At 72.9% G+C, this 57,671-nt stretch carries 42 protein-coding genes (1 of these 42 running past the window's edge); 15 read left to right on the top strand and 27 right to left on the bottom strand.

Annotation, left to right across the window (positions count from 1 at the left end; translation table 11 throughout):
• Both AB0K02_RS19630 and AB0K02_RS19625 read left to right on the top strand, forming a co-directional pair.
• A protein-coding gene (locus tag AB0K02_RS19630) for a peptidoglycan recognition family protein (protein ID WP_365993800.1) crosses the window boundary here: on the top strand, window positions 1–1,757 show its 3' portion. The gene continues 154 nt to the left of window position 1, outside the view; only the last 1,757 of its 1,911 coding nucleotides appear in the window; its start codon lies beyond the left edge, outside the window; the stop codon is at window positions 1,755–1,757.
• Between the two features lie 175 nt (window positions 1,758–1,932).
• Complete coding sequence (locus AB0K02_RS19625; RefSeq protein ID WP_365993712.1) at window positions 1,933–4,131, top strand: germacradienol/geosmin synthase; 2,199 nt, start codon at window positions 1,933–1,935, stop codon at window positions 4,129–4,131.
• A gap of 72 nt (window positions 4,132–4,203) precedes the next feature.
• Here the strand turns inward: AB0K02_RS19625 and AB0K02_RS19620 are convergent, their stop codons facing one another.
• Window positions 4,204–4,704: a hypothetical protein gene (locus tag AB0K02_RS19620; protein WP_177147993.1), complete on the bottom strand. Its 501-nt coding sequence runs from the start codon at window positions 4,702–4,704 to the stop codon at window positions 4,204–4,206.
• 232 nt (window positions 4,705–4,936) lie between these two features.
• Between AB0K02_RS19620 and AB0K02_RS19615 the strand changes: the two genes are divergently transcribed.
• Window positions 4,937–5,290: a hypothetical protein gene (locus AB0K02_RS19615; protein WP_365993711.1), complete on the top strand. Its 354-nt coding sequence runs from the start codon at window positions 4,937–4,939 to the stop codon at window positions 5,288–5,290.
• A gap of 224 nt (window positions 5,291–5,514) precedes the next feature.
• On the opposite strand, the gene AB0K02_RS19610 is transcribed toward AB0K02_RS19615, so the two are convergent.
• The 6 genes from AB0K02_RS19610 to AB0K02_RS19585 all read right to left on the bottom strand — a co-directional run bounded on the left by AB0K02_RS19610 (window position 5,515) and on the right by AB0K02_RS19585 (window position 10,819).
• Complete coding sequence (locus tag AB0K02_RS19610; protein ID WP_365993710.1) at window positions 5,515–6,156, bottom strand: CGNR zinc finger domain-containing protein; 642 nt, start codon at window positions 6,154–6,156, stop codon at window positions 5,515–5,517.
• A 49-nt stretch (window positions 6,157–6,205) separates the two neighbouring features.
• A complete protein-coding gene (locus AB0K02_RS19605) occupies window positions 6,206–6,454 on the bottom strand; it encodes a DUF397 domain-containing protein (RefSeq protein WP_365993709.1) in 249 nt (82 codons plus the stop codon).
• Window positions 6,455–6,542: 88 nt separating this feature from the next.
• Window positions 6,543–7,709 (bottom strand): thiolase domain-containing protein, encoded by a 1,167-nt coding sequence (locus tag AB0K02_RS19600; RefSeq protein WP_365993708.1) that lies wholly within the window; start codon window positions 7,707–7,709, stop codon window positions 6,543–6,545.
• A 1-nt stretch (window position 7,710) separates the two neighbouring features.
• Complete coding sequence (locus AB0K02_RS19595) at window positions 7,711–8,766, bottom strand: thiolase domain-containing protein (RefSeq protein WP_365993707.1); 1,056 nt, start codon at window positions 8,764–8,766, stop codon at window positions 7,711–7,713.
• A complete protein-coding gene (locus AB0K02_RS19590; RefSeq protein ID WP_365993706.1) occupies window positions 8,763–9,728 on the bottom strand; it encodes an OB-fold domain-containing protein in 966 nt (321 codons plus the stop codon). Before AB0K02_RS19590 ends, AB0K02_RS19595 begins: the two co-directional genes overlap by 4 nt.
• 281 nt (window positions 9,729–10,009) lie before the next feature.
• On the bottom strand, window positions 10,010–10,819 hold the full coding sequence (locus tag AB0K02_RS19585; RefSeq protein ID WP_365993705.1) for a crotonase/enoyl-CoA hydratase family protein: 810 nt from the start codon (window positions 10,817–10,819) through the stop codon (window positions 10,010–10,012).
• Window positions 10,820–10,984: 165 nt separating this feature from the next.
• Between AB0K02_RS19585 and AB0K02_RS19580 the strand changes: the two genes are divergently transcribed.
• Entirely contained in the window at window positions 10,985–12,646 is a 1,662-nt protein-coding gene (locus AB0K02_RS19580; protein ID WP_365993704.1) for an acyl-CoA synthetase, read from the top strand.
• Between the two features lie 93 nt (window positions 12,647–12,739).
• Here the strand turns inward: AB0K02_RS19580 and AB0K02_RS19575 are convergent, their stop codons facing one another.
• Window positions 12,740–13,273, bottom strand: coding sequence for a VOC family protein (locus tag AB0K02_RS19575; RefSeq protein WP_365993703.1), 534 nt, complete (start codon window positions 13,271–13,273; stop codon window positions 12,740–12,742).
• A 173-nt stretch (window positions 13,274–13,446) separates the two neighbouring features.
• The gene (locus AB0K02_RS19570) at window positions 13,447–14,967 is read right to left on the bottom strand and encodes an alpha/beta hydrolase (RefSeq protein WP_365993702.1); all 1,521 of its coding nucleotides are present in this window, start codon (window positions 14,965–14,967) and stop codon (window positions 13,447–13,449) included.
• A gap of 188 nt (window positions 14,968–15,155) precedes the next feature.
• Between AB0K02_RS19570 and paaK the strand changes: the two genes are divergently transcribed.
• Window positions 15,156–16,451, top strand: a complete 1,296-nt coding sequence (paaK, locus tag AB0K02_RS19565) for a phenylacetate--CoA ligase PaaK (RefSeq protein WP_365993701.1) — start codon at window positions 15,156–15,158, stop codon at window positions 16,449–16,451.
• A gap of 48 nt (window positions 16,452–16,499) precedes the next feature.
• Here paaK and AB0K02_RS19560 read toward each other — a convergent pair whose 3' ends face one another.
• The 4 genes from AB0K02_RS19560 to AB0K02_RS19545 form a co-directional block, all read right to left on the bottom strand.
• Entirely contained in the window at window positions 16,500–17,828 is a 1,329-nt protein-coding gene (locus AB0K02_RS19560) for an LCP family protein (RefSeq protein ID WP_365993700.1), read from the bottom strand.
• 172 nt (window positions 17,829–18,000) lie between these two features.
• Window positions 18,001–19,515: an acyl-CoA synthetase gene (locus AB0K02_RS19555; RefSeq protein ID WP_365993699.1), complete on the bottom strand. Its 1,515-nt coding sequence runs from the start codon at window positions 19,513–19,515 to the stop codon at window positions 18,001–18,003.
• Window positions 19,516–19,827: 312 nt separating this feature from the next.
• Complete coding sequence (locus AB0K02_RS19550; RefSeq protein ID WP_365993698.1) at window positions 19,828–21,432, bottom strand: acyl-CoA synthetase; 1,605 nt, start codon at window positions 21,430–21,432, stop codon at window positions 19,828–19,830.
• On the bottom strand, window positions 21,429–22,538 hold the full coding sequence (locus AB0K02_RS19545) for a nitronate monooxygenase (protein ID WP_365993697.1): 1,110 nt from the start codon (window positions 22,536–22,538) through the stop codon (window positions 21,429–21,431). The genes AB0K02_RS19550 and AB0K02_RS19545 overlap by 4 nt, the downstream gene beginning before the upstream one ends.
• Window positions 22,539–22,687: 149 nt before the next feature.
• On the opposite strand from AB0K02_RS19545, the gene AB0K02_RS19540 reads away from it, so the two are divergent.
• Window positions 22,688–24,508, top strand: a complete 1,821-nt coding sequence (locus AB0K02_RS19540; protein ID WP_365993696.1) for a serine hydrolase — start codon at window positions 22,688–22,690, stop codon at window positions 24,506–24,508.
• Between the two features lie 233 nt (window positions 24,509–24,741).
• Here the strand turns inward: AB0K02_RS19540 and AB0K02_RS19535 are convergent, their stop codons facing one another.
• The 3 genes from AB0K02_RS19535 to AB0K02_RS19525 all read right to left on the bottom strand — a co-directional run bounded on the left by AB0K02_RS19535 (window position 24,742) and on the right by AB0K02_RS19525 (window position 29,672).
• Window positions 24,742–26,274, bottom strand: a complete 1,533-nt coding sequence (locus AB0K02_RS19535; protein ID WP_365993695.1) for an NAD(P)/FAD-dependent oxidoreductase — start codon at window positions 26,272–26,274, stop codon at window positions 24,742–24,744.
• Window positions 26,275–26,346: 72 nt separating this feature from the next.
• Window positions 26,347–28,611, bottom strand: a complete 2,265-nt coding sequence (locus tag AB0K02_RS19530) for a tetratricopeptide repeat protein (protein WP_365993694.1) — start codon at window positions 28,609–28,611, stop codon at window positions 26,347–26,349.
• Window positions 28,612–28,745: 134 nt separating this feature from the next.
• A complete protein-coding gene (locus AB0K02_RS19525) occupies window positions 28,746–29,672 on the bottom strand; it encodes a LysR family transcriptional regulator (protein ID WP_365993693.1) in 927 nt (308 codons plus the stop codon).
• Window positions 29,673–29,792: 120 nt separating this feature from the next.
• Between AB0K02_RS19525 and AB0K02_RS19520 the strand changes: the two genes are divergently transcribed.
• Complete coding sequence (locus AB0K02_RS19520; protein ID WP_365993692.1) at window positions 29,793–31,019, top strand: cysteine desulfurase-like protein; 1,227 nt, start codon at window positions 29,793–29,795, stop codon at window positions 31,017–31,019.
• Window positions 31,020–31,092: 73 nt separating this feature from the next.
• On the opposite strand, the gene AB0K02_RS19515 is transcribed toward AB0K02_RS19520, so the two are convergent.
• Entirely contained in the window at window positions 31,093–32,271 is a 1,179-nt protein-coding gene (locus AB0K02_RS19515) for an acyl-CoA dehydrogenase family protein (RefSeq protein WP_365993691.1), read from the bottom strand.
• Between the two features lie 222 nt (window positions 32,272–32,493).
• Between AB0K02_RS19515 and AB0K02_RS19510 the strand changes: the two genes are divergently transcribed.
• Window positions 32,494–33,543: an enoyl-CoA hydratase/isomerase family protein gene (locus tag AB0K02_RS19510; RefSeq protein WP_365993690.1), complete on the top strand. Its 1,050-nt coding sequence runs from the start codon at window positions 32,494–32,496 to the stop codon at window positions 33,541–33,543.
• 571 nt (window positions 33,544–34,114) lie between these two features.
• On the opposite strand, the gene AB0K02_RS19505 is transcribed toward AB0K02_RS19510, so the two are convergent.
• From AB0K02_RS19505 to AB0K02_RS19480, 6 genes are all read right to left on the bottom strand, one after another.
• On the bottom strand, window positions 34,115–37,579 hold the full coding sequence (locus AB0K02_RS19505; RefSeq protein ID WP_365993689.1) for a phosphodiester glycosidase family protein: 3,465 nt from the start codon (window positions 37,577–37,579) through the stop codon (window positions 34,115–34,117).
• Window positions 37,580–38,089: 510 nt separating this feature from the next.
• Complete coding sequence (locus tag AB0K02_RS19500) at window positions 38,090–38,692, bottom strand: LAETG motif-containing sortase-dependent surface protein (RefSeq protein ID WP_365993799.1); 603 nt, start codon at window positions 38,690–38,692, stop codon at window positions 38,090–38,092.
• A 124-nt stretch (window positions 38,693–38,816) separates the two neighbouring features.
• Window positions 38,817–39,311 (bottom strand): DUF6328 family protein, encoded by a 495-nt coding sequence (locus AB0K02_RS19495; RefSeq protein ID WP_365993688.1) that lies wholly within the window; start codon window positions 39,309–39,311, stop codon window positions 38,817–38,819.
• Between the two features lie 88 nt (window positions 39,312–39,399).
• Entirely contained in the window at window positions 39,400–40,305 is a 906-nt protein-coding gene (gene ligD, locus AB0K02_RS19490) for a non-homologous end-joining DNA ligase (protein ID WP_365993687.1), read from the bottom strand.
• The gene (locus tag AB0K02_RS19485) at window positions 40,302–42,161 is read right to left on the bottom strand and encodes a transketolase (RefSeq protein ID WP_365993686.1); all 1,860 of its coding nucleotides are present in this window, start codon (window positions 42,159–42,161) and stop codon (window positions 40,302–40,304) included. The genes ligD and AB0K02_RS19485 overlap by 4 nt, the downstream gene beginning before the upstream one ends.
• Window positions 42,162–42,287: 126 nt before the next feature.
• Window positions 42,288–42,515, bottom strand: coding sequence for a DUF6458 family protein (locus AB0K02_RS19480; protein WP_365993685.1), 228 nt, complete (start codon window positions 42,513–42,515; stop codon window positions 42,288–42,290).
• A 210-nt stretch (window positions 42,516–42,725) separates the two neighbouring features.
• Here AB0K02_RS19480 and AB0K02_RS19475 point away from each other — a divergent pair, with 210 nt between their 5' ends.
• From AB0K02_RS19475 to AB0K02_RS19460, 4 genes are all read left to right on the top strand, one after another.
• Window positions 42,726–44,609 (top strand): methylmalonyl-CoA mutase family protein, encoded by a 1,884-nt coding sequence (locus tag AB0K02_RS19475; protein WP_365993684.1) that lies wholly within the window; start codon window positions 42,726–42,728, stop codon window positions 44,607–44,609.
• A complete protein-coding gene (gene scpA, locus AB0K02_RS19470) occupies window positions 44,609–46,813 on the top strand; it encodes a methylmalonyl-CoA mutase (RefSeq protein ID WP_365993683.1) in 2,205 nt (734 codons plus the stop codon). Before AB0K02_RS19475 ends, scpA begins: the two co-directional genes overlap by 1 nt.
• 4 nt (window positions 46,814–46,817) lie before the next feature.
• A complete protein-coding gene (gene meaB / locus AB0K02_RS19465; RefSeq protein WP_365993682.1) occupies window positions 46,818–47,807 on the top strand; it encodes a methylmalonyl Co-A mutase-associated GTPase MeaB in 990 nt (329 codons plus the stop codon).
• 195 nt (window positions 47,808–48,002) lie between these two features.
• On the top strand, window positions 48,003–48,560 hold the full coding sequence (locus AB0K02_RS19460) for a type 1 glutamine amidotransferase domain-containing protein (protein ID WP_365993681.1): 558 nt from the start codon (window positions 48,003–48,005) through the stop codon (window positions 48,558–48,560).
• A gap of 82 nt (window positions 48,561–48,642) precedes the next feature.
• Here AB0K02_RS19460 and AB0K02_RS19455 read toward each other — a convergent pair whose 3' ends face one another.
• Entirely contained in the window at window positions 48,643–48,885 is a 243-nt protein-coding gene (locus AB0K02_RS19455) for a DUF6158 family protein (protein WP_365993680.1), read from the bottom strand.
• A gap of 266 nt (window positions 48,886–49,151) precedes the next feature.
• On the opposite strand from AB0K02_RS19455, the gene AB0K02_RS19450 reads away from it, so the two are divergent.
• On the top strand, window positions 49,152–49,856 hold the full coding sequence (locus tag AB0K02_RS19450; protein WP_365993679.1) for an endonuclease: 705 nt from the start codon (window positions 49,152–49,154) through the stop codon (window positions 49,854–49,856).
• A gap of 140 nt (window positions 49,857–49,996) precedes the next feature.
• Here AB0K02_RS19450 and AB0K02_RS19445 read toward each other — a convergent pair whose 3' ends face one another.
• Window positions 49,997–50,320 (bottom strand): plasmid stabilization protein, encoded by a 324-nt coding sequence (locus tag AB0K02_RS19445; RefSeq protein WP_365993678.1) that lies wholly within the window; start codon window positions 50,318–50,320, stop codon window positions 49,997–49,999.
• Window positions 50,321–50,610: 290 nt separating this feature from the next.
• Between AB0K02_RS19445 and AB0K02_RS19440 the strand changes: the two genes are divergently transcribed.
• Window positions 50,611–52,890 carry a SpoIIE family protein phosphatase gene (locus AB0K02_RS19440; protein ID WP_365993677.1) on the top strand — a complete coding sequence of 760 codons (2,280 nt, stop codon included), beginning with the start codon at window positions 50,611–50,613 and terminating at the stop codon, window positions 52,888–52,890.
• 187 nt (window positions 52,891–53,077) lie between these two features.
• Here AB0K02_RS19440 and AB0K02_RS19435 read toward each other — a convergent pair whose 3' ends face one another.
• Both AB0K02_RS19435 and AB0K02_RS19430 read right to left on the bottom strand, forming a co-directional pair.
• The gene (locus AB0K02_RS19435) at window positions 53,078–56,020 is read right to left on the bottom strand and encodes a HAMP domain-containing protein (protein WP_365993676.1); all 2,943 of its coding nucleotides are present in this window, start codon (window positions 56,018–56,020) and stop codon (window positions 53,078–53,080) included.
• A 166-nt stretch (window positions 56,021–56,186) separates the two neighbouring features.
• Window positions 56,187–56,612 (bottom strand): ATP-binding protein, encoded by a 426-nt coding sequence (locus AB0K02_RS19430; RefSeq protein ID WP_365993675.1) that lies wholly within the window; start codon window positions 56,610–56,612, stop codon window positions 56,187–56,189.
• A gap of 129 nt (window positions 56,613–56,741) precedes the next feature.
• Between AB0K02_RS19430 and AB0K02_RS19425 the strand changes: the two genes are divergently transcribed.
• Window positions 56,742–57,614, top strand: a complete 873-nt coding sequence (locus AB0K02_RS19425; protein ID WP_365993674.1) for an RNA polymerase sigma factor SigF — start codon at window positions 56,742–56,744, stop codon at window positions 57,612–57,614.
• Window positions 57,615–57,671: the final 57 nt, after the last annotated feature.

Raw genomic sequence — 57,671 nt, 5'->3', positions numbered from 1 at the left:
TGCAGTCGCGCTGGGACGCGCACGGTGGGGCCGCCAGCGTCACCGGGGGCTACGGCCCCATGCACCTGACCGACGCGCGGACCGCGCTGGCCGAGGCGCCGCACCATTCGCACGGCGCGGAGGACGCGCGGGGTGACGAGGCGCGTCCGGTGCGCGCGGGGGACGACGCGGCGCTGCCGGAGACGGCCTCGCTGCCGACGCGGCTGCGCACGCTGGAGCGGGCGGCGCAGGTGTCGGGCATCGACCCCTCAGAGCTGCGCGACAACCCGGCGGCGAACGTGCGCGGCGGGGCCGCGCTGCTCGCCGACGCGCAGAAGTCGCTGGGCCGGCCGGCGAGCGACGATCCGGCGCAGTGGTACGGCGCGGTGGCACGGTTCTCGGGTGCGGACGACGTGGCGACGGCGACGACGTACGCCGACGACGTGTTCGACGTGATCCGCACGGGCCAGGCGCGCACGACGGACAGCGGCCAGCACATGGTTCTCGCGGCCGACCCCGATGTGGCGCCGGACCGTGCGCAGGTGGCGGCCCTGGGTCTGCGCACCGCCGACGCGGCCCGGACGGAGTGCCCGCCCTCGGTGGCCTGCGAATGGATCCCGGCGCCCTACGAGGAGTTCGGCCAGGGCGACTACGGCAACCACGACAAGGCGGATCGGCCGGCGTCGCAGTCGGTGGAGTACATCGTCATCCACGACACCGAGGCGACGTGGGACACCACCCTGCGCCTCGTGCAGAACCCGCAGTACGTGTCGTGGCAGTACTCGCTGCGCTCCTCGGACGGGCACATCGCCCAGCACGTGCCGCTCAAGGACGTGGCCTGGCATGCCGGGAACTGGTTCGTGAACGCCAAGTCGGTGGGCCTGGAGCACGAGGGGTTCCTGGTGTCCCCCGATGCCTGGTACACGGAGGCGATGTACCGCACCTCGGCGCGGCTGGTGCGCTACCTCGCCCACCGGTTCGACGTCCCGCTGGACCGTCAGCACATCCTGGGCCACGACAACGTGCCGGGGACGACCGCGGCCACGATCAGGGGAATGCACACCGACCCCGGGCCGTACTGGGACTGGGCGCACTACTTCACGCTGCTGGGCCGGCCGTTCACGCCCGAGGCCGCCCCGGACAGCCGCGTGGTCACCATCCGGCCCGACTACGACGCCAACCGGCCGCTCTACACGGGCTGCACGAAGGCGGGAGAGGCGTGCACGCCGCACGGTTCGGGTGCGGTCCGGCTGCACACCGCGCCGAGCGAGAGCGCACCGCTGGTCAAGGACATCGGGCTGCGGCCGGGCGGTCAGGACTCGACGACCGGGGTGAACGACACGGGGGCGCGGGCCTCGACCGGGCAGCAGTACGCGGTGGCGGGCCGCGAGGGCGACTGGACGGCGATCTGGTACCTGGGCCAGAAGGCGTGGTTCCACAATCCGCGGACGGAGCCGACGGCGGTGCCCGCCCGGGCCCGGGTGCTGACACCGAGGGACGGGCTCGCCGAGGTCCCGGTGTACGGGCGGGCGTACCCGGAGGCGTCGGCCTATCCGGCGGGGGTGCCGGTGCAGTCGGTCTCGCCGCTGCCGTACAGGCTGCGGGCGGGCCAGGAGTACGTGGTCGGTGACCTGCTGCCGGGCGAGTACCTGTACGCGACGACGTTCGACACGGCCGGACACCGGGTGGTGCGCGGCCAGGAGATGTACTACGAGGTCCAGTTCGGGCACCGGGTGGCGTTCGTGAAGGCCTCCGACGTGGAGGTGAGGGACCGGTAGCACCGGGCGGCGAACTGCGGGGTGTCACCGGTCACGGGGGGTCGGCGACACCCCGCTCCCCTTTTGAGGGCTTGTACGACTAATCGTCCGGTTGCGTGCGCCCGTCGGGTGACGGGTAGGGCTGGGCCGATCACGCCGGTCCGCGTCCCTGCTCACCGAAAGGCCCCCGAGTCCTATGGCACAGCCCTTCGAACTGCCGGATTTCTACGTGCCGCATCCGGCACGGCTCAACCCGCACGTGGAGGAGGCACGGCAGCACACGACCCGGTGGGCACGGCACATGGGGATGCTGGAGGGGTCCGGCATCTGGCAGGAGAGCGACCTCGCGGCCCACGACTACGCGCTGCTGTGCGCCTGCACGCATCCGGACTGCGGCGCGGATGTGCTGAGTCTGGTCACGGACTGGTACGTGTGGGTCTTCTTCTTCGACGACCACTTCCTGGAGGTCTTCAAGCGCACCCGGGACAGGGCGGGCGGCAAGGCGTACCTCGACCGGCTGCCGGCGTTCATGCCGATGGACCCCTCCCGTGGGACGCCCGAGCCGACGAACCCGGTCGAGGCGGGCCTCGCCGATCTGTGGGCGCGCACCGTACCCGCCATGTCCCCCGCTTGGCGCGCCCGTTTCGCACGCGCCACCGAGAGCCTGCTCAACGAGTCGATGTGGGAGCTCTCCAACATCGACGAGGGCCGGATCGCGAACCCCCTCGAGTACATCGAGATGCGCCGCAAGGTCGGCGGCGCCCCCTGGTCGGCCGGACTCGTGGAGTACGCGGCCGGCGCCGAGGTCCCCGAGTCCGTCGCGCACTCGCGCCCGCTGCGGGTCCTGCGCGACACGTTCTCGGACGCGGTGCACCTGCGCAACGACCTGTTCTCGTACCAGCGCGAGGTGGAGGAGGAGGGCGAGAACAGCAACGGGGTGCTGGTCCTGGAGACCTTCCTCGGCTGCACGACACAGGAGGCGGCGGATGCGGTCAACGACCTGCTGACCTCCCGTGTCCAGCAGTTCGAGAACACCGCGCTCACCGAGGTGCCCGCCCTGTGCGCGGAGAAGGGGCTGAGCCCGGCGCAGTGCGCGGCGATCGCCGCCTACACCAAGGGGCTCCAGGACTGGCAGTCCGGCGGCCACGAGTGGCACATGCGCTCCAGCCGCTACATGAACCAGGGCGTGGACACCGGGCCGGGGCCGCTCGACGGGGGGCTCGGCCTGTCGGCACTCGACATCAGGACGCTGTTCGGCCGCCCCGCGAGGGCCCGGCTGCGCACGCTCACGCACCGTCCCGAACGAGTGGGACCGTCGTGGCTGCCGGAGTTCGACCTGCCGTTCCCGCTGACGCTCAGCCCTCATCTGGACGACGCGCGCGCCAGGTCGCTGGCCTGGGCAGGGCGCATGGGGCTGCTGAACGACATCTGGGACGAGGCGAAGCTCGCCGGTTTCGACTTCGCGCTGTGCTCGGCCGGCCTCGACCCGGACGCCACTGCGGAGGAGCTGGAGCTCAGTGCCGAATGGCTGACGTGGGGGACGTACGGCGACGACTACTATCCGCTGGTCCACGGCAGGGCGCGTGACCTCGTGGGGGCGAGGCTGTCGAACGAGCGGCTGAAGGCGTGCATGCCGGTCGACGAGCCGGAGGCGGGTGCCGCCCTCGCGGTCGCCCCGATGGAGCGCGGCCTCGCCGACCTGTGGGCCCGCACGGCGGGGCCGATGTCGCCCGGCGCCCGGCTGTCCCTGCGCAGGGCGGTCGACGTCATGCTGGACAGCTGGCTGTGGGAGCTGCACAACCAGGCGCAGCACCGTGTGCCCGACCCGGTCGACTACATGGAGATGCGCCGCCTGACGTTCGGCTCGGACCTGACCATGAGCCTGGCCAGGCTGCGCCACGAGGGCGAGCTCCCGCCGGAGATCTGCGCGAGCGGTCCGCTGCGCGGTCTGGAGAACTCCGCGGCGGACTACGCCTGTCTGCTCAACGACCTGTTCTCGTACCAGAAGGAGATCGAGTACGAGGGCGAGGTCCACAACGCCGTCCTGGTCGTGAGGAAGTTCTTCGACTGCGACTACCCGACGGCCGCCGCGATGACGGACGAGCTGATGCGCTCGCGGCTGCGGCAGTTCCTGTACGTCAAGGAGCACGAACTGCCGCTTCTGTGCGAGGACTTCGGGCTGAGCGAGGAGGCGAGGGCGGCGTTGGCAGCCTACGTGCGCGAGCTGGAGGACTGGCTCGCCGGCATCCTCAACTGGCACTGCAATGTGCGGCGTTACCGCGAGGAGGATCTGCGCGTGGGCGCGGCGGCGTGGCGGCTGGGCACACCCACCGGGCTCGGTACGTCGGCCTTCCGGCTGGGGCTGCCCGCGCAGCGCGCGGAGGTACGCGTGTAGCCGCGGGCCGTCACCGCGGAGGACGGAACTTCCCGGGGGCGCGCCGCCCCGGGAAGTCCGGTGGAAAGTGTGTCAGCCCTGCTGGAAGAGCTCCGCGGGGAGCGGCTTGAGCAGCGCGTACAGATCGTCGGTGATCGGGCGGTCCCAGCTGGCGATCGTGACGAGCACGTTGTCGCTGCGGTCGAACTGCACGCAGGAGATGCGGCTTTCGGAGAGCTTGACGCGCCGGACGATCAGGAGGTTGTCGCCCTGCATCACGGGCGTGTCCTCGACGTCGACGACCTCGACGGGCTCGTCGTTCTCCAGGGCGATGAGCAGTTGGGCGACCTCGAAGGGGATCTCGCCCTCCTCGACCTCGCGGGCGGGCGATCCCTCGGGGAGATTGCCGATGATCATCGCGGGTCCGCGGCCGCCGAAGAGGTCGTAGCGCAGGAAGACACCCTGGCAGCTGCCGTCGGGGGCGGGCAGCAGACCGGCGCCGAGATTGCCGGGCCAGTCGCCCGGGTCCATGGCCAGGACATCGAAGTCCGGACCCGCGGGTGTGGCGGCGCTGCGGCGGCGGAGAAACGACATAACCGCCATGGTACGTGTCCGCGAGGGGTCGGCCGAGTCGGGGCGGGGGCCCTGTCACGCGTGGTCGGGGGGACGCATTCGCTTGAGCGGGGGACGCGTGCCGCCGCGGGCGCTCCTCCGCCCGCGGCGGCCTTGAACGCGTACGGCCTCGGGCCCGTATCCCTGGGCGCACCGTTGTCCGTGACCGGCACAGCGCCGACGAGGATCCGTACCGACAGTGAGGGATCAGCCCATGAACGACCGCATCAGTCCCGACCTGCAAGCACTCCCCGACGGTGAGGCGGAGCTCCGTCTCGTGGTCCGGCTGGCATGGGAGGACGTGGCGGCGCTCGGTCAGGAGGCGGGCAGGCTCGCCGCCCGGATGCAGCGGCCGGTGAGCCTGGACGAGGCCGCGGGGCAGCGGCTGCGCACCCGGTCCGCGGTGCACGCCAAGCCCGCCCCCGATCCCGCCCCGTCCCTGCCGCCGGTGGCGTCGTCCGTCTCGTCGCTGGGGGCCCGCACGCCGGGTGAGCACGCCCGCCAGGCCATCGAGAAGATCAACGGCACCGCGGGCCCGGCCCGTGACGCGACCCAGACGTCCGCGTGACGCGGGTGCCCGGGAGCCCGGGGTCGGGGCTTCGGGGCTTCGGGGCTTCGGGCGTCGCCCATCACGTCGAGGGCGGGGACCGGCGGCGGCTCGCCCGACTGCGGAGCGGCATCTGCGCGGCGCGGCGCCCGGTCCTCGTCCTGGGGCCGTCCGGCGCATGCGCCGACGCGGCCCGGCCTCGGGCATCGCACGGTCCGGGGGGGCGGGCGCTCCGGGCCGGGCGGTCAGGCTGTGGGCGTCCGGTGGCGTTCGTGGTGGCGGGCGACGCGCGCCCGGTTGCCGCACGAGGGTTTGCACCACTCCTGGCGCGGGTGCTCCTTGAGGAAGTACCGCACGCAGCGCGGCGCGTGGCAGGCTCGCAGCCGCTCGCGGTCGGGGCTCGCGAGGAAGGCGATCGCGGCGCGGGCGAGGGCGGCGGTCAGCGCCTCGCGCGCCGGAACCGTCCCGGCCGCCCGCGACACGACGACGGGCGCGCCGTGGTCCGCCCACTCGAGCCGCGGCACGACGGGCACGGTCGCCGCGGCACCGTTGAGCCGAGCCAGGGCCTCGCCTTCGGGGAGCAGCCGCCGCGTGTCGGCGGGACTCGGCGGTCCCGGCCGCACGGCCCGGGCGAACAGCGACCGGACGGCGGTCCGCAGATCGCGTACGGCGGTCAGGCTCGCCTCGTCGGCGACGAAGGCCGCCGCATGGAACGGCTCCGGGACCGCTGTCCCGGCCGCCCTCGCGCCGTCGAGCTCCTCGGCGTGCCGGCGGACCCACTCGGTCAGCCCCGCCGTCTCCGCCAGATCGTCGGCCACGCCCCCGCGTCCGTCGTGGCGGATCGTGAGGACGAGGTCGAGTACGAGCGGGTGAGCGTGCGCGGCCATGGGGACCACCGTAACCCCGCTGCCGGACGGCACACGCCGCCCGGACGGCTCAGGTCAGATCGAACTCGCCGTCGCGCGCGTTCAGCACGAAGGCGCGCCATTCGGCGGGGGTGAAGATCAGTGACGGGCTCCCGGGCCGTCCGCTGTTGCGCATCGCGATGAAGCCCTCGACGAAGGCGATCTGGACGTCGCCCACTCCCTGGCTGCCCGACTGCCAGTCGGCGCCGCTGAGATCGAGCTCCGGCTTCTCCCAGCCCGGAAACGTCTGCGTGGTAGTGGTGATGGTGCTCTCGGCCACGTCCCTGCTCCTCCCGCATCGGCTCCGGGCCAGACTAGCGACGGCACCCGGTCGCGGACAGAGCGCGGGGCACGCGTGGCGCGCCGCGTCAGCCGTCGGGCGGTTCCGCTCCCACGAGCCACATGGAGAAGAACTGCGACCCGCCGCCGTAGGCGTGACCCAGCGCCTTGCGGGCGCCGTCGACCTGGTGCTCGCCCGCCTGGCCGCGCACCTGGAGCGCCGCCTCGGCGAAGCGGATCATGCCGGAGGCGCCGATAGGATTGGTGGACAGCACTCCGCCCGACGGGTTCACCGGCAGATCGCCGTCGAGCTCGGTCGCACCGCACTCCGTGAGCTTCCAGCCCTCGCCCTCGTCGGCGAAGCCGAGGTTCTCCAGCCACATCGGCTCGTACCAGGAGAAGGGGACGTACATCTCGACCGCGTCGATCTCGCGGCGCGGGTCGGTGATGCCCGCCTGCCGGTAGACGTCGGCGGCACAGTCCTTGCCGGCCCGGGGGGAGACGAAGTCCTTGCCCGCGAACATCGTCGGCTCACTGCGCATGGCGCCACCGTGCATCCAGGCGGGCGGCGCGGGGGAACGGGCCGCGCCCGCGCGGTCGGTCAGGACCATGGCGCAGGCCCCGTCGGAGGAGGGGCAGGTCTCGGAGTAGCGCACCGGGTCCCAGAGCATGGGCGACGCCTGGACCTTCTCCAAGGTGATGCCGTGTTCGTGCAGATGGGCGTACGGGTTCTTCAGCGCGTTGCGGCGGTCCTTGTAGGCGACGAGCGAGCCGATGGCCGCCGGTGCGCCGGTGCGCCGCATGTAGGCGCGTACGTGCGGGGCGAAGAAGCCGCCCGCCCCGGCGAGGAGGGGCTGCTGGAAGGGGACGGGGAGCGAGAGGCCCCACATGGCGTTCGACTCGGACTGCTTCTCGAAGGCGACCGTGAGGACCGTGCCGTGGACACGGGCGGCGACCAGGCCTGCGGCGACGAGCGCTGTGGATCCGCCGACCGATCCGGCGGTGTGGACGCGGAGCAGGGGTTTGCCGACGGCGCCGAGGGCGTCGGCGAGGTACAGCTCGGGCATCATCACGCCCTCGAAGAAGTCCGGGGCCTTGCCGATCACGACGGCGTCGACGCCGGCCCAGGTCAGCTGGGCGTCGTCGAGGGCGCGCACGGCGGCTTCGCGGACGAGTCCGGCGATGGACACGTCACGGCGGGCGGCGACGTGCTTGGTCTGGCCGATGCCGACGACGGCCACGGGCTCATGGGGCATGTCAGCTCTCTCCTTCGAGGACGGCGACCAGGTTCTGCTGCAGGCACGGGCCGGACGTCGCGTGGGCGAGGGCCCGGTCCGACGCGCCGCGGTGGATGCGGGCGGCGGCCTCACCGAGCCTGATCAGGCCCGCGGCCATCACGGGATTGGCGGCGAGCGCTCCGCCGGACGGGTTGACCCTCACGCTGTCGTCGAGGTCGAGACTTCGCCGCAGGACGATCTCCTGCGAACTGAACGGGGCGTGCAGTTCGGCGGTGTCGACGGGCCGCTCGAACGCGCCCGCGTGCCGGGCGGCCAGGCGCGTGGAGGGCGAGTCGGTGAGGTCGCGCACTCCGAGCGCGTGGGCCTCGACGCGGTGGTCGATGCCGCGTATCCACGCGGGCCGGGGGCACAGCCGGCGGGCCGTGTCGCCGGCGGCGAGGATCACCGCGGCCGCGCCGTCGCCGACCGGCGGGCAGTCGGCGGCCCTGAGCGGCCGCACGAGGTGCCCGCCGGGGGGAACGTCGCCCTTGAGCTGAGCGTGAGGGTTGGCGGCCGCGTCGGCACGGCTGCGGCTCGCGACCGCGGCGAAGGCGGACTCGTCGGCCATGCCGGCGTCGATGACCGCCTGTGCCTGGAGCGCGGCGAGCGCGACGGAGTCGGGCCACAGCGGGGCGAGGTAGTACGGGTCGAGCTGACGGCTCAGCACCGCGCGTACGTCACCGGCAGAGGACTTGCCGTACGCGTAGACCAGCGCGGTGTCGGCCTCGCCGGTCAGGAGCTTGACCCACGCCTCGTACAGCGCCCAGGCGCCGTCGGTCTCGACGTGCGACTCGCTGATCGGCGGCCAGGCGCCGACTCCGTCGAGAGCCATCGTGAAGGAGAAGGCGCGTCCGGCGAGGTAGTCGCTGGAACCGGAGCAGGTGAAGCCGATGTCGCCCGTCGTCAGGCCCGTTCGGGTGAGGACGTCATGGAGGACCGGCATCAGCATCTCGACCTCGGAGACGTCGTCCGTGCGGCGCCGGTGGTCGGTCTGCGCGAAGGCGACGATGGCCACGTCCCTGGCGTACCGCGTCACAGCAGCTCCTTGTACGTGTCGTAGTCGGCGTCGGGTTCGCCGGCCGGCCGGTAGTGATCGGGGTGCCGCGCGCCGTCCCGCCACACCGGTTCGACGCGCAGGCCCATGCGCACCTGGTCGTACGGGATGCCTCCGATGCGCCCGTGCAGCGCCAGGTCGGCGCCGTCGAGGGCGATGTGCGCGTAGACGTAGGGCACGTCGATGTCGAGGTTCGCCGTGTGCGTGGCCTTGATGTTGACGACGCAGAAGGTGGTCACTGTGCCGCGGGGCCCGACCTCGACCTGTTCGGAGGTCGCCACGGCGCAGGTCGGGCAGGCGCCGCGGGGCGGGACGTACACCTTGCGGCAGCGCGGACAGCGTTCGCCGACGATCCTGCGCTCGGCGAGCGCGGTGAGGTGGGCGCTCTGCGCGCGGCCCGGCGCGTAGGTGTAGTCGAGCCGGGCGGGCGCGACGATGCCGGTGACGGGGTCGGGGAAGACGCCGCTGTGCGGGCGGGCGGCCGCGGGGGTGTGCGGCCCCCCGGCGTGCGGCTCGAAGCAGGCGATGTCCGTGATGGCGCCGGTGCGCTGCGCGGCCCAGCGGATGCGCACCCGCATGCCGGTGCGTACGGCGTCGGGGCCGGGGGCGTCGAGGGCGTGCAGCAGGGCGGTGTCGGCGCCGTCGAGGCGGACGAGCACCCAGGCGAAGGGGGTGGCGAGGGGCTGACCGCGTCGGGGGTCCGGGTTCCAGGCCCAGGTCGTGACGGTGCCGGTGGCTCCGACCTCGACCAGGTCGCGCAGTTCGTCGGCGGTGACGGGGTCGTACTCGACGGGCGGGACGAGGACCGTGCCGTCGCCGGTGCGCACGCCGAGGACGGTCGTCTCGCGCAGGCCGGTGAGGAAGGCGCTCTGGACGGGGCCGAGGGAGCGGGTGAAGGGGAACTCGACGACGAGGGGCGCGGTGAGTGCGGGGGTGGCGGTCATGGGGGCTCCTTGTGCCGGGGGGTGGGCGAGCGGGTGCCGCTGCGCGGGCCTTGCCCCCTCCCCGCCCCTTCCCGGAACCGGGGCAAGCCCCGGACCCCGTACCGCGCTTCGCGCGGTGTCCTCCATCTCCCCCTGCGGCCTGGCGGCCGTGTGGCGAAGCCAGGGGGAGTGACCCCCGGACGGGCTGATGTCGCGCAGCGAAATCCAGCCCCGCCGGCGTATGAGGCGCGGGGGTCCGGGGGCGGAGCCCCGGTTACGGGAAAGGGCGGGGTGGGGAAACGTCACGCCCGGCGGTACACCGGCGCGCGCTTCTCGGCGAAGGCCCGCGCGCCCTCCTTCGCGTCGGCCGTCTCGAAGACAGGCCGGCCTCTCTTGAGTTCGGCGGCCAGGCCCTCCGCCTCGGTCATGTGGGCGCTCTCGTAGACGGACGCCTTGACGGCCTCCACGGCGAGCGGGCCGCAGGCGTTGATCTGTTCGGCGATGGCGAGCGCGGTCTCCAGTGCGGTGCCGTCCGGTACGACCCGGCCGACGAGTCCGATCCGCAGGGCCTCGTCCGCGCTGTAGGGGCGGCCGGTGAGCAGCATCTCCAGGGCGTGCGTGTGCGGGATCTGGCGCGGCAGCCGTACCGTCGAGCCCCCGATCGGGAACAGTCCGCGACGGACCTCGAAGAGCCCGAAGGTCGCCCCTTCGCCCGCGACGCGCACGTCGGTGCCCTGAAGGATCTCCGTGCCGCCGGCCACGCAGTGGCCCTCCACGGCGGCGATCACCGGCTTGCGGGGGCGGTGGTGGCGGAGCATCGCCTTCCAGTGCAGATCGGGATCGGCCTTCATCCGGTCCCGGTACCGCTCCCCCTCCATCCCCTGTCCGGCCAGCGCCTTGAGGTCCATACCGGCGCAGAAGCTGCCGCCCGCGCCGGTGAGGACGACGGAGCGCACGGTGTCGTCCTCGTCCGCCCGCAGCCAGCCGTCGTACAGGCCGACGAGCATCGCCGTCGACAGGGCGTTCCTCGCCTCGGGCCTGTTGAGCGTGAGCACCAGTGTGGCGCCTTCGCGCCGCACGGTGAGGTGTTCGGTACCGCCGTCTCGTCCCATGCGCGGGCCTCCCGTCCGGTGACTGGAACAGGTTGCAGCAGGCCGGGTGCCAGTTCAAGAGTTTTCTGACAACCAGTCAGATTTGTTGTGCGGCGGGCCTTCCCCCTTGTGCCGCACGGCGCTCTAATGACGGCCGGGCCGAGTTCGCCGGGGACAGGAGGAGCGGTGGAGTACAACCTTGCCGATCTGTTCGAGTCGGTCGTCGACGTGGTTCCCGGCCGCGAGGCACTGGTGTACCTCGACCACCCCGGCACGGGCGCCGAGCGCCGCCTCACCTACGCCGGACTCGACGCGGCGGCCAACCGCATCGCCCACCACCTGATCGGCGCGGGCCTCGAGCCGGGCGAGCACCTGGGCCTGCACCTGTACAACGGCGTCGAGTACCTGCAGACCGTGCTCGGCTGCCTCAAGGCGCGCATCGTGCCGGTGAACGTCAACTACCGCTATGTGGAGGAGGAACTGGTCCACCTCTACCGCGACGCGGACCTGGCGGCGCTCGTCTTCGACGCCGAGTTCACCGAGCGGGTCGCCGGGGCCCTGCCCCGTGCGGAGGGGCTCCGCCATCTGGTGCGTGTCGGCACACCGCCCGAGGGTGCGCCCCGGCTGGACGCGGTGCCCTTCGCCGACGCAGAGACGGCCGCGTCCCCCGGGCGGGGGTTCGCGCCGCGTTCGGGGGACGACCAGTTCATCATCTACACGGGCGGGACGACGGGCATGCCCAAGGGGGTGATGTGGCGCCAGGAGGACCTGTTCTTCTCGGGGCTCGGAGGCGGCGCGCCGACCGGGGAGCCGGTGTCGTCGCCCGGGGAACTCGCCGAGCGGGTCGCCGCGGGCGGCGACGGCATCACCTTCTTCCCCACTCCTCCGCTGATGCACGGCACGTCGACGCTCACGGCGTTCATCGCGTTCAACTTCGGCCAGCGGGTTGTGCTGCACCGCAAGTTCGTGCCCCACGAGGTGCTGCGCACGATCGAGCGGGAGAAGGTCACCAGTGTGTCCCTGGTCGGGGACGCGATGCTGAGGCCGTTGGTCGACGCGTTGAGCGGTCCGCTGAAGGGCTGCGACCTGTCGTCGGTGTTCAGCGTCTCCAGCTCGGGCGCGATCATGTCGGAGACGGTGCGTGCCCAGTTCGCCGCTCTGGCCCCGAACGTGCTGCTGCTGAACAACTTCGGCTCGTCCGAGTCCGGGTTCAACGGCACCGCGACCGACGACTCCGGCCCGGACAGGGGCTTCCGGCTGCGGGTCAACTTACGTACGACGGTGGTCGACCCGGCGACCCACGAGCCGGTGAAGCCGGGTGAGCCGGGCCGCATCGCGCAGCGCGGCCATGTCCCCCTCGGCTACTACAACGACCCCGTGAAGACGGCGGAGACCTTCTTCCGGCGCGACGGCGAGCGGTGGGTGCTGCTCGGCGACATGGCGACCGTCGACGAGGACGGCATCGTCACGGTCCTCGGGCGCGGCTCGCAGTGCATCAACACGGGCGGCGAGAAGGTGTATCCCGAGGAGGTCGAGCAGGCCCTCAAGTCCCATCCAGACGTGTACGACGCGCTGGTCGCCGGGGTTCCGGACCAAAGGTGGGGCAATCGTGTGGCGGCGGTGGTCCAACCGCGCGCGGGAGCCGCCGCGCTCACTCTGGAGGACCTGCGGTCGCACTGCCGCGGGCGTCTCGCGGGCTACAAGATCCCCCGCCGCTTGGTGATCGCCGACGAGATCCGGCGCTCGCCCAGCGGCAAGGCGGACTACCGCTGGGCACGGGCGGTGGCGTCGGCTCCGGGGCAGGACGGGGACCCGGTCCCGGAGCTTGATCCGGAGGAGAGGACCTGAGCGTGCGGCCGGATCCGTCCCGGCACCAGCAGGTGCCGGGGCGACGAAGGAGGGACACAGGACGGCGCACGGCGCGCGTGGGTCCCGGGTCGGTCAGTCGTCGGCGACGGTGTCCAGGATCTGCTCCCCGTTGAAGATGCCGAGCCGCTCCCGGTACAGCTCCAGCGGGACCCCGTTGGGGTCGTGGAGGTAGAGGCTCTCCTCGACTCCCCGGTCGGGGCCGAGGTACTCCACACCGGCCTCGTCGAGCTTCTTGCGCGCGGCCGTGTAGTGCTGCGCGTCCACCGACAGGGCCAGGTGCTGAACGCCGCCGATCGTCTCCGTGGCGGGAGGGTGGTCGTGGCCGGGGAAGTCGAAGAACCCCAGCAGGTTGTTGTTGCCGATGTCGAAGAAGAAGTGGGTCGAGCCGCGGTAGTCGCGGTTCTCCACGATCTCCACGAGCGGGAAGCCCAGGAACTCCTGGTAGAAGCGGATGGTCTCCTCCACGTCGCGGCAGATGAACGCCACGTGGTGTACTCCGTGTGCGGTGGTCGTGGGCCGGTCCCCCGGGGCCCGCAGGTAGCGCTGCCGCAGTTCCTCGCGGCGGGCTCGGACGGCCTCGAGTGCGGCTCCCTCTGGCTGAGGCATCGCGGACTCCTTCACCTCGGGGTGTTTGCGGGATTCAACTTCTCCTCGCCATGTTCCCCGGATCCGCGCGAATACCTCCGCGCGTGGGCCGGCACCACCGCAATGGGTCCGTACGTACCGACCGCTCACGCGCCCGTGCGGAACGTGACCGCTGCCCGCCCGTGCGCTCCGCGTCAGATGCCGAAGTCCTCCAGCGCGGCCAGGAACTCCGCCGGCCTGCTCTCGTGGACCAGATGCCCCGCGTCCAGGGTGACCAGGCGCGCGCCGGGGATCCGCGCGGCGAGCGCGGCGAGCCGGTCCTGGGGGATGCTGCTCGCCGGTCCGCCGGCGATCACCAGGGTCGGGGCCTCGACCGCCTCGAGTCGGTCCCACCAGGCGGGGTCGGGCTCGTTCAGCTCGGCGTCCGTGGCGGGCACGAGCGGCCAGTCGAAGTCCAGTGGCTCGTCGGGGCGGACAGCCGGCGGCCTCGGCGGATCGAGCGGCAGCAGCGGCGGGGGCTCCTCGATCACCAGGCGGCGTACGAGCTCCGGCCTCTCCTCGGCGAGCAGCAGGGCGGCGGCCCCGCCCATCGAGTGGCCCACGAGGTCGACCGGCCCGAGGCCGAGCGTCGTGACGAAGGCGGCGAGGTCGTCCCGGAAGGCGGCGTATCCGTAGCCGCCCGGCCACTCGCTCAGGCCGTGCCCCCGCAGGTCGACGGCGTACACGCGGCGGGTGGCGGCGAGCCGCTCGGCGACGTGCGTCCAGTGGACGCTGTTGCCGCACCGGCCGTGGGCGAGGACGACCGGCGGGGCGCTCTCATGGCCCCACACGCGGTAGGCCAGCCGCACATCGCCCGCCTGCACGCTGTGCACGTCCGCATCGAGGAACGCGGCGACGGCGCGGGTGAAGGCGCCCGGGTCGTCCAGCCAGGGGAAGTGCGCGGTGCCCGCCTGGACGACGCGGCGGCCGTCCGGGAAGAGCGCGGCGAGTTCGGCGGCGCGGGCGGGGCGGGGGCCACCGTCGAGCTCGCCCGCGAGCACGAGCACCGGGGCCCGCACACCGGCGAGCGCGGCCCTGACCGAGGCGGGTTCGCCGGCGCCTTCGGCGTAGAAGTGCTCGATGGCGCCGAAGTTGAACTGGCTCTCCCTGGCGGCGGCATGGGCACGGGCGGCCTCGTCCCACCGCCCGTAGGTGAAGGGCCTGACCGCGTCCCAGATCTCGGGCGACTCCTGTCCGCTCCGCAGTGCGTCGAGTGCGGCGATCCCGGCCTCGTACCAGGGTTCGTCCGACCGCAGAAGAGCCGCTTCCCTGCGGTCCTCGGGGGTGGCCGTGATGCCGACGGCACTCGTGTCGGGAGTGACCAGGACCAGGGACCGTACGCGCCCGGGATACCGGGCGGCGTAGTACAGGGCCAGGTTGGCGCCCGCCGAGTGGGCGAGCAGATCGACACGGTCGAGGCCCAGGTGCTCACGCAGCGCCTCCACGTCGTCGGCCTGACGGTCCCGGCGGTAGCCCGCCGGATCGGCCGGGACGGCGGAGTCACCGGTGCCGCGCAGGTGCAGCAGCACCAGCCGGCGGTGCGCGCCGAGCCCGCCCAGATCGCCGAGGTAGTCCGCGGCCCGCATCGGACCCCCGGCCAGGCAGATCAGCGGCTCCCCCTCCCCCCTGATCCCGTAGGCCAGCTCTGTCCCGTCGTACGTGCGGAAGGTCCCCATGCCGTGATCTTCGCCAGGCGCCCCGGGCGAGCGCAACGGACTTACGCGAAGAGCGCACAGCGCGCCCGCACCGCCCGGCGCAGAGGTCCGCGCACATGCCTTGACGGGGTGCGGCGCGGGCTGAATTACTGATCCAGAGCAGCACGACCGAATGATCGGTCGTCCGTTTTGGGACGGGAGTACGGCGAATGACGGACCTGCTGGACGCGGCGGAGCGGCTCGGGCGGGAGGAGCTCGAGGCGCTGCAGCTGGAGCGGCTGAGGGCGACCCTGCGCCACGCCTACGAGAACGTGCCGTTCTACCGGGAGTCCTTCGACAAGGCGGGGCTGCGTCCCGACGACTGCCGTACGCTCGCCGACCTCGCCCGCTTCCCCTTCACCGCCAAGACGGACCTGCGGGACAACTACCCGTTCGGGATGTTCGCCGTCGAGCAGTCGCAGGTGCGCCGGATCCACGCCTCCAGCGGGACGACCGGCCGCCCCACCGTCGTCGGCTACACCGAGCGCGACCTGGACACCTGGGCCGACGTGGTGGCCCGTTCCCTGCGGGCCGCGGGCGCCCGCCCGGGCCACAAGGTGCACGTCGCGTACGGTTACGGGCTGTTCACCGGCGGCCTCGGTGCGCACTACGGCGCCGAGCGGCTCGGCTGCACGGTCATCCCCGCCTCCGGCGGTATGACGGCCCGGCAGGTGCAGCTCATCCAGGACTTCCGTCCCGAGATCATCATGGTCACGCCGTCGTACATGCACACGCTCCTCGACGAGTTCGACCGGCAGGGCGTCGATCCGCGGGCGACCTCCCTGAAGGTCGGAGTCTTCGGCGCGGAGCCGTGGACGCAGGAGATGCGCCGGGAGATCGAGGAGCGGTTCGCCATCGACGCGGTCGACATATACGGGCTGTCGGAGGTGATGGGCCCCGGCGTGGCGCAGGAGTGCGTGGAGACCAAGGACGGCCTGCACATCTGGGAGGACCACTTCTACCCCGAGGTGGTCGACCCGTTCACGGGCGAGGTGCTGCCCGACGGCGAACAGGGCGAGCTGGTGTTCACCTCGCTGACCAAGGAGGCCATGCCGGTCGTCCGCTACCGCACGCGTGACCTGACACGGCTGCTGCCGGGCACCGCCCGGGTCTTCCGCCGTATGGAGAAGGTCACCGGTCGCAGCGACGACATGGTGATCCTGCGCGGGGTGAACCTCTTCCCCACACAGATCGAGGAGGTCGTGCTGCGCACCCCCCATGTCGCTCCGCACTTCCAGCTCCGCCTGACACGCGAGGGGCGCATGGACGCCCTCACCGTCCGGGCAGAGGCGCGCGCCGAGGCGACCGCGGAACAGCGCGCGCAGGCCGAGCGGTCGATCGCGGCGGCCGTGAAGGACGGGATCGGCGTCTCGGTCGCGGTCGAGGTGGTGGACCCCGAGACGCTGGAGCGTTCGGTGGGCAAGATCAAGCGGATCGTGGACCTCAGGGAGCGGCGGGGGTCCTGACCGTGCGGCCGCGCGGGACGGGGCCCGGCGGTCCCCCGGCGTCGGCCGTCAGCGGTGCCGATGCGCCCTGGCCGGATCGGTGCAGCGCAGGTCGTCCGCGGTGACGGGGGCGCCGTCCGCGACGTTGCGGTCGTAGGTGACGGTTCTGACCGCGACGGGCTCGGAGCCGACGGCGACCTCGAAGACGGCATCGGTCCGCGAGCTCGCCCGCTGCTGTGCCCCGGGCAGCGCTGCGGCCAGGGTGGCCGCGTCCGCCTCACGCCCGACGGGGTAGGTGATGACAGCGGGGCCCTGGGGCCGGACCGCCGGAGCGGACGCCGAGGTGTCCGTCACGACGAACTTGCTGCGCCGAAGGGCCTTGGCCACGGTGGCGTCGTCGACACGTACGGCGATACGGGCGGGATCGGTCTCGGCACGTGTTTCGGGCACGGGCAGGATGCGGATGTCGCCGGTGATGGGGCGGTCGGCGCGCAGGGCGTCCCACAGTGCCCGGGAGCGGGCCTTGTGCCACAGGAGCGTGGAGCCGACGCCGGGCACCCGGTGGTCGAAGTGGGAGATCGGCACGGTGGCGAACTCCGTACGGTCCGCCGACAGCCGCCCCAGGGACCAGCCGATGCGGACAAGATCGTCCAGGCCGGTCCGCTCGTCGGTGCGTACGGACGTGAGCAGCTTGTGAGCCGTGCTCGCGGCGCTCACGGGGCCGGCCAGCGCTCCTCGGGCCGTCAGGTCCTCCAGCATGTCGGCGAGCAGCCGCTGCTGGCGGCGGACCCGGCCGAGGTCTCCTGGCCGGTCGATGTGCCGGGCGCGGGCGTAGCGCAGTGCCCCGTTCCCGTCGATGCGATGGCTTCCCTCGGTGATGTCGAGGCCGGAGTTCTCGTCCTTGAGCGGCTTGTCCGTGCACACGGTCGCGCCGCCCAGGTTGTCGACGGCCTGTTCGAAGCCGGTGAAGCCGGTCTCGAGATAGTGGTCGATGTGCAGTCCGGTGGCCTTCTCGACGGTGCGTACGGCGAGGGGACCCCCGCCGATTTTGAAGGCGGCGTTGATCTTGCCCCGGCGGGGCGGAGTGGCGGCGCCTTCCGGTGTGGCGTACTCGACGTAGCTGTCCCGGGGGATGGAGACGATGCTTGCGCGCCGTTGGTCCTCGGAAAGGTGCACGAGCATCATCACGTCGGTGCAGTCGCAGCCCTCGCCGCCGACATGAAGGCGCCGCTTCTCGGCGGCGGAGAGGCCGGATCGGCTGTCGACCCCCACGATCAGGATGTTCGTGCCGCGGCTGCCGGCGCGGGCCGCGTTCGGGTCGGAGCCGGCATGTCCCGCGAGCCAGGGCCAGGAGACCAGGGAGGACAGCAGGGCCAGCCCCACAGTGAGTCGGCGCATCACGCACACCCCGAGAGAGACGTAGGGAAACACGTGGGACCGTAACGGGAACCGGTGGGCGACGTGTGCTGGGAACGACCGGCACGCCGTCCCGGCCGCGGCAGTCACCCATGTTGCCCACAGCCGCCGCGGACTGCCGGATGGTCAGGCAGGGGCGAGCGGATCGTGGACGTCAGGGAGCCGAAGGGGCGCCGAACCGGTCGCGCAGCTCGCGCTTGAGGATCTTGCCACTGGCGTTGCGCGGGAGGCCGTCCACGAACAGGACCTTCTTGGGCGCCTTGAAATGGGGGAGCTTCTCGCGCGCGTGCTCGATCAGTTCGGCCTCGGTGACCTTCTCGCGGGTCACGACCACGGCCGTGACCGCCTCGATCCAGCGGTCGTCGGGCAGTCCGACGACCGCCGCCTCGGCGACCGCGGGGTGGGTGTAGAGGACGTCCTCGACCTGGCGCGAGGCGACGAGCACTCCCCCGGAGTTGATGACGTCCTTCACCCGGTCGACGACGGTGAAGTAGCCCTCGCTGTCGCGCACCGCGAGGTCCCCGGAGCGGAACCAGCCGTCGCGGAAAGCCTCCGCGGTCTCCTCGGGCTTGTCCCAGTACCCCTCGCACAGCTGCGGAGAGCGGTAGACGACTTCACCCGGTGTGCCGTCCGGGGTCTCCTTGCCGTCCTCGTCGACGACCCTGGCCTCGACGAACAGCACCGGACGGCCGCAGGAGTCCATCCGGCCCTCGTGCTCGTCGGGGCCGAGGACGGTGGCGAGCGGCCCGATCTCCGACTGCCCGAAGCAGTTGTAGAAGGCGAGTGAGGGCAGGCGGTCACGCAGCCGTTCCAGGACGGGCACCGGCATGATCGACGCCCCGTAGTACGCCTTGCGCAGGGCGCCGAGGTCGCGGGTGGCGAAGTCGGGGTGGTGGGACAGGCCGATCCAGACGGTCGGCGGGGCGAACAGGCTGTCGGCGCGCCCGGATTCGACGAGGTCGAAGATCTGCGCCGCGTCGGGTGCGTCCAGGATGGTGTTCTCCGCGCCGACCGCGAGGTAGGGCAGCAGGAAGACGTGCATCTGCGCCGAGTGGTAGAGCGGCAGCGTGTGCAGGGGCCGGTCGCCGGGCTCGAGGTCGAGCGCGGTGATGGCGCTGACGTACTCGTGGACGAGCGCCCGGTGGGTCATCATCGCGCCCTTGGGCAGGGCGGTGGTCCCCGAGGTGTAGAGCAGCTGGACGAGGTCCTCGGCCTGTGGCTCAGGTCCGGCGTGCCGGTAGGGCCGCGGCTCGGCGAGTGCGGCGAGGAGGGAGCCGTCGGCGTCGCGCAGCGGCAGAACGGGGGGCCCGGCGGGCAGGCGGGGCGCGAGGTCCGGGTCGGCGAGGACGAGGGAACTGCCCGACTGCCGCACGATGTAGGCGAGGTCGTCCCCGGTCAGGTTCTGGTTCACCGGCACATGGACGAGCCCGGCCCGTGAGCAGGCGAGGAAGGCGATCAGGTAGGCGTCGGAGTTGTGCCCGTAGGTCGCGACCCGGTCCCCCGGGCGCAGCCCGTGGCCGGCCAGCACCGCCGCGGCGGTGGAGACGGCGGCGTCGAGTTCGGCGTAGGTCCAGGTGCGTGCGGCGTAGCGGACGGCCGTGCGGCCGGGAGTGCGGCGGGCGCTGCGCCGTACGAGGGAGTCGACCGTGCTGCTGTGTGCCCCTGTCATGGCGCGATCCTGTGCGGCCGGTGACGGAACGTCAAGTGCAGGGACGATACCGACCGGACGGTCGACAGGCCCCCGCGGTGCTGACCGCGTGGACCGACTCGCTTGATCAGCAGCACCAGCAGTTCGCCGACCGGGTGCCCGCTGCCGCGCTCGCCCTCGACGACACCGTGCGCGCCTGTCGGCGGCTGCCGGCCGACCTGGCGGAGGGGCGCGACGCGCTCGCCCGTGGCGGGGGGCGGGCACCGTGCGACCCGCCGCCCCGGGGGTGGTACCGGCAGCACAGGGGTGTACGGGCGTCGGGGCCCGGGGTCGTCACACCGGGCGGTCGTGGCCCCGCCAGTACGGCTCGCGAAGCCGGCGCTTGTAGAGCTTGCCGTTCGGGTCTCGCGGCATCGTCGTCACGAAGTCGACGGACCTGGGGCGCTTGTAGGCGGCCAGTGCGCCCGCGCAGTGGGCGAGGACGTCCGCGGCGAGGGACGCGTCCGGGGCATGGCCGTCCGCCACTTCGACGACTGCCTTGACCTCCTCGCCCCAGTCCGCGTGCGGGATGCCGAACACGGCGGCGTCGGCCACAGCCGGGTGGGTGAGCAGCACCGACTCGATCTCGGCCGGGTAGATGTTGACCCCGCCCGAGATGATCATGTCGATCTTGCGGTCGCGCAGGAAGAGCCAGCCGTCCTCGTCCAGGTACCCGAGGTCGCCGACCGTGAAGAAGTCGCCGACGCGGTTCCGGGCGGTCTTCGCCTCGTCCTTGTGGTAACTGAAGCCACCCGTCGTCATCTTCATGTAGACGGTGCCGACCTCCCCCGGCGGCAGAGGTTTTCCGTCGTCGTCGAGAACCGCCAACTCGCTGATGGGCCACGCCCTCCCGACGGTGCCTGGCTTCCTCAGCCAGTCCTCGGCCGTCGCGAAGGCACCGCCGCCCTCGCTCGCCGCGTAGTACTCCTCGACGCAGTCGCCCCACCAGTCGATCATGGCTCGTTTGATGTGCTCGGGGCAGGGTGCGGCACCGTGGACGGCGTGCCGCATGGAGGAGACGTCGTAGCGCTTCCTCACCTCGTCGGGCAGCGCGAGAAGCCGGTGGAACTGGGTCGGCACCATGTGGGTGTGCGTGCACCGGTACGCGTCGATGAGCCGCAGCATCTCCTCGGGGGCCCACTTGTCCATCAGGACGAGGGGATGCCCGATGTGCAGGGCCGCCGTCGCGAACTGCAGCACGGCCGTGTGGTAGAGCGGCGAGCAGACGAGATGGACGTTCCCGTCGTACGGCTTGATCCCGAAGATGCCGAGGAATCCGCCGAGGTGCGTCTCCTCGGGCGTCCTGCCGGGCAGCGGCCGGCGGATCCCCCGGGGGCGGCCCGTCGTGCCGGAGGTGTAGTTCATGACCCAGCCGAGCGTGCGGTCCGCGGGCGGGGTCTCCGGCTGACCGTCGAGCAGGTCGGCGTACGGGCGGAATCCGGCCACCGCGCCGACGGCGTAGCGGCGGCTCGCGGGCAGCTCCGCCTCGCCGGCCGCGGCTGTCGCCGCGTCGGCGAAGCGTTCGTGCGCGATGAGGACTTCGGCACCGGAGTCGGACAGGATCCAGGCGATCTCCGGGCCGACCAGGTGGTGGTTGACGGGGACGAGGTAGAGACCGGCCTGGGCCGCGGCGAGCGCCGCGGTGACCAGTTCGGCGCCGTTGGGCAGGACGACGGCGAAGGCGTCGCCGCGCCGCAGCCCGGCCGCTCGCAGCCCGTGGACGAGCCGGTTGGCGGCGGCGTGCAGCCGTCCCGCCTCCCACTGCTCGCCGTCCGGGCAGGTCAGGACGGTGCGGCCGGGTTCGGCTGCGGCCTGCGCCCAGAAGCCTCCCGGAGTCCGGGGCACGCCCGGAGCGCCCGGTGCCTGCGTCCCGCCCGGTCCGCCTGCGGGGTGGGTCATGACCGGCTCCTTCCGGCGATGCGGTTGATGCGGTCGACGGCACGCTCGAAGCCGCGGGTCAGGTCGTCGAAGGTCTCCTGGACGGGGCGTTCGGCGTTCATGCGGCCGACGATCTGGCCGACCGGCGTGCCGAGCAGCGGCTCGATCTCGTACCGCTGGATGCGCGAGACCGCCTCGGCGACGAGGAGGCCCTGCAGCGGCATGGGCAGCGGTCCGGGACCGGCCGGGTCGTCCCAGGCGTCGGTCCACGCGGTGCGCAGCTGGCGGGCGGGCTTGCCGGTCAGGGCGCGCGAGCGGACGGTGTCGCCGGAGCCCGCGGCCAGCAGTTTGGCGGTCAGCGCCCGGGAGCCGAGCCGGGCTTCGGTGGCGGTGAGCCACAGCGAGCCGAGCCACACGCCCTGCGCGCCGAGCGCGAGCGCGGCGGCGATCTGCTCCCCGCTGCCGATGCCGCCGGCGGCGAGCACGGGCAACGGAGCGACGGCGTCCGCGACTTCGGGGGTGAGCACCATGGAGGCGATCTCGCCGGTGTGTCCGCCCGCCTCGTACCCCTGGGCGACGACGACGTCGATCCCCGCCTCGGCGTGGTGGCGGGCGTGCCGGGCGCTGCCCGCGAGCGCGGCGACGAGGACGCCGTGGTCGTGGGCTCGCCCGACGACGTCGCCGGGCGGGGAGCCGAGGGCGTTCGCGAGCAGGCTGATGGGGCGGTCGAAGGCGACGTCGAGCTGGCGGCGGGCCACGTCCTCCATCCAGCCGGTGATGCGCCAGCCGGACCTCTCGCCCTCGGCGAGTTCGGGGACGCCGTGCCCGGCGAGGGTGTCGCGGACGAACTGCCGGTGCCCTTCGGGGATCATCGCCTCCACGTCGGCCTCGCTCACGCCCTCGACCTTCCTGGCGGGCATGACGACGTCGAGGCCGTACGGCTTGCCGTCGGCGTGGTCGTGGAGCCAGTCGAGGTCGCGTGCGAGGTCGTCGGGAGCCGTGTAACGGACGGCTCCCAGCACGCCGAGGCCTCCCGCCCGGGAGACGGCGGCAGCCACCGCGGGGAACGGCGTGAAGCCGAATATGGCGTGCTCGATGCCCAGTCGTCTGCTCAGCTCCGTCTCCATGGGCGCAGGATGCCGCAGGCCGCCGGACGAGGGAAGACATTTTCTGATGGATCGTCAGATTGCTTGGGGTGGTTGACACTCCACCGGCCCGGCAAGAAAGTTTCACGTGGCGCGGAAGATCCGAAAGATACTTTCAGGAAGGATTCCGTATGACCGAGGACGCAGCGGACAGAGGGGGCAGGGCGATCAGCCGGAGAAGACTGGGCGGCGGCCTCCTGGCCCTCGGCGGAGCGCTCACCCTGGCGTCCGTCCCCTTCGCGGCGCCGGCCGCGGGTGCGCCCCTGAGCGCCGCTTCCGGTGGCGGCGCGGCGCCGGCCCGCCGGCCGACGTTGCGGCGCGGCACCCCGGAGAGCGCCGGGCTGCTCGCCCCGCATCTCGACCGTCTCGTCACCGACGCCGAGTCGTTCCTGCGCCCGTCCCCCAAGCATCCCTGGTACGCCGGGGCGGTGCTGCTCGCCGGGCGGGGCGGCACGGTGGCCCTGCACCGGGCCATCGGGAAGGCGCTGCGCTACTCCGCGTACGACGAGGTGACCGACACGGGCGTGGAGCTGCCCGCGGACCAGCAGATCCCGATGGCCGAGGACACCGTCTTCGACCTGGCGTCCGTCTCCAAGCTGTTCACCTCGATCCTCGCCGTGCAGCAGATCGAGCGCGGCGCCCTGGCGCTGGAGGCGGCCGTCGCCTCGTACGTGCCGGAGTTCGGCGGAGCGGGCAAGCAGGACATCACCGTGCGGCAGGTGCTCACCCACACCTCCGGCCTGCGGGCCTGGATCCCGCTCTACAAGGAGCCCACGCAGGAGGGCCGGCTGCGGCTGCTGTGGAACGAGGCCCCGGCGAACGCCCCGGGCAGCAGGTACCTCTACTCCGACCTGAACCTGATCACGCTTCAGCTCGTCCTGGAGAGGATCACCGGACGCACCCTGGACACCCTGCTCCACGACGAGATCACCGCTCCGCTCGGGATGCGCCGCACGCGCTTCAACCCGCCCGCCGAGTGGAAGCCGCGGATCGCCGCGACCGAGGACGCCCGGCTGCCCTGGTCGGGGCTGGAGCGCGGACTCGTGTGGGGGGAGGTCCACGACGAGAACGCGTACAGCTTCGGCGGCGTCGCGGGCCACGCCGGTGTCTTCTCCCGCGCATGGGATCTCGCGATCCTCGCCCGCACCCTGCTCAACGGCGGCGTCTACGGCCGCTCCCGTATCCTCGCGCCGGAATCCGTCGAGCTGATGTTCAACGACTTCAACACGGCGTTCCCCGGCGACGAGCACGGCCTCGGCTTCGAGCTGCACCAGCACTGGTACATGGGCGCCATGGCCACCCCGCGGACCGCCGGTCACACCGGATTCACCGGCACCAGCCTCGTCCTCGACCCGACCACCGACTCGTTCCTGGTCGTCCTTGGCAACTCCGTCCACCCGGTGCGCAGTTGGCGTTCGGGCAGCGCGCCCCGCGTGGCGGCCGCGAACAACCTGGCGCGCGCCGTCGCCGTCCGTCCGGCGCACGGGCGCACCGCCTGGTTCGGCGGCATGGCGGGCGCCACGACCGCCACCCTCACCCTGCCACCGCTCGGGCCCGCGGCCGGACGGCTCGGCTGCTGTCTGTGGTGGGACACCGAGCCCGGCGCGGACCGGGTGTCCCTCGAGGCGTCGGCGGACGGCGGGGCGAGCTGGCAGCCGGTGCCGTTCACGACCACGCACCCCGACGAAGGAGAGCAGCAGCATCCCGCGGGCACGGCGACCGGCTGGTCCGGGCGTGTCTGGCACCGGCTGTCGGCGGACCTGTCGGCGTGGCGCGGCACGGAGGTGCGCCTGCGCTGGCGGTACACGACCGACCGGCTCTACGTCGGGCGCGGGGTGTACGTGGACGCGATCCGCGTGGACGACGAGCACGGCCGCGCGCTCTTCGACGAGGCGCGCCCCTCGGACGCCGCACGGATCGAGGCGGCCGGCTGGGCGCCGTCCCCGGACTGAGCGAGAGGCCGCCACGTTCGGCGACCTGAGCGACAGGTCACGCGCGACGGCCCGGACCGGGTGACGGGCCACGCGCGCCGACCGGGACCGAGCGAACCGACCACGCGCGCCGACCCGGCACCGAGCGACGCGCCACGACGCGCCGACCGGGACCGAGCGACGCGCCGCGCGCGGTCCCGGGTCCCGGGCCAGGCCCCGGACCGGGACCGGGACCGGGACCGGGCCTCAGGTTCTCACCGGCCCAGCGCCGCCATCGCGGCGTTGTGGCCGGGCACGCCGCTGACCCCGCCGCCGCGTACCGCGCCTGCGCCGCACAGCAGGACGTTGGGGTGCGCCGTCTCCACACCCCAGCGCCCCGTCCCGTCCGCCGCGTAGGGGAACGACAGGTCCCGGTGGAAGATGTGCCCGCCGGGCAGCCGCAGTTCGTGCTCCAGGTCGAGCGGGGTCTTCGCCTCGATGCACGGCTCGCCGTTCGCGTCGAGGGCGAGGCAGTCGGCGATCGGCTCCTCCAGGTAGGAGTCGAGTTCGGCGAGTGTGGCAGCCAGCAGTTCGGCGCGCACGGCGTCGTTGTCGGCGGCGAACAGACGCGCCGGGGTGTGCAGTCCGAACAGGGTCAGCGTCTGGTGGCCCTGCGCCACCAGCTCCGGCCCGAGGATCGACGGGTCGGTCAGCGAATGGCAGTAGATCTCGGAGGGAGGAGCACTGGGCAGCCGGCCCGCCGCCGCCTCCCGGTAGGCCGTCGCCAACTGCTCGTAACCCTCGGAGACATGGAAGGTCCCGGCGAACGCGTCCTTCGGGTTTACGCCGCGGTCGCGCAGCCGCGGCAGCCGGCGCAGCAGCATGTTCACCTTCAGCTGGGCGCCCTCGGCGGCTGCCGGCGACTCCTCGCCGAGCAGGGCGGCGAGCGCCTGCGGGGAGGCGTTCACCAGCACCTGCCGGGCGGCGACCGTCCCCTCCGCGTCGGGGGTGCGGAAGGTGACCTCGGCCCGTGCGCCGTCCGTCTCGACACCGGTGACCTCGTGCGCGACGGCGATCTCCGCGCCGGCCGCGCGGGCCGCGGCGGCCAGCGCGTCGGTCAGCGCGCCCATGCCGCCGACGGGCACGTCCCAGTCGCCGGTGCCGCCGCCGATCACGTGGTAGAGGAAGCAGCGGTTCTGCGCCAGCGACGGGTCGTGGGCGTCGGCGAACGTGCCGATCAACGCGTCGGTGAGCACCACGCCCCGGACGAGGTCGTCGGCGAACCACTTCTCGATCGCGACGCCGATCGGCTCCTCGAACAGCATCCGCCACGCGCCCTCGTGGCCCACGCGCTCGCGCAGTTCCTCCCGTGAGGGCAGCGGCTCGGTGAGCGTCGGGAACACGCGCCCGGCGACCTCGCGCGTGAGGCCGTAGAACTCCTGCCAGGCCGCGTACTCCCGCTCCCCGCCGGTGGCCCTGGCGAACGACTGCGCCGTTGTGGGCCCGCCGACCAGCAGTCCGCCGCTGCCGCGCGGGGTGTACGAGGAGACCGTGCGCTTGCGGACGGCGAAGTCCAGTTCCAGATCGCGCACGATCTTGTCGGGCAGCAGCGAGACGAGATACGAGTAACGGGACAGGCGCGCGTCGACACCCGCGAAGGGACGGGTCGAGACGGCCGCTCCCCCGGTGGTCGCACTGCGTTCCAGCAGCAGGACCGAGCGTCCGGCGCGGGCGAGGTAGGCGGCGGCGACCAGGCCGTTGTGGCCGCCGCCGACGATGACGGCGTCGTACGAGGCGTGTGCGGGCATGGCCGGACCCTAACCCCTTCCGGCCCGCGGCGCGCCCCCTCCTGCCGGCCTGATCCGGTGACGAGGCCCAGGTCAGCATCCGGGCGCGCCGCTCCGCTGCTGCCGGAGCGCGGCGACCCGCCGGTACACCTCCACGGCCTCCGCGTGGCGGCCGAGCTGTTCGAGGCAGTGCGCCTGATCGTTGCGGCTGGCCAGGGCGTCCGGATGGCCGGGGCCGAGGACCCGCTCGCGCGCTTCGGCGACGTGCCGGTACTCGGCATACGCGTCGTGCCAGCGGCCCAGCCAGCCGAGGGCGACGGCCACCTCGCGGCGGCTGACGAGCGTGTCGGGGTGGTCCGCGCCGAGGACCCGCTCGCGCAGCGCGCACACCTCGCGCGCCTCTCCCAGCGCCTCCGGCCAGCGGGCGAGGCGGCCCAGGTTGACCCCGAAGGTGTGCCGGGCACGCAGCGTCTCGGGGTCGGTGGGGCCCTGAGCCCGGGTGCGGTCGTCGACGAGCGCTCGGAACAGGTCCAGGGCTTCGGCGCTGCGGCCGAGGCGGCCGAGGCTGATACCGGCCTCGTAGCGCGCGGCGAGCGTGTCCGGGTGGTCGGGACCGAGCGCCTGCGCCCGGGCGGCGGCGACGTCCCGGTGGGTGGCGAGCGCCTCGGCCCAGCGGCCGAGCCGGCCGAGGGCGTGGGCGACCTCGTAGCGGGTGACGAGCGTGTCGGGGTGGCCGGCGCCGAGGACGCGGGCGCGCGCCGCCGCCACGTCGTCGGCCATGCGGTACGCCTCCTCGATCCGGCCGAGCCGGCTCAGGTTGAACGCCAGGTTGTGCCGGCAGCGCAGGGTGTCCGGGTGGTCGGGGCCCATGGTCCGCTCGCGGGAGGCGAGGACCGCCTCGTACACGTGGTGCGCCTCCGCGTACCGGCCGAGCCGGCCCAGCACGTACGCGGTCTCCTGGCGGGCGGCGAGCGTGTCGGGGTGGTCGGGGCCGAGCGCGCGCTCCCGGCCCTCGCCGACGTACGCGAACTCGGCCAGCGACTCCTCCGCCCGGCCGGTCCTGATGAGGGTGAAGGCGACCTCGTACCGGCTGGCGAGGGCGTCGGGGTGGTCGGGGCCGAGCAGCGCGGCCCGTTCCGCGGCGACCGCGCGGTGCACCTCGCCGGCCTCGTCCCAGCGGCCGAGCCGGCCGAGGCTCAGACCCGCGCTGTGGCGGCTGGCGAGGACGGCGAGGAGCTCTGGCTGCGGAGTGGGGCGCTGGGCGCCGCCGTGGAGGGTGACGGAGGGCGGGCCGGCCTGCGCGGGCACACGCGGGATCACGGGCGGGGCGGTCCAGGACCCGGTCAGCGCGGCGGTGTGGTCCGGCAGGGGCGGCCGGACGGCCGTCGTGCCCACGGCCTTGTGACCGGTCGTCATGCCCCGTGTCCAGTCGGGCAGCGGCGGCTCGCCGCCCGCGGACGCCTCCCTCAGGCGCGGGACCGGGACGGCCCGGGGGCCGCCGTCGCCCGGGCGGTGGGCGGAGCCGATGCGGCGGCGCAGGTCGTGCGCGTCCCGGGGCCTCTCCTCGGGTGTCTTGGCCAGCAGGTCGAGCACGATCCGCTCCAGGAAGCCGGGGACCTCCTCCCGTACCTCGCGCAGCGGTGTCGGCTCGGCGTCCCGGTGGCCGACGAGGATCGACCAGGTGTCGCCGAGGTCGAACGGCGGTGCGCCGGTGGCCAGTTCGTACAGGACACAGCCGAGCGAGTACAGGTCGCTGCGGTGGTCCACGGCGCTGCCGCCGATCTGCTCCGGCGACATGTAGTGCGGCGTGCCCATGGCGATGCCGGTGCCGGTCAGCTTGGAGGTGAAACCGATGTCCTCGCCCAGGCGCGCGATGCCGAAGTCGCAGATCTTCACCGCTCCGCCGCTCAGCCGCATGACGTTGGCGGGCTTGAGGTCGCGGTGCACGATGCCCTGGTCGTGGGTGTAGGCGAGGGCGTCGGCGATCTGGTCGGCGATGTCGATGACGTCGCCGACGGGCAGCGGCCGCTGCCTGTTGTCCTCCATCAGCTGGCTGAGGTTGCGGCCCTCGAGCAGTTCCATCACGAGGTAGAGGACGCCGTCGTGTTCGCCGAAGTCGTGGACGACGGTCACGCCGCGGTGCTGGAGCGCGGCCGCGACCCGGGCCTCGCGGCGGAACCGCTCCCGCAGGACGTCGGAGAAGGACTCGTCGTGCTGGGTGCCCATCGGTTTCAGGCACTTGACCGCGACCTGCCTGCCGAGCGACTCGTCACGGGCCCGCCACACCTCGCCCATGCCGCCGCGCCCGATGAGATCGAGCAGTCGGTACCGGCCGTGGATCAGCCTGGTTTCCGCCATCTCGTGCTGTCGCCCCCGTCGCTGTTCTGCGCCCTCCCCGGCGCGTCCAGTATGGCGGCCCGTCTGCGCAGTTCGTACGGGGCGGGACGCGTGGCGGGGCCGCGGCATGTCGGTCTTCGGCTCCGAAGCGGCGCTCACCGTCCCCCCGCGCCGAGTACCCCGCCCAGCAGTGCGACCAGCTCGTCGATGACCGGAGGACGGGTACCGGGTCGGCTCACGGCCAGGATCTCCCGGTGGAGCGGAGGGACCCCGGGTGGCAGGACGACCCTCTCGACCCCGGCCGCGTCGTCCGATCCGGCGAGGAGCGTGGCCGGGAGCAGGCCCACCGCGAGGCCGGCACGGATCATGGCGAGCATGCTGTGCAGGTCCTCGGTCTCCAGCGTCACCCGGGGCGAGATCCCGAGCTCTCCGGCCCAGCGGTGCAGCAGACGCCGGTCGGCGTTGTGCGCGTGGCCCGACACCCACTCCCGTTCCAGGCATTCGGCCAGCTCCACCGGGCGTCGGCGGCCCGGCTCGGTGGCCGCGACAAGGACCAGCGGTTCGCGCCCCAGGGGGGTGATGGTCCACGCCTCGGACGGGGTCGGCGGGTCCTCGGGCAGGTACCGGTAGGCGACCAGCAGATCCATGTCCCCCGACTTCACCTTCGGCAGCCCCTCGTGCGTCTCCACGTCGATGAGGCGGATGCGGGGGCCGAGGCGACGGGCCTTGAGCGTGGAGAGGACCTGCGGGAGCAGGTGGCTCATCGCGCTGGGGTAGGTCCCGACGCGCAGTTCGGCGATCTCGCGGTTGGCGATGGCGTCGGCGGTGTCCCGGAATCGTGCGGTCGCGTCGAAGAGCGTCTCGGTCGCCTGCGCGAAGGAGCGGCCGGCCGCGGTGAGGATCAGCCGGCTGCCGGGGCGGCGGACGAGCAGTTCGATGCCCATGTCGCGTTCCAGCGCGGCGATGTGCTGGGACACCGCCGAGGGCACATAGCCGAGCGCCGCCGCGGCCTCGGCCATCGAGCCGTGCCGCACCACGGCCAGGAACGTGGCGAGGATCTTCAGATCGGGCAGGGGCTTCATGAATCGTGAACTTTCTCTTCTTGATTCATCGCTTTACATGCTTCCGCGGCGGGCGTCAGAGTCTAGGCACCTCCTCCCCGGCACGCCGCACAAGCCGCCGCCCGACAGAAAGCCGAGGCCATGGCCATAGACGTCACCGCCCTCCGGGCCCATTTCCCCTCGCTCGACCATGGCCTCGCCTTCTTCGACGGGCCGGGAGGCACGCAGACCCCCCGCCCGGTCGCCGACGCGATCGCCGCGACGCTGACCGGGCCGCTGTCCAACCGCGGTGCCGTCAGCCCGTCCGAGCTCAACGCCGAGCGGGCCGTCGCGGAGTTCCGCGCCGCCTACGCCGACCTGCTCCACATGCCCGCGAGCGGCATCGTCCACGGGCGCAGCGCCACGCAGCTCACCTACGACTTCTCCCGCCACCTGGCCAAGGGCTGGAACCCGGGCGACGAGATCGTCCTGAGCCGCCTGGACCACGACTCCAACGTCCGCCCCTGGATCCAGGCGGCCGAGCGCGCCGGAGTGACGGTCCGCTGGATCGAGATCGACCCGGCGACGACGGAGCTCGACCTCGACTCGTACGAGCGGGCCCTCTCCCCCCGTACCCGGCTGGTCGCGGTCACGGCGGCCTCGAACGTGCTGGGCACCAAGCCGCCCGTCCGCCGGATCGCCGACCGGGCGCACGAGGTCGGGGCCCTGGTGTACGTGGACGGGGTGCACTACGCGGCGCACCACCTCGTGGACGTGCCGGCGCTGGGGGCGGACCTGTTCGTGTGCTCGCCGTACAAGTTCCTCGGGCCGCACTGCGGGGTGCTCGCCGCGGCGCCCGAGCTCCTCGGCACTCTCGTCCCGGACAAGCTGCTGCCCTCCCCCGACACCGTGCCGGAGCGCTTCGAGTTCGGGACGCTGCCTTACGAGATCCTGGCGGGCGCCACCGCGGCCGTCGACTTCCTCGCCGCGATGGACCCGGGTACGGGGGTCTCGCGCCGGGAGCGTCTGAGGCACTCCCTGGTCTCCCTGCACGCGTACGAGCTGACGCTGCGCAGGAGGCTGGAGGAGGGGCTGGGGTCCTTCGGCGACCGTGTCACCCTGCACTCGAAGGCGCAGGACCGCACTCCCACGCTCCTGATGACCCTCGAAGACCGTGACGCGCGCGATGCCCAGCGCAACCTGGTCGAGCGCGGCGTCCTCGCTCCCGCCGGATCGTTCTACGCGCACGAGCCCTTCACCGCGCTGAAGTTGGAGGACCCCGCCCTGCGGGTGGGCCTTGCCCCCTACAACACCGCCGAGGAGGTGGACCGGCTCCTCGACGGCCTGTCCGCCTTCCTCGACACCGACCGCCAGGTCGTTCGGCTCTGATCACTTGATCCTGCCGACGGCGTGCGACCGGCGCTTCAGCCGGCCGGCTGCGCGAGACTTCGTCACTGCCGGGTCAGCGGCGTACCCGCGGCATCCCCAGGCCGATCCAGGAGATGATCTCGCGCTGGATCTCGTTGTTGCCGCCGCCGAAGGTGAAGATGACCGCGGAGCGGTAGCCGCGTTCGAGTTCGCCGTGCAGGACGGCTCCGGCTGATCCCTCCCTGAGGGGGCCGGCGGCTCCCACGATCTCCATCAGCCAGGCGTAGGCGTCGCGCCGGGCCTCGGAGCCGTAGACCTTGACGGCGGAGGCGTCCTGCGGGGTGAGGGTGCCGTCCTGGACGGCGTTCACCGTCTGCCAGTTGAGCAGCTTCATGGCGTCGAGGCGGGTGTGGGCGCGGGCGAGCCGGCCCCGCACCCAGCCCAGATCGATGACGCGGCGGCCGTCGGCGAGCTTGGTGTCCGCGGCCCAGCGCTGGACGTCGTGCAGCGCGCGGATGGCCATGGTCCCGTGCGCGGCGAGGGTGACGCGTTCGTGGTTGAGCTGGTTGGTGATCAGCCGCCAGCCCTGGTTCTCCTCGCCGACGCGGTGGGAGACGGGGACGCGGACGTTCTCGTAGTAACTGGCGGTGGTGTCGTGGGAGGCAAGGGTGTTGATCAGCGTGCAGGAGTAGCCGGGGTCCGAGGTCGGCACGAGGAGCATGGTGATGCCCTTGTGGGGCGGGGCCTCGGGGTCGGTGCGCACGGCGAGCCACACCCAGTCGGCGGTGTCGCCGTTGGTGGTCCAGATCTTCTGCCCGTTGATGACGTACTCGTCGCCCTCGCGCACCGCGCGGGTCCTGAGGGAGGCGAGGTCGGTGCCCGCCTCGGGCTCGCTGTAGCCGATGGCGAAGTCGATCTCGCCCGAGAGGATCCCCGGCAGGAAGCGCGCCTTCTGCTCGTCGCTGCCGAACTGCATGATCGTCGGGCCGACGGTGTTGAGCGCCATCAGTGGCAGCGGTACGCCCGCCTGGGCCGCCTCGTCGAAGAAGATGAACTGTTCCATCGGGCTCAGGCCGCGGCCGCCGTACTGCTTGGGCCAGCCCACACCGAGCCAGCCGTCCGCTCCGAGGCGGCGGATCGTCTCGCGGTAGAGGCGTTTGCGCGCGGCCGGTGCGACGATGCCGTTGTAGGCGTGGCCGGGAACCAGTTCGGCGAAGTAGGCGCGCAGTTCGGCGCGCAACCGCTGTTGCTGCGGCGTGTAGCGAAGGTGCACGGCCCCTCCAGGCGTCTCGCGGTCCGTCCCTTGCGCGGCGGCGCGCACACAGTAGAACGTGTTGCAGGAATCCGGAAGGGTCGTGCGCGGGCCACAACGAGGGTCGTGCGGAGCGGGTGAGCGGGTGAGCGGGTGAGCGGGTGAGCGGGTGAGCGGGTGAGCGAGGATGGGGCGGGAAGACCCCGCAGCGCCGCACACGTTCCGCCCTGGAAGGACGACCGGATGGCCCCCGACGAGCACGACCCCGTACTGCTGCGCACCGAGGGCCGCGCCGCGTACATCACGCTCAACCGCCCCCGCGCGATCAACGCCCTGACCCACCCCATGGTCCGCACGATCGACGCCGCGCTCGCCGGCTGGGAGAGCGACGACGCCGTCGCGGCCGTGGTGATCTCCGGGGCCGGCGAACGCGGACTGTGCGCGGGCGGTGACATCCGCGCCATCCACGACGACGCCCGAGTGGGTGGCTGGGCGTCGGTCGGCTTCTGGCGCGACGAGTACCGGCTCAACGCCCGTATCGCGCGCTTCCCCAAGCCGTACGTCGCGCTCATGGACGGCATCGTGATGGGCGGCGGCGTCGGGGTGTCGGCCCACGGCAGCGTACGCATCGTCACCGAGCGCTCCAGGATCGCGATGCCGGAGACGGGCATCGGCTTCGTCCCCGACGTGGGCGGCACCCATCTGCTGGCGCGGGCGCCGGGCGAACTTGGCACGCACCTGGCTCTCACCGGAGAGGCGGTCGGCGCGGGCGACGCGCTCCTGCTCGGTCTCGCCGACCACTTCGTCCCGTCCGCCCGGCTGGCGGAGCTCGCGGCGGCCATCGCGTCCGAGGACGTGACCGCGGCGGTGCGGCGGTACGCGGAGCCTGCCCCGGCCGGCCGGCTCGCCGGGGCGCGCGGGTGGATCGACCACTGCTACGCGGCGGACACGGTGGAGGACATCGTCGATCGCCTCCTCGCGTGCGGCGAGAGCGAGGCGAAGGAGACCGCCGAGACGGTCCTCGGCCGGTCGCCGCGGTCGCTGAAGGTGACGCTGGAATCGATACGCCGGGCGCGGGTGCTGGGCGAGCTGGAGCCGGTGCTGGAGCAGGAGTTCCGTGTCTCGTGCACGACCCTGTCCTCGCCCGATTTGGTGGAGGGCATCCGGGCACAGGTCGTCGACAAGGACCGTCGCCCGCGCTGGTCCCCGCAGGAGCTGAGCGGGGTGACGCGGTCGGAGGTGGAACGCCATTTCGCCCCACTGGAGGTCCCGGGCCTCGGGTTCCCGCGCTGAGGGGGCGGGGCGGGGTACTTTCCCCACCCCGCCCCTTCCCGTAACTGGGGGCTCCGCCCCCAGACCCCCTGACGGGGGAGCGACACGGGGGGCTGGCGCCCCCGCCCCGCTGCGCAGCGGCAGCCCCGCGCCGCCAACGGCCGGGCCGGGGCGCCCCTTGGACACCCAAGGCCCCGAACCTCGGCACACGTACGCATGGGCAGCGGCAACTCCATGCCGACCAACCACCCAGGCCGGGACGGCCCGGGAACCTCGGGCCCCCGGACCCCCGGCCACGCAGGCAGCGGCTCCGTCCGCGAACCAACCGGCGGGCAAAGGGGGGCTCACCCCCCTGCACCGCGGCAGCCGGCGCCACCGACCACCCGGACAGAGGCGCCTCTGGGACACCCTCAGGCCCCCGGACCCCCTCACGAGGGTGGACATGAGAAAGGCGACGCCCCCTGCACAGCGGCAACTCCATGCCGCCAACCGCCCCGGGCCGGGACGGCCCGGGAACCCCGGGCGGGACCCCGACCGCGCAAGGGAGATGGGGGCTCACCCCACCCCCCTGCACCCAGCCCGGTCCCAGACGTCACGCCGCGTCGCGGTGGGGGGATTGCGTCGCGGTCGTGACCTCGACCGGGGCCGTGCGTCTCGTGTCGTTCACCGTCACCGCCAGCGTGACGCTGCCCTGACGCAGCGCCGTGAGCCGGCCCGTCGACGGGTCGAACGACGCCGCGTGCCAGGGGCGGGCGTCCTGCGCGCGGCCGATGTGCAGGTTCGGTGAGCCGGACCAGTCCACGCTCATCGGCCATGCCGCCGGTACGCGCCGCGTGCCCTGATGCACCGTCGCCCGCGCGTCGCCGCTTTCCCCGGGCTGCAGCACGGCGGGCGCGTCGAGCGTGATCGTGTCCGCGTGGGCACGGGCCTGGACCGAGACCCAGTCGGGGCGCGGGCCCCACGGGGCGCGGCGGCCCGCAGCCCGGTCGGCGGGTGAGACCTCGTCGACACCGACGAGGGACCAGCCGGTGAAGCCGCCCTCGTCCGCCGGGCCCGCCGGGTTCTTCCCGGAGTTGCCGTTGACGAGGTAGGGGACGCCGTCCACATGCGCGGCGTGGAAGACCCCGACGTGGCTGCCGATCAGTCCGGCCCCCTTTCCGGTCGTGCGCCGGAACCGGGCGAGCCACTCCTCGACCAGCGCGGCCTCCTTGCGGTCGCCGAGCTGGCTGCCCTTCTGGACGGTCGGATCCCGCGGCGGCACGTGCTCGATGACCATGACCGACCCGATGCCGGGGTCGGCGGCCGCCGCGTCGAGCTGGGCGCGCAGTGCCTTGATCTGGGCGAGGCCGCCCCCGCGCAGGCTCAGACTGGAGGTGTCGAGCGTGACGAAGCGCGTGCCGCGGTGGTCGAACACCCGGTGCGCCGGACCGAACTCGGCCACGAAGTTGTCGATCCTCCCGCCCATCACCTCGTGGTTGCCCGGTACGTAGTTCCAGGGCAGGGCGTCCCCGAGTTCCTCGGTCAGCACGCGGCGGGCGAAGGCCAGGTCGGCCGGGGAGCCCTCGTCCACGAGGTCGCCGTTGACGACGAGGAAGTCGGGACGGGCGGCCCTGATCTCCCTGAGTGTCCTGCGTGCCTGGCCGACGATGGGGCTGTCGGGATCCCTGGCGACGAACTGCGCGTCCGACATGACGGCGAAGCGCCAGTCCCGTGCGCCGGTCTCGGCGGCCGAGTCGACGAGAGGGTCGGCGACGCGCGGCGGATCCGGCAGGTTCACGCTGGGCGGCACCTTGGCGTCGAGTCCGTCGATCACGATCCGGCCGGTGTACTGACGGTTGGCGGCGGTCTCGGCGATATAGAAGCGGTACACGGACAGCGGCGTGGCGGCGCCCGGCGGCACCGCGAAGGTGACCTGCTGCCAGCCGGTCCAGGTGACGTAGGGCCCGCGCAGCAGCTGGTCGGATCCGGCGGCGTCCTTCAGGTGCAGGGTGGGCCACGCGCCGTTGCCGTCGCCCTTGATCCAGAGCGTGAAGGCCTGCGGCTGCCCGGGGACGGCGATCGGCTGCGGCGGGGCGGCGTAGGCGGCACGCGTCGCGGTCGACCGGGTGAAGTCGTAGCTGATCGTCAGCCCGGTTCCGTTGTGTCCGTCGGGCGTGGGGGCCAGGGAGCCGCCCGCGCGGGCGTGGCTGAACTTCCACTGCGCGGCGTCGTCGAAGGAGCTGACGGCCTGCACGGCGAGGCCGACGCTCACCGCGAGCACGGTGGTGACGCCGCCCGCGGTCGCGGTGATCTGTCCCGCGGCGTCGCCGACCGTGCGGGAACTGACGGTGAAGGACCCGCGGCCGTCGGCGCGGACGGTGAACCGGTCACGGTCGTAGTCGAGCCGGACGTCGTCCGGTTCGACGGGGGCGCTGTTGCCCTGGGCGTCGTACCCGACGATGCCGAACGTGCCGGTGGCGGAGGCGTCGGCGAGTCCGACACGCCGGACGGTCGGTTCGATGCGCGCCAGGTCGTCGAGCACGGTCAGGCGGATGCTGCCGTGGACGCCCGCGCGCTCGGCGCGGATCTCGGTGACACCGCTGCCCCGGGCGCGGAAGACGCCCTGGTCGTCGACGCGCCCCACGGAGGAGTTCACCGAGAGCCAGTGGGGCGTGCCGGCGGCGGGCCCGTACGTCTCGTCGTACCCGGCGGCGGCGAGGCGGCGGGTCAGGCCGGGGAACACCCGCTCGGGGTGACCGCCCTTGACCGGGTCGGCGCTCGGAGCACCGGCCGCGGGCACGGCCGTCTCCACCCAGTAGCCGCGCAGTTTTCCGCTGCCGTCGGGGGCGGTGAGGGCGAGGCCGTTGGGGACGTCGCGTTCGCTGCCGTCGGAGGGGCTGTTCTCCACCTGGAGGGTGTCGCTGCCCGGTTCGCGGGCGACGAGGGTGGAGGAGCCGCCGCCGTCGAGGTTGAGGGCGTTGTGCGCGCCGGCCTTCTTCATCATCAGGCCGAGTTCGGTGAGGGTGACGCCGCCGCTGTCGGCCTGCCGCCCGTCGACGGTGATGATGTGCATCGCGCGGCCGTCCCGGGAGAAGCCCACGGCGGTTCGGGGCGCGGTGGCGTTGTTGCCCGCGCCGTCGTGGTTCTGGGGTACGCCGTCGACGACGAGGAGTTCGCGGCCTCCGACGGCCGTGCGCGGCAGGGGTCCGCTGTCGGTGCGCGGCCGGTACTCCACCGAGACCGGGTCGCCGGGCCGCAGCGCGGCGAGTACGGCGGCCCCGGCCTCACGGCCGACGAGGACGGTGGTGTCGCCGGCGACGGGCCCGCTGCCGGGCCGGTCGTGCACGGCGACGACCTTGCCCTCGCGGACGACGGCCTCGGCGACGGGAGTCGCGGCGTCGACGGTGAGGGCCCGGTCCGCCTCGCCCCAGGCGGCGGTGTACGCGCCGATGCCGCCCGCCGGGACGTTGGCGGCGTTGTAGGCACCGAGGGGGTGGGTGCCGCCGGGGACGGTCAGGGTGCCGTCGAAGTACAGCTGGAGGACCCGTCCCGCGCCCCCGGGCCCGATGCCGACGGCACGGTGGGCGCCCGGTGCGGGTGAGTGGGTGAGCTGCCCGTCGCGGATGCCGGCGCCCTGGGGTGCGCCGGTCTGGTTGATGTCGAAGAAGTCGGCGTTGACGGCGGCGACGGTGCGCCTGCCCGGGCCGGGGTCGTGCCGCGCGGCGAGGTCGGAGACGCTGTTGCGGTCCGCGACCTTGCCGGAGGAGAGGTAGTCGGCCCGGACGTCGGCGCCGCCGAGGTCCACGGAGAGTTCGTCGACGCGCAGCCACTTGGCGGCTTCGAGGCGGTCGTAGGAGGTGAGGTCGACGCCGGGCGCGACGGGCCGCCGGCTGCGGGCGGTCTCGACGCCGTCCTCGTCGACCACCGCTGCATGCGTTCCGCCGGGGGCGCTGGCGGGCGGCGGGGCGACGGGCCGCATCGTCCCGGCGGTCTCGCGGGGCGGCGGGTCGGGTATCGGATCGGCGGCGGCGGGGACGCTCGCCCCGAGCGCCAGTGCGGACAGCGTCGCGAGGAGCACGACGGTGTGTCTTGCTCTGCCAAAGGCCACAACTTCTCCCGGAGTCAGGCTGGTTGAGCTCGTAGTAAGCGCTGTCGGCGCACAGCATCGCGGCACGCGGGCGCACGCACCAGGGGGTGTGCGCAACACACGGGAGAACGGCGGCTGTCGTGATCGTTGACGGGGCGGGGGCGGAGCGGTCCGTTCACCGGGCGGTCTTCGCCCTGCCCTGTGGGCCGACCGGCCGTCACCACGCGGTGGCGCGCGCGGCGTTGCGCGGATCAGGGTCCGACGTGCGCAGACGTCCCTCGCGGAGGGCCCGTACGGCGAGGGTATCGGGCGCGGGCGACTGTCCCCCAACGCCGGTCGTCGAAAGGGCAGTTGGCGACGCGCCCCGTGCGCGTCGATGTCAGGAGGGGTTGCGCGAGCGAGGGCGGCGAGGCGCGCCGCTGGGCGGCGGTCGGCCGGCCGGGAGAGGAGCGGGGGCTGCCGGGCCCTTGCCGGCCCGGCAGCCCCTGCGGTGGTGGTGCGTCAGTCCTGGACGCCGCGGCGCCTGCGCGCCGCCCACGTGATGCCACCGCCGGCGGCGATGACCACGGCGGCCGCCGCCGCGATCAGCGGCGTCGAACTCGACGAACCGGTGTCGGCCAGGCCGGGCGAGGAGGTGCTCGGCGCGGGCGCCGGCGTGGCGGGCGCCGAGGTGCTCGGCGTCTCACCGGGCGTGTCGCTCGGCGTCGGCGAAGGAGGCGTCGGGGTGGGAGTGGGGCTGGGGCTGGGGGACCCGTCGTCGCACACGGGCGCCGTCTTCGTCTCGTCGCGCCCGTACTGGTCGCCGTCGCTCGCCGTGATGACGAGGCGGACGGCGACCTCCTTGTCGTGCTCGGGGAGCTTCAGCGTCCTGCTGAAGTCGTTCGTGAACGTCTCGGTCGGCAGCAGGTCCTTGCCGTCGACGGTGACGGTCACCGTGTTCCGGGCGTTGTGCCCGTAGTTGGTCAGTTCGAGGCTGACCTCGTCGCAGGTCACGGACCATGTGGGGGTGTGGGCGACCGCGGGGGTGGCAGCGAGCCCGACTCCGAGCGCGCCGAGTGCGGCGGCGGCTATGAGAGCCCCGGGACGCCACCGCGTTGTGCTGATTACTGTCACTGTTCCTCCATGGATGACACGCCTCACTGCCGGCGTGTGCGCGCAGAGTACCGCCGGGGCGCCGGCGAATCGCACGCGTCCGAAAACCCTGTGGAGGAAGGCGGCTGAATTCGTGTCAGCTCTTGGGGCGTTCTTTCATGCGTGTCCAGACGGGCAGGACGAACCAGCACACGACGAACCACACGACCATGCCGACGACGAACCAGGCGGCGTGCGCGTCGTCGACCACGACCCGCAGGATGAGCAGAAGCGCCGATGCCATCGTGCACAGCAGCAGCACCAGGCCCAGCATGGTCAGCCGGGACGCCCAGGTCACCGTCTGCGGCTTGAGACGCTTGCCGGTCAGCATGCGGTGGAAGGAGACCGGCCCGACGAGGACCCCGGTGGTCGCGGCGCCCAGCAGGACGGTCACGGCGTAGATGACGCGGTCGGTGCCGGTGAGCTCCGTGAAGCGTGGCTGAAAGGCGACGGTGAGCAGGAAGCCGAAGAGGATCTGCCCGCCGGTCTGCGCCACGCGCAACTCCTGGAGCAGATCGCCGAACCGGCGGTCCGCCCGCTCCTCCTCCGTCTCGTCACGGCCCCGTCGGCCGCCTTCGCTGATCTTTTCCATCACGGGCTCCCTTCGCGTCGGGCGGTGCGCTCGCCGCCCGCACAGCACCTGCCGGGCCGGGGTGACCGGCAACCGCCCCCGAAACGCGTCAGCGACGCAACGACGCCAGCCGGCGTGCGGCCGGGCCGAGCGCCCTGCTGCCGTCGGCGGTCTCCTTCCACGGCTCGGCGCGCGCCTGGTCCGCCGCGTCGGCGATCGTCCAGCGCCGTGCGGTGAGTTGGGGGTCGTCCAACTGGTCCCAGCCGATGGGCACGGCGACCGGGGCGCCGGGTTTCGCCCGCACCGAGTACGGGGCCACGGCGGTCTGCGCGTATCCGTTGCGCTGGACGTCGAGGTAGAGACGGTCCCCCCGCGCCTGCTTGCGCACCGCGGTGGTGAGGTGCCGCGGGTCGCGGGCGGCGAGCGTCTCGGCCACCTCCTGTGCGAAGGACCGGGCCTCGTCGAAGCGGGAGGTGCCGGACAGCGGAACGACGACATGCAGTCCGCGCGACCCGGTGGTCATCAGCTGCGAGGGCAGCCGCAGTTCGTCGAGCAGTTCGCCCAGCCCGCGAGCGGCCCTGCGCACCGCCTCGAAGTCGTCACCGGGCGGGTCGAGGTCGAAGACGAGCCGGTCGGGGTGGTCGGGCGCCCTCACCCGGGACTGCCAGCGGTGGAAGGAGACGCAGGCCTGGTCGACGAGGTACATCAGGGTGGCGGTGGTGTCGCACACGGTGTGCACGACGGTGCCGCCCTCCTTCTCGACCTCCGCCCTGCCGACCCAGTCGGGGTAGTGCTCCGGGGTGTGCTTCTGCATGAACCGGGGGCCGCCGACACCGTCCGGGTGCCGCTCCAGCATCAGCGGCCTGCCACGCAGGTGGGGAAGCATGTACGGCGCGATGTCGCGGTAGTACGCGGCGAGATCGGCCTTGCTGATCCCGTCGTCAGGAAACAGCAGCTTGTCGGGGCGCTTGATCTCGACGCTGCGGCCGCCCGCCGCCACCCGGTGCGCGCTCATGGACTCACCATCGCCTCCGCGACGAGCAGCCGCACGGCGGCGGCGATCGACTCGGCGTCGATGCCCGCCGCGTGCAATTGCTCGCGGGACGTGGCGGAGGCGGGCACGCCGCGCACCCCGAGGCGTACGAGCCGGGGCGAGGGGCGGCCGTCGGCGAACGCCTCGGCCACCGCGTCGCCGAGACCGCCCTCGGGGTGGTGGTCCTCGACGGTGATCAGGCAGCCGGTGTCATCGGCGGCCGTCTGCAGGGTCGCGGTGTCGACGGGCTTGACGCTGTACGCGTCCACGACACGGACCGCGATCCCCTCCCGTTCGAGTGCGTGGGCGGCGGCCAGCGCCTCGTGCACGGTCACGCCGGCGGCGATGACGCAGGCGCGGTCGCGGCCGGAGGAGCGCAGCACCTTGGAGCCGCCGATGGGGAACTCCTCATCCCGGCCGTAGAGCACCGGCATGTCGGAGCGGCTGGTGCGCAGGTAGCTGATGTTCGGCAGGTCGGCCATGGCGGCGACGAGACGGGCGGTCTGCGGGCCGTCGCAGGGGTAGAGCACGGTGCTGCCCGGCACCGCGCGGAACATGGCGAGGTCCTCCAGGCCCATCTGCGACGGACCGTCCTCACCGATGGCGACTCCGGCGTGCGAGCCGACGAGGTTGATCGAGGCGCGGCTGACGGCGGCCATGCGGACGAAGTCGTGCGCGCGGGTGAGGAAGGCGGCGAACGTGCACGCGAAGGGGACGTAGCCCCGGGCGGCCATGCCGACGGCGGCGGCGACCAGCTGCTGTTCGGCGATGTAGCACTGGAAGTAGCGGCCCGGGTGTTCCTTGCCGAACAGTTCGGTGCGGGTGGAGTCGCCGACCTCGGCGTCGAGGGCGACGACGTCGGTGCGCGCGGAGCCGAGGGCTGCGAGAGCCTGCCCGTAGGCGGTGCGGGTGGCGACCTCGCCACCGGTCTCGTACACCGGCAGGGTCAGTCCCCCGCCGCGCCGGTGGAGCACCCGTACCTCGGGCGGGGCCGCCACCTCGACGCGGGCGTCGCGGATGCCGCCGAGTTCCCTGATGGCCTCTTGCGCGTCCTGGAGCGGCTTGCCGTGCCTGCCCTCCTGGTCCTGCACCGCCGCCACCCCGTGGCCCTTGTGGGTCCGGGCGAGCACGACGGTGGGGCGGCCCGTCGTGGCGGCCGCGTCCGTGAGCGCGGCGTCGATCGCCGCGACGTCGTGCCCGTCGATACGGAGCGTGTGCCAGCCGAACGCCTCCAGCCGGCGGGCGTAGGCGTCGAGGTCCCAGCCGAACCTGGTGGGGCCGCGCTGCCCGAGCCGGTTGACGTCGACGATCAGGGTCAGGTTGTCGAGCTCCTCGTACGCCGCGTGCTCGACGGCCTCCCACACGGAGCCCTCCGCCATCTCGCTGTCGCCGCAGAGGACCCAGACCCGGTAGGGGATCTGGTCGAGCCGCTTCCCGGCGAGCGCCATGCCGACGCCCACCGGCAGTCCCTGTCCCAGGGATCCGGTGGCCACGTCGACCCAGGGCAGGCGTGGTGTCGGATGGCCTTCGAGACGGCTGTCCCGTTTGCGGAAGGTCAGCAGCTCGTCCTCGTCGATCGCCCCGGCGGCCCGGAAGAGGGCGTACAGCAGGGGCGACGCGTGGCCCTTGGAGAGCACGAGCCGGTCGTTGCCGGGGTGCTCGGGCCGGGTGAAGTCGTAGCGCAGATGATTCGCGAGGAGTACGGCGCCGATGTCGGCCGCGGACATGGAGGACGTGGGGTGTCCCGAGCCCGCGGCGTCGGCCGCGCGTACCGCGTCGACGCGCAACTGCTGTCCGAGCTCGGCCAGTTGTTCGGCCTGGACTGATGAGACATGCATCTCTTCGCTCCTTGGGAGGGGGCGCGGACGCGGACGTGGGGAGCGCTGTGCGAGTGCCCGCTGGCCCGGCGGTCAAACCGGCACCGGCCGGGGCAGCCTCCCCCTTGTGGGGGCGAAAAGGCCAGGTCACTCGTAGGTGCGGTGGTTCGGCCTGTCCTCCACGACCGGCGTCGAGGGGGGTACGACGACGCGCCGGCGCCTGGCGATGCTCGTGAAGGTGGCCACGCCGATGAATCCGACGGCCATGAGGATCACGCCGATGACGTCGAGATTCGCGCCCTCGACCTCCCAGTCGGTGGCGAACGTGAGTATTGCTCCGGCGGCGATCAGGATGATGCATCCGCCCAGACCCATGTGACTCACCTCTTCCCTTCCGCGCGTCTTCTCCGCGCGTCTTCTGTTCCGCTTCGCGTTGATTCACTGGTCCGATGCGGGTACCCGACCGCGGTACGGACATGCGCCGGATAGTTCACGCTGCGCAAAGGATCAAGAGCGGACCGGAGAGGGCAAGGTCACAGCCTTCTCCCCTGCTGCACCTTTGCGCCGCTGTCCTAACATCCGAGCATGACGGTCCTCCCCGATGACGGGTTCTCACTGGCCGCCGAGTTCCCGGATGCGACCCATGAGCAGTGGCAGCGCCTGGTCGAAGGCGTGCTGCGCAAGGCAGGCAAGGACGCCCAGGGCACGGCGGCCGAGGAAGCGCTGTCCACGGCCCTCGACGACGGGATCACCGCCCGTCCCCTGTACACGGCGGGCGGCGGTGCCGACGGCTCCGGCCTTCCCGGCTTCGCCCCCTTCACCCGGGGCGGCAGGCCCGAGGGCGGCGTGGTGTCCGGCTGGGACGTGCGCCAGCGCCACGACCGGCCCGACCCGGCGGCCGCCAACGAGGCGGTGCTCACCGACCTGGAGAACGGCGTCACCTCGCTGTGGCTGACCGTCGGCGCGTCCGGGCTGCCCGTCGACGCGCTCGGCGCGGCGCTGGACGGCGTGCTCCTCGATCTCGCTCCGGTCGTTCTCGACGCGGGCGCCGATTTCGAGGCCGCGGCCGAGGCGTTGCTGCGGCTGTACGAGGAGCGCGGCGTGGCCCCCGCGGCGGTGCTCGGCAACCTCGGTGCCGATCCGCTCGGTCTCGCCGCCCGCACCGGCCGGTACGGCGGTCTCGACGGCCGGATGGCCGCGGCCGCCGCTCTCGCCGTCCGGTGCGACGCGTCCCACCCCGGCCTGCGTGCCGTGACCGTGGACGCCCTGCCGTACCACGAGGCGGGCGCGACGACCGCCCAGGAGCTGGGGTGCTCCCTGGCGACCGGTGTGGCGTGGCTGCGTGAGCTGACGGGCGCGGGGCTGGGCGTCGACGCCGCCTGCCGGCAGCTGGAGTTCCGGTACGCGGCCACCGCCGACCAGTTCCTGACGATCGCGAAGCTGCGGGCGGCGCGCAGGCTGTGGTCCCGTGTCGCCGAGGTGTGCGGTGCCGCCGACGGCGCAGGGGCGCAGCGCCAGCACGCGGTGACGTCGTCGGTGATGATGACGCGCCGCGATCCGTGGGTGAACATGCTGCGCACGACGGTGGCCTCGCTGGCCGCCGGTGCGGGCGGCGCCGACTCGGTGACCGTGCTGCCCTTCGACCACGCGCTGGGCCTCCCGGACGCGTTCGCGCGCCGGATCGCGCGCAACACCTCCACGATCCTGCTGGAGGAGTCGCACATGGGCCGGGTGATCGATCCGGCGGGCGGCTCCTGGTACGTGGAGCGGCTCACGGACGAGCTGGCACAGGCCGCGTGGGTGTGGTTCCAGGAGATCGAGCGCGCCGGCGGCCAGGCGGCCGCACTCCGCGGCGGCCTGGTCGGCGAGCGGATCGGCACCGCGTGGGAGAGCCGCAGCCGCCGGCTCGCCACGCGCCGCGAACCGGTCACCGGGGTCAGCGAGTACCCGCTGCTGGCCGAGGCGCCGGTGCAGCGCGACGCCGCTCCGGCGCGGCCGTCGGGCGGCCTGCCGGTGGTGCGCCGCGACGAGGCGTTCGAGGCGCTGCGGGCCCGTTCGGACGCGCACCTGGCGGCCACGGGCGCGCGGCCGAAGGTGTTCCTCGCGGCCCTCGGCCCGGCTTCCGTGCACACCGCGCGGGCGACGTTCGCCGCCAACCTGTTCCAGGCGGGCGGCATCGAGCCGGTCCACGACCCGGTGAGCGTCGACGCGGCGTCCGCCGCCGAGGCGTTCGCCGCGAGCGGCGCGCAGGTGGCGTGCCTGTGCTCGGGCGACGCCGTGTACGCGGAGCAGGCGGGGCCGGTGGCGGAGGCCCTCAAGTCGGCGGGCGCGCGGCTGGTGTTCCTCGCCGGCCGCCCCGGTGAGCAGCGTGAGACGTACGAGAAGGCCGGGGTCGACGAGTTCGTCGTCGCGGGCGGTGACGCGGTCGCCGTCCTGACCTCGGTGCTCGACCGGATCGGAGTGGCGTGATGGGAATCCCGGATTTCGCGGGGATCGAGCTGGGGCCCGCCGCGGCCACGGCCGGCGCGGAGCAGTGGCGTGCGGCCGTCGAGGCGGCCACCGGCCAGGGCGCGGACGACCTGGTGTGGGAGACGCCGGAGGGCATTCCGGTCAAGCCTCTGTACACGGACGGCGATCTGGAGGGTGTCGACTTCCTCGGCACGTATCCGGGCATCGCTCCGTTCCTGCGCGGTCCGTACCCGACGATGTACGTCAACCAGCCCTGGACGATCCGTCAGTACGCCGGTTTCTCCACGGCCGAGGAGTCGAACGCCTTCTACCGGCGCAACCTGGCGGCCGGGCAGAAGGGCCTGTCGGTGGCCTTCGACCTGCCGACGCACCGGGGCTACGACAGCGACCACCCGCGGGTGACCGGCGACGTCGGCATGGCGGGCGTGGCGATCGACTCGATCCTCGACATGCGGCAGCTGTTCGACGGCATCCCGCTGGACAGGATGTCCGTGTCGATGACGATGAACGGCGCGGTGCTGCCCGTGCTGGCGCTGTACATCGTGGCCGCGGAGGAGCAGGGCGTACCGCCCGAGAAGCTGGCGGGGACCATCCAGAACGACATCCTCAAGGAGTTCATGGTCCGCAACACCTACATCTACCCGCCGGCTCCCTCGATGCGGATCATCTCGGACATCTTCGCGTACACCTCGCAGAAGATGCCCCGCTACAACTCGATCTCCATCTCCGGCTACCACATCCAGGAGGCCGGGGCCACGGCCGATCTGGAGCTCGCGTACACGCTGGCCGACGGCCTGGAGTACCTGCGGGCCGGTATCGCGGCGGGCCTGGACGTGGACGCCTTCGCGCCCCGGCTGTCGTTCTTCTGGGCGATCGGCATGAACTTCTTCATGGAGGTCGCCAAGCTGCGCGCGGCACGCCTGCTGTGGGCGAAGCTGGTGCGGAAGTTCGACCCGAAGAGCCCCAAGTCGCTGTCGTTGCGCACGCATTCGCAGACGTCGGGCTGGTCGCTCACCGCTCAGGACGTGTTCAACAACGTCACCCGTACGTGCATCGAGGCGATGGCCGCCACGCAGGGGCACACGCAGTCGCTGCACACCAACGCCCTGGACGAGGCGCTGGCGCTGCCGACCGACTTCTCGGCCCGCATCGCCCGCAACACCCAGCTCCTGCTCCAGCAGGAGTCGGGCACCTGCCGGGTCATCGACCCGTGGGGCGGCAGCGCGTACGTGGAGAAGCTCACCCACGATCTCGCGCGCCGGGCCTGGCAGCACATCGAGGAGGTCGAGGCGGCGGGCGGCATGGCGAAGGCCATCGACGCGGGCATCCCCAAGCTGCGGGTGGAGGAGGCTGCGGCGCGCACCCAGGCCCGTATCGACTCCGGCCGCCAGCCGGTGATCGGCGTCAACAAGTACCGGGTGGAGTCCGACGAGCAGATCGAGGTGCTCAAGGTCGACAACTCCCAGGTGCGCGCCCAGCAGATCGAGAAGCTGCGCCGGCTGCGCGCCGAGCGTGACGAGGCGGCGTGCCAGGACACGCTGCGCGCGCTGACGGCGGCGGCGGAGGCGGGGCCCGCGCAGGGCGGCGGCCTGGAGGGCAATCTGCTGGCGCTGGCGGTGGACGCGGCCCGCGCCAGGGCGAGCGTCGGGGAGATCTCCGACGCCCTGGAGAAGGTCTACGGCAGGCACTCGGGCCAGATCCGTACGATCTCGGGCGTGTACCGGAACGAGGCAGGCATGTCACCCGCGGTGGACCGCACCCGTGCCCTGGTGGACGCGTTCGAGGAGGCCGAGGGCCGCAGGCCGCGCATCCTGGTCGCCAAGATGGGGCAGGACGGGCACGACCGCGGCCAGAAGGTGATCGCGACCGCCTTCGCCGACCTCGGATTCGACGTGGACGTCGGCCCGCTGTTCCAGACGCCGGCCGAGGTGGCCCGGCAGGCGGTCGAGGCGGACGTGCACATCGTGGGCGTCTCGTCGCTGGCCGCGGGGCATCTGACGCTGGTGCCCGCGCTCCGCGAGGAGCTGGCGGCCGAGGGCCGCGAGGACATCATGATCGTCGTCGGCGGTGTGATCCCGCCCCAGGACGTCCAGGCGCTGCACGACGCGGGCGCGGCGGCCGTCTTCCCGCCGGGGACGGTGATCCCGGACGCGGCGAGGGACCTGGTGCACACGCTCGCCGGATCCCTCGGCCACGAGTTGTAGGCCCATGCCGCCGAAGATCGACATCGACGCCTACGTCAAGGGCGTGCGGGACGGCTCGCGGGCGTACGTCGCCCGTGCCGTCACGCTCGTCGAGTCCACCCGCGCCGACCACAAGGTGCTCGCGCAGCAGTTGCTCACCGAACTGCTGCCGTACGCGGGGTCGGCCCGGCGGGTGGGCATCAGCGGTGTGCCCGGCGTCGGCAAATCCACGTTCATCGACGCGCTCGGGTCGATGCTCACGGGCCTGGGCCACCGGGTCGCGGTCCTCGCTGTGGACCCGTCCTCCACGCGGACCGGCGGCTCGATCCTGGGCGACAAGACCCGGATGGAGCGGCTCGCGACGGATCCGGCCGCTTTCGTGCGGCCCTCCCCCAGCGCGGGCACGCTCGGCGGTGTGGCGAAGGCGACCCGCGAGACGATCATCGTGATGGAGGCCGCCGGGTACGACGTCGTACTGGTCGAGACGGTCGGTGTCGGCCAGTCCGAGACCGCGGTGGCGGACATGGTCGACTCGTTCCTGCTGCTGAGCCTCGCCCGCACCGGGGACCAGCTCCAGGGCATCAAGAAGGGCGTGCTGGAGCTCGCCGACGTGATCGCCGTGAACAAGGCGGACGGCCCGCACGAGCGCGACGCCCGGTCCGCCGCCAGGGAACTGGCCGGCGCCTTGCGGCTGATGAACCCGGCCGACGCCGCGTGGACCCCTCCGGTGCTGTCGTGCAGCGCCCGCGAGGGCACGGGGCTCGACACGGTGTGGGAGCGGCTGGAGCAGCACCGGACGGTGCTGGAGTCGACGGGCAGGCTGGCGGCCAAACGGCGTGACCAGCAGATCGACTGGACCTGGGCCATGGTCCGCGACGCGCTGGTGGAACAGCTGCACCGGCACCCGGCCGTGCAGGAACTCGCGCCGGACGTCGAACGCCGGGTCCGGGAGGGCACGCTGACCGCGACATCGGCGGCGGAGCGGCTGCTCGAAGCGTTCGCGCGGCCGCGGTAGGGGCCCTGGAGCCACGGGAGCCGGGTACGGACCGCCGTCCGCACCCGGCCTCATCCCATCGGCCGCTCGACCGGACATCCGGGTTCCCCTCGGGGCCCGCTCCAAACCCGGGAAACGGCGGTGGTGTCGCCGCCCGGGCTCCGGGTACTCGCCCCGTCAGACAAGCCGACGGACCGAGCGAGGAGCGTTTCCCTCATGCGGATCGCATTTCTGACGGCACACGAGGGCGTGGAGCAGATCGAGCTCACCGACCCGTGGGAGGCCGCGAAGCACGCGGGCCACGAGCCGAGGCTGATCGCGACGCGCCCCGGCACGGTGCGGGCCTTCCACCACCTCGACAAGGCGGACACCTTCCCCGTGGACCAGACGGTGTCCGACGCGTCCGCGGACGACTACGACGCGCTGGTGCTGCCGGGCGGCCTGGCCAACCCCGACGCGCTGCGCATGGACGGCAAGGCGGTCGCCTTCGTCCGGTCCTTCTTCGACGCCGGCAAGCCGGTCGCCGCGATCTGCCACGCCCCGTGGACGCTGGTGGAGGCCGACGTCGTCCGCGGGCGCACGCTGACGTCCTGGCCCAGCCTGCGCACCGACATCCGCAACGCGGGCGGCCACTGGGTGGACGAACAGGTGCAGGTCTGCCAGGCGGCGCCGAGCACCCTGATCACGAGCCGCAAGCCGGGCGATCTCAAGGCGTTCTGCGCGGCGTTCACCGCCGAGTTCGCGCACAGCTCCGGCGTCGCCGCGGGCCGCTGACCTCGGCGGCCGGGCCGCTGATCGAGGCGGCACCGGGGCCCGGCCCCGGTGCCGCGAGGGCGTGCCCGGTCAGCCGTACCCGTCAGCTGTGCCCGCGCGAACGGGCGCCCTCGCGCGTGCGTCCCGAGGCGACCGGGCGCTCGGGGTGGCGGCGCAGGTACTCTGCCTCCAGCTCCTTCATGCGCGCGTCGTGCGCCGTGAACGCGGCCGCCGACCCGTACAGCAGCGTGTCGTGACGGCTGCGGTGGATGCTCTCCAACTCGCGCAGCAGGTCCTGCTCGTCCAGGCGTGCCGGGTCGATGCCCTGGCGCTCGGTCTCGTTCACGGCCAACCGTCCCTTCCGATCGTCGCTGTGCCCCGCGCCGCCTCGGCGCGGAACGGCGTGTCGCCGCCCACCGAGCGGGTACCCGCTCGTGACGCGATATCCGGCCTCCGAGGGAGGAAGACCATGGAGCCGGCGATTCCCACCCCTCTCCCCGAGCGTCCCCGACCGCGCGGGAGCGTGCAGGTCGACACGGCCTGGACGGACGAGTCCGCTCGCCCCCGGCGCGTCGCGCCATCGCGAGGGCCGTACGGGAAGGGCGGGCGGAGATGACCGCGCGGACCGCTTCCCCCACCAGGCAGCGCGAGGTCCTGCGGGCGCTGCTCGACGAGCACGGCAGCACCTACGCCGAGGAGGCGGGCATCCGGCTGCGCAACACCCCGCAGTCGCTGTACCGGCTGCTCGTGCTCACCTGTCTGCTCAGCGCCCGCATCCGCAGCTCGGCCGCGGTCGCCTCCGCGCGGGAGCTCAGCCGTGCGGGCATGCGCAGCGCACGCGCCATGGCCGACGCGTCCTGGCAGGACAGGGTCGACGCCCTCGGCAGGGGCGGCTACCGGCGTTACGACGAGAGCACGGCGACGCAGCTGGGCAAGGCGGCCGAGCTGGTGCTCGACAAGTACGGCGGAGACCTGCGCCGCATGCGCGACGAGGCCGGAGGGGACGCCGGGAAGCTGCGGAAGCTGCTGCGGGAGGTGCCAGGTCTCGGACCGGCCGGGGTGGAGATCTTCCTGCGAGAGGTGCAGGGCGTGTGGCCGGAGGCGGGTCCGCTGCTGGACGACAAGGCCCTGGACGGTGCCCGCCGGCTGGGCCTGCCCGCCGACGCGCGAACCCTTCTCACGTCCGCCCGCGGCCTGAAGTCCGCGCGGAACACCGACCCGGCGCATCTCGCGGCGGCGCTCGTCCGGGCGGCGGTGGACACCGGAGTCGCCGATGCGGTGGCGGCGGAGAGCGGCGGGGCTGCCGCGAAGAACTGAACGGCGCGCGGTCTCCGACGACGTCACCCGCGCGGTCACCGACGACGTCACCGAGGACTCCCGCACATGATTCGGCCGACCGGGTGACGAGGGTGCGCCCGGCCGGCCGGACCGCTGGAAGGGACGGGCCCGAAAGGCCGTCACTTGCCGAGGGAACGCTTCAGTTCGGCCTTGTTCATGGAGGAGCGGCCGTGCACGTTGCGGCGCTGCGCCTCCGCGTACAGCTGGTCGTACGTGGGGCCCTCGGAGCCCTTTCCCGAACGCTTCCCGCCGCGGCTCGATGAGGACATGTCCTGCTTGGACGTCTTGCTCGCCGTACGGGACTCGCCCGAGCGGGCCCGTTCCTTGTTGACCGTCCGCGCCGCGATCTCCTTGGCGCGCTTGCCGCTCTCGCCGCGCTGCTCGGCGCTCTCCTTGATGTGCTCGTACTGCCGTTCCCTCTTGGGACTGGAACCGCGGGGCATGTCTACTCCTTCGACCGGGACGGAACCGACCCGTCCACCGTGCGCCGCACCGGACGGTGCCGCAATCGCCGCCGCCGAGCGCTGCGGCGATCGGGTACTGCGGGTACCCGCGCCGGCCGGCGGCAATCCGGCGCCGCAGATTCTCGCAACGGCCTGTCCGGCGGATCGGAGCGATGCCGGAAAGCGCCGGCGCACGCATGTGCCGCCGTACCCCGCCGCGCGTAAACTCCACAGCGGGGCGGCGATCGTTCCCGGTCGCCCGCGCTTCCCGAGAGGGAGTGGTCGAGCACATGCCTGCGCACAGGCCCTTCGACGGCGGCGGCGGGCAGAACCACACGCCGGCGGTTCTCCAGCGGCTCACCGAGGAGAACGCCGCGCTGCGGGACGACCTCACCCGACGGCATCTGACCGACGTGGCCACCGGCATCCTCGTCGCACAGCTGGGGACCTCGCCGTCCGAGGCCGCCGAGCATCTGGTGCGGCTGGCGCGGGCCGCCACGACGAGCCCGGAGGACATCGCCGCCGACATCGTCAACGGCGTGGCCGGGTCCCTCGCCGTCTCCGCGCCCCCTGCCCCGGACCGCGAGCAGGGAAGCACCCTGTGGACCGACGCCCGCCGGCTGCGTCAGGTCACGGCCGCGGCGGAGGCCGAGGAGTCCGTCTCCAGGGGTGCCGCCACGCTGCTGGAGGGCGGCCTGCGTCCGCTCGGCGTGGACGCTCTGTGGCTGTGGCGGCTGACGGAGTCCGGCTGCCTGGAGCTCATGGGTCATGCGGGGGCCGGTGCCCTGGAGGCGGCTCAGTGGCGGTGGATCCCGCCGGCCGCGCCGTTGCCCCTGCGCCGGGCGCTCACCGACGGCGAGCCGGTCTGGCTGCCGTCCGGCCCCGCCGACGGGGACGTGCTGCCGGGCCCCTCCGCGCGGGCCGCGCGGGCGGTCCTCCCGCTGCGCGTGCGCGGCTCCGCGGTGGGTCTTGCCCTGGCCGTCTGGCCGGACAGCACCGAGCTGGACGAGCGGGTGCGCGTCGCGCTGCCGGCTCTCGTCGAGGTCGCGGGCCGGCTGCTGGGCGCGGCGGCCGAGCCGCTCGCCGAACTGCCCGCGCTGGACGACCTCCTGGACTGTCTGGTCGGTCCCGCGATGACGCTGCACCGGGACCCGGGCGACTCTGCCCTGACGGTCGAGCACGTGAACGCGCAGGCGGCCGAGGCGCTCGGCGGGGCCCACCGGGTGGCGGGCCGTCCGATCGAGGTGGCGTTCCCCCTGGTGCACAGGGACCTGTCGGCGATGGCCCGGCGCGCACAGTACGCGGGCTTCCTCCAGCGGGCGGCACGGCTGCCCGCCGAGCACCACGGCGACCGGTCCCCGGCTCCGCTCCTGGACGTGCGGGTCCTCCCGGCGGGCAGGGACCGTGCCGTCGTCCTGTGGCACACGGCGAGCGACCGCCGCACGGCGGTCGGCCGCGCGGTGGGGCGTCTGCAGGGCCTCGCCCTGTTCGAGGACGACCTGATGGCGGGCCGGACGACGTGGACCGAGCAGACGTACGCGATCTTCGGCATGCCGCGTGACGCGGTCCCGGTCCCCCTTTCCGAACTGCGTCCGCGCGTGCACCCCGAGGACACGGACGATCTCGCGGAGCTGCTCGCCGATCTGGTGGATCGCCGCAAGGGCGCGTCGGCCGTGGTCCGGGTGCTGCGGCAGGACGGCGGTCCCCGTCACGTGCGGATCGCCGCCGAGCCGCTGCTGCGCGAGTCCACGCTCACCGGGATCACCGGCGTCTACCAGGACATCTCCGCCGAGTACCACACGGAGGTCGCGCTCACCGCGACGTTCGACCAGCTCAACGCGGTGCGCGCGCAGGCCGTTCTGCGGCACCGGCTGGTGCTCCAGTTGCAGCAGGCCATCGTGCCGGAGATCCCGCCGCCGGCCCTGCTGCCGGGGCTGAGCGCGGCGGCCCGCTACCGGCCGGCGGCGGCCGAGTACCGGGTGGGCGGTGACTGGTACGACATCCTGCCGCTGCCGGACGGGCAGGTGCTGGTGGCGGTGGGGGACGTCGCGGGACACGGGATCGACTCGGCCACGGGCATGGTCGCCCTGCGCAACGCCCTGCGGGGACTGGCGTTCACGGGTCATCCGCCCGGACGGCTCATGGACTGGCTCAACGAGGTGACGCTGCACGCCCCGGGACATCCCACCGCCACGGCCGTGTGTGCGCTGTACGACCCGACGGACCGCGTCCTGCGCTGGTCGAGCGCGGGCCATCTGCCCCTGCTGCTGGTACGGGAGGGCACGGCCCGGCTGCTGGAACCGCCGCACGACATCCTGCTGGGCGCGCTGCCGACGACCTCGTACGGCGAGAGGACGACCCGTCTGGTCCCCGGCGACACGCTGTTGCTGTTCACGGACGGCCTCATCGAGCGGCGCCACGACGGCCTGGACAAGGGCCTGGACGCCCTGCGCCTGACCGCGGAGGAACTCGGCCCGTGCTCCGTCGAGGAACAGGTGGACCGACTGCTGCGCGAGGCCACCGGCGACACGGACGACGACACCAGCCTGATCGCCATCCGCGCCTCCTGACGCTACCGGGCGGCCGGCCCCTCCTGACGCTACCGGGCGGCCGCGCCTCCTGACGCCGGGCGGACGCGGGGCGACCTGGCCACCGCCTGCGGCTCCACCCCGCGGTTCCCCGTGTGCGCCCCGCACACGCCGCCGCTCCCCTGCCTACGCTCCGTACACGCCGCGGGTCCGCCGCATCGCCGCGCGGTCAGGGGCTGTGCGTCTCTCCCAGCAGGCCCCGGATCTTCGCCAGCAGCCGCAGGGCGTCCACGGGCTTGGCCACGTAGTCGTCGGCGCCCGCGGCGAGGGCGTCGGCCCGGTCGCCCGGCATGGCCTTGGCGGTGACGACGACGACCGGCACGTGCCGGAGGTCCCGCATGGCGGCCATGGTCGCGTATCCGTCCATGTCGGCCATCATCACGTCCATCACGACGAGCCCGATCTCGTCGTGCGTCCGCAGCAGTTCGATGCCGTCCCTGCCGTTGTCGGCGGTCAGCACGCTGATGCCCTCGCTCTCGAGGATCTCGGTGAGCGCGAACACGTTGCGTCTGTCGTCGTCCACGACGAGGACGGTGTGGCCGCCGGCGGGTGTGCCCCCGGCGGACACGTCCCTCTCCTCCGGGGCGGTGCCCGTCATCGACACGTCGGACGAGCCGCCTCGCCCGTGGACGGGCAGGAAGAGGGTGAAGCAACTGCCGCGTCCGGGACTGCTGTCGACCTCGATCACCCCGCCCAGCAGACTGGCGACCTCCCGGCTGATGGACAGGCCGAGGCCGGTGCCGCCGTAGTGGCGTGAGGTGGTGCCGTCCCCCTGCTGGAAGGCGCCGAACATGCTCTCCAGACGGTCGGCGGGGATGCCGATGCCGGTGTCGCGGACGTGGAAGGCGACAACGGCTCCGGTGCCGCGCAACGGGGCGGGCACCTCGTCGTCCGGGACACTCGCGACGCGCAGTTCGACCCGGCCCCGCTCGGTGAACTTCAGGGCGTTGGACAGCAGGTTGCGCAGTATCTGGCGCAGCCGCGACTCGTCGGTGGTCAGGCGGTCGGGGGTGCCGGGCTCCGCGATCACCTCGAAGGCGAGCTCGTGCTCGCCCGCGACGGGCCGGAACGTGGCCTCGACGTACTCCAGGAGGTCGGAGACGGCGAAGGGGGCCGGGTGGACGGGCATCTTGCCGGCCTCGACCTTCGACAGGTCCAGGATGTCGTTGATGAGCTGGAGCAGGTCGGAGCCGGCCGAGTGGATGACCTGCGCGTAGTCGACCTGCTTCTCGGTCAGGTTGCCTTCGACGTTCTGCGCGAGGAGCTGGGCCAGGATGAGCAGGCTGTTGAGCGGAGTGCGCAGTTCATGGCTCATGTTGGCCAGGAACTCGGACTTGTACATCGACGTACGGGACAACTGCTGGGCGCGCGCCTCCAGTTCCTGGCGGGCCTGCTCGATCTCCAGGTTCTTGCGCTCGATGTCGCGGTTGCGGTCGGCCAGCAGAGCCGCCTTCTCCTTGAGCTCGGCGTTGGAACGCTGGAGTTCCTCCTGACGAGCGGTCAGCTCCTTTGACCGCGCGCTGAGTTCGGCGGTGAGACGCTGCGACTGCTCCAGCAGTTCGTCGGTTCGGCTGTTGGCGAGGAGGGTGCTGACGTTGACGCCGACGATCTCGATGAACTGGTCGAGGAAGTCGCGGTGGACGACGGTCAGCGGGCGGACGGCGGCGAGTTCGACGACGGCGAGCACCTGCTCCTCGAGGACGACGGGCAGCACGAGCAGATGGCTCGGGTCGGCGCTGCCGGTGCCGGTCGTGACGGTGGCGTAGCCGGGCGGCAGGTCGTGCACCTCGACGGGGCGGCGGCTGTGCGCGGCCTGGCCGACGAGGGACTGGCCGAAGCGGAAGCGGCGAGGCTGTCCCCCGGGACCCTCGGGCGAGCCGTACGAGGCGATCATGACGAGCTCGGGCCCGTCGGCCCCCTCCTCGGCCAGGAAGAATCCGCCGTACTGGGCGCGTACCAGCGGCGGGACCTCCTCCATGATGCGTTCGGCGACGACGTCGAGGTTGCGGGTGCCCTGCATCAGTCCGGACATCCTGGCGAGGTTGCTCTTGAGCCAGTCCTGCTCCTCGTTGGCGCGGATGGTGGCGCGCAGGGACTCGACCATCGCGTTGATGTTGTCCTTGAGGTCACCGACCTCGCCGGGGGCCTCGACGGTGATGGAGCGGGTGAGGTCGCCCTCGGCGACGGCGCTGGTGACCTCGGCGATGGCCCGCACCTGACGGGTCAGGTTGCCGGCGAGTTCGTTGACGTTGTGGGTGAGCCGTTTCCAGGTGCCCGATACGCCCTCCACCTCCGCCTGCCCGCCGAGCCGGCCTTCGCTGCCGACCTCGCGGGCCACCCGGGTGACCTCCGCCGCGAACGACGACAGCTGGTCGACCATCGTGTTGATGGTGGTCTTCAGCTCCAGGATCTCGCCGCGCGCGTCGACGTCGATCTTGCGGGTGAGATCACCGCGCGCGACGGCCGTGGTGACCTGGGCGATGTTGCGCACCTGGTTGGTGAGGTTGTCCGCCATGGAGTTGACGTTGTCGGTGAGGTCCTTCCACGTGCCGGAGACGCCGCGGACGGTGGCCTGTCCGCCGAGGTTTCCGTCGGTGCCGACCTCGCGGGCCACCCGGGAGACCTCCTCGGCGAACGACGACAGCTGGTCGACCATCGTGTTGATGGTGGTCTTCAGCTCCAGGATCTCGCCGCGCGCGTCGACGTCGATCTTGCGCGTGAGATCACCGCGCGCGACGGCCGTGGCGACCTGGGCGATGGAGCGCACCTGGGAGGTGAGGTTGTCGGCCATGGTGTTCACGCCGGATGTGAGCTCGCTCCACACTCCGCTGCCCCGCGGTTCCCGCGCCTGGCCGCCGAGCAGCCCCTGGCCGCCGACCTCGCGGGCGACGCGGGTGACCTCGGAGGTGACCAGGGACAACTGGTCGACCATCTCGTTGTAGATCCCCGCGATCTCACCGAGCAGGTCCGAGGAGTCGCTCGCCAGCCGGACGGACAGGTCTCCGTCGCGTACGGCGACGAGGCCGGCGAGCAGTTTCCTCAGCTCCTCCTCGCTCAGCTCGGCGGGCGGCCGGCCCGGTTCCGGGCCCGGCGCGGGGGCGGACACATCCATCGCAGACCTCGTGCTGTGGGAGAGGCGCGGCGCCGCACGACTCGGGCGCGGGCGGCGTCGTCTACGGCTTCCTCCACTGTGGCACGCGGGCATGCGCGGGACACCCCAGCGGACCGCTCGGATTCGGGGATCGCCGGGTGTGGCTCACCTGGGGACCGGGTGCGGCTCACCTGGGGATGTCGACGGCGAACCACACCGTCTTGCCGGTGCCGTGCCGGGCCCAGCCCCATTCGGCGGAGAGCCGCTCCAGCAGGTAGAGACCGTGTCCGGAGGAGCGGGCGGCACGGTGCGGGCCGTGGGGGCGGGGGCGGACCGCGCTGGTGTCACTGACCTGGACCCAGATGCGGCCGGGTCCCCGGTCGAGCTCCAGCTCGTAGGGGAAGCCACCGTGCCGGTACGCGTTGGTCACGATCTCGGACACGAGCAGCAGCACGTCGCCCATGGCCACGGCCACGGCGGGTCCGGTCTGCGGGAACCAGTCGTGCAGGGCCTCACGCGTCAGGTCGCGGCAGCGCGCCACGACCCCCGGTCCGCCGTCGAGAGCGAACCGGCGGCCGGTCGAGACCGGGCTCAGTTCCGGTGGGCTTCCCATAACGTGCCAGTGCCCATCAAATCTGCATCAAAGCATGTAAAAGTGGGAATGCCCTCTCACAACAGGGATTCGCCCGACGGTCCCGCTGCAGCCGACAGCGCCGGCCTCTGCCCCGTCGAAGGAAACCCGATGTCCAGCACCACAGACACCCAGCCGTCTCCCGCGACCGTGGCGCCGTGTCCCGGCGGCACCGGCCGCGCCGGGGTGGCCGGACTGCCGCAGATCCGCGATCCCCGGACCGTCAGCCCGGCGGACGCCCGTCCGCTCTCGGCCGCGCTTCTGCGGCGTCTGGCCGAGCTCGACGAGGGCACCGCGGAGTACGCGTACGTCCGCAACACGCTGGTCGAGCTCAACCTGAGCCTGGTGAAGTTCGCGGCGGCCCGTTTCGGCAACCGTGCCGAGCCGATGGAGGACATCATCCAGGTCGGCACGATCGGCCTCATCAAGGCGATCAACCGCTTCGACGTGCGGCGCGAGGTGGAGTTCGCCTCCTTCGCGCTGCCGACCGTGGTCGGGGAGATCAAGCGGTACTTCCGCGATTCCAGCTGGTCGGTCCGTGTCCCGAGGCGGCTCCAGGAACTGCGCATCGACCTGGCGAAGGCGCTCGACGTGCTGGAGCAGCAGCTGGGCCGCAGGCCCACCACGGCCGAGCTGGCCGAGCACCTGCACGTGAGCGAGGAGGAAGTGCTGGAGGGTGAGCGCGCCGCCAACGGCTACACCGCCCAGTCCCTGGACACGGCGGTCAACGACGACGACGCCTCCACCGGTGTCTCGCGCCGACTGGGCGTGGAGGACCCCGCGTTCGACATCGTGGACAGTCTGGAAGCGCTCAAGCCGCTCATCGCGACCCTCGACGAGCGCGACCGGCTGATCCTGTCGCTGCGCTTCCGCGAGGAGCTCACCCAGGCGGAGATAGGCGAGCGGCTGGGCATCTCGCAGATGCACGTCTCCCGGCTGCTCGCGCGGATCCTCGGCACGCTGCGCGAAGGCATCATGGCCTGACCTCCGAAGATCGCCGATCCCCGGAGGTGGGGGGGGGGGCCGGGCGGGCGCGGCAAG

Source organism: Streptomyces sp. NPDC049597 (genome assembly GCF_040675505.1).
Lineage (GTDB): Bacteria > Actinomycetota > Actinomycetes > Streptomycetales > Streptomycetaceae > Streptomyces.
This window is presented reverse-complemented; position numbering and strand designations above follow the sequence as displayed.

Excerpts from the sequence above, each read along its gene's own strand:
- AB0K02_RS19625 (WP_365993712.1), top strand. The coding sequence starts at position 1,933 with ATGGCACAGCCCTTCGAACTGCCGGATTTCTACGTGCCGCATCCGGCA.
- AB0K02_RS19620 (WP_177147993.1), bottom strand. The coding sequence starts at position 4,704 with ATGTCGTTTCTCCGCCGCCGCAGCGCCGCCACACCCGCGGGTCCGGAC.
- AB0K02_RS19615 (WP_365993711.1), top strand. The coding sequence starts at position 4,937 with ATGAACGACCGCATCAGTCCCGACCTGCAAGCACTCCCCGACGGTGAG.
- AB0K02_RS19610 (WP_365993710.1), bottom strand. The coding sequence starts at position 6,156 with ATGGCCGCGCACGCTCACCCGCTCGTACTCGACCTCGTCCTCACGATC.
- AB0K02_RS19600 (WP_365993708.1), bottom strand. The coding sequence starts at position 7,709 with ATGCCCCATGAGCCCGTGGCCGTCGTCGGCATCGGCCAGACCAAGCAC.
- AB0K02_RS19590 (WP_365993706.1), bottom strand. The coding sequence starts at position 9,728 with ATGACCGCCACCCCCGCACTCACCGCGCCCCTCGTCGTCGAGTTCCCC.
- AB0K02_RS19585 (WP_365993705.1), bottom strand. The coding sequence starts at position 10,819 with ATGGGACGAGACGGCGGTACCGAACACCTCACCGTGCGGCGCGAAGGC.
- AB0K02_RS19575 (WP_365993703.1), bottom strand. The coding sequence starts at position 13,273 with ATGCCTCAGCCAGAGGGAGCCGCACTCGAGGCCGTCCGAGCCCGCCGC.
- AB0K02_RS19570 (WP_365993702.1), bottom strand. The coding sequence starts at position 14,967 with ATGGGGACCTTCCGCACGTACGACGGGACAGAGCTGGCCTACGGGATC.
- paaK (WP_365993701.1), top strand. The coding sequence starts at position 15,156 with ATGACGGACCTGCTGGACGCGGCGGAGCGGCTCGGGCGGGAGGAGCTC.
- AB0K02_RS19560 (WP_365993700.1), bottom strand. The coding sequence starts at position 17,828 with ATGCGCCGACTCACTGTGGGGCTGGCCCTGCTGTCCTCCCTGGTCTCC.
- AB0K02_RS19555 (WP_365993699.1), bottom strand. The coding sequence starts at position 19,515 with ATGACAGGGGCACACAGCAGCACGGTCGACTCCCTCGTACGGCGCAGC.
- AB0K02_RS19550 (WP_365993698.1), bottom strand. The coding sequence starts at position 21,432 with ATGACCCACCCCGCAGGCGGACCGGGCGGGACGCAGGCACCGGGCGCT.
- AB0K02_RS19545 (WP_365993697.1), bottom strand. The coding sequence starts at position 22,538 with ATGGAGACGGAGCTGAGCAGACGACTGGGCATCGAGCACGCCATATTC.
- AB0K02_RS19540 (WP_365993696.1), top strand. The coding sequence starts at position 22,688 with ATGACCGAGGACGCAGCGGACAGAGGGGGCAGGGCGATCAGCCGGAGA.
- AB0K02_RS19535 (WP_365993695.1), bottom strand. The coding sequence starts at position 26,274 with ATGCCCGCACACGCCTCGTACGACGCCGTCATCGTCGGCGGCGGCCAC.
- AB0K02_RS19530 (WP_365993694.1), bottom strand. The coding sequence starts at position 28,611 with ATGGCGGAAACCAGGCTGATCCACGGCCGGTACCGACTGCTCGATCTC.
- AB0K02_RS19525 (WP_365993693.1), bottom strand. The coding sequence starts at position 29,672 with ATGAAGCCCCTGCCCGATCTGAAGATCCTCGCCACGTTCCTGGCCGTG.
- AB0K02_RS19520 (WP_365993692.1), top strand. The coding sequence starts at position 29,793 with ATGGCCATAGACGTCACCGCCCTCCGGGCCCATTTCCCCTCGCTCGAC.
- AB0K02_RS19510 (WP_365993690.1), top strand. The coding sequence starts at position 32,494 with ATGGCCCCCGACGAGCACGACCCCGTACTGCTGCGCACCGAGGGCCGC.
- AB0K02_RS19495 (WP_365993688.1), bottom strand. The coding sequence starts at position 39,311 with ATGGAAAAGATCAGCGAAGGCGGCCGACGGGGCCGTGACGAGACGGAG.
- ligD (WP_365993687.1), bottom strand. The coding sequence starts at position 40,305 with ATGAGCGCGCACCGGGTGGCGGCGGGCGGCCGCAGCGTCGAGATCAAG.
- AB0K02_RS19485 (WP_365993686.1), bottom strand. The coding sequence starts at position 42,161 with ATGCATGTCTCATCAGTCCAGGCCGAACAACTGGCCGAGCTCGGACAG.
- AB0K02_RS19480 (WP_365993685.1), bottom strand. The coding sequence starts at position 42,515 with ATGGGTCTGGGCGGATGCATCATCCTGATCGCCGCCGGAGCAATACTC.
- AB0K02_RS19475 (WP_365993684.1), top strand. The coding sequence starts at position 42,726 with ATGACGGTCCTCCCCGATGACGGGTTCTCACTGGCCGCCGAGTTCCCG.
- scpA (WP_365993683.1), top strand. The coding sequence starts at position 44,609 with ATGGGAATCCCGGATTTCGCGGGGATCGAGCTGGGGCCCGCCGCGGCC.
- meaB (WP_365993682.1), top strand. The coding sequence starts at position 46,818 with ATGCCGCCGAAGATCGACATCGACGCCTACGTCAAGGGCGTGCGGGAC.
- AB0K02_RS19460 (WP_365993681.1), top strand. The coding sequence starts at position 48,003 with ATGCGGATCGCATTTCTGACGGCACACGAGGGCGTGGAGCAGATCGAG.
- AB0K02_RS19450 (WP_365993679.1), top strand. The coding sequence starts at position 49,152 with ATGACCGCGCGGACCGCTTCCCCCACCAGGCAGCGCGAGGTCCTGCGG.
- AB0K02_RS19445 (WP_365993678.1), bottom strand. The coding sequence starts at position 50,320 with ATGCCCCGCGGTTCCAGTCCCAAGAGGGAACGGCAGTACGAGCACATC.
- AB0K02_RS19440 (WP_365993677.1), top strand. The coding sequence starts at position 50,611 with ATGCCTGCGCACAGGCCCTTCGACGGCGGCGGCGGGCAGAACCACACG.
- AB0K02_RS19435 (WP_365993676.1), bottom strand. The coding sequence starts at position 56,020 with ATGGATGTGTCCGCCCCCGCGCCGGGCCCGGAACCGGGCCGGCCGCCC.
- AB0K02_RS19430 (WP_365993675.1), bottom strand. The coding sequence starts at position 56,612 with ATGGGAAGCCCACCGGAACTGAGCCCGGTCTCGACCGGCCGCCGGTTC.
- AB0K02_RS19425 (WP_365993674.1), top strand. The coding sequence starts at position 56,742 with ATGTCCAGCACCACAGACACCCAGCCGTCTCCCGCGACCGTGGCGCCG.